We start from the raw sequence: 56,601 nt of genomic DNA on the forward strand, positions 1-56,601 counted from the left end.
CTCGATCAGATGCGTCGAATTCATCATTCGGTCAGTCTAGTCCGGCTGCTTATGGTTCATTGAACTCGGGACAAGTCGCACGTAGCAGAGTTATCCGTGGGCACGGACCTACCCCTCAGCGGCATGCAGCTAGGACAAAACAAAGGCTAGGACGCACGAACCAAGCCTGACATCGATCTAGCCGCGCGTGGGCCACTGGAACCAGTAGTCGATCAACTGCGGCCAGTCGTGGCCAAAGTCTTCGTCCAACATTTCGATTAGTCGTACCCCATCAACGAGGTCCAGTTTGTTGTTGCCAGAAGCTTCCTTCTGGGTGGTCTTCGAGAAATACCCGGTAGTCAGCAAGACATCGGACTGGCTCTCCCAGTACGCCGGCATCCTTAAACCTGTTTCTCAATTCATTCTCATCCCGAGAGATGCGACTGCGGGAGAGGCAGCCGCAGCCACGCTCGCGGGGTTGACAGACGCGACCAATGCAGATATCAGCGAGAAAAGGTACTGCTAAAAGACATGCCGCCCTCATCCGTTTCAGGAGGGCGGCATGTCTACTGATTCAGGCGTGGGTACTAGACGTTGAAGCGGAACTCCACGACGTCGCCGTCCTTCATGATGTATTCCTTGCCTTCGATGCGGGCCTTGCCGGCGGCCTTGGCCGCGGACATGGAACCTGCTTCGACGAGGTCTTCGAAGGCGACAACCTCGGCCTTGATGAAGCCGCGCTGGAAGTCGGTGTGGATGACACCGGCAGCCTGCGGGGCGGTCCAGCCCTTGTGGATGGTCCAGGCGCGGGTTTCCTTCGGGCCTGCCGTCAGGTAGGTCTGCAGTCCGAGGGTGTCGAAGCCGACGCGTGCCAGCTTGTCCAGGCCGGATTCGGTGTAGCCGGCGTCCTCGAGCATCTCTTCGGCTTCTTCTTCGGTCAGCTCCGAGAGTTCGGATTCGAACTGGGCGTCGAGGAAGATTGCCTCGGCCGGAGCCACGAGTGCGGAAAGTTCTTCCTGCATTGCCGTGTTGGCCAGGCCCTCTTCATCGGTGTTGAACACGTAGATGAACGGCTTGGTGGTCATCAGCTGCAGCGGGGCCAGCTCGTCGATGTCGATGCCTGCGGCCTTGCCTGCGGCGTAAAGGGTGTTGCCCTCTTCGAGCACCTTCTGCGCGGCCTTGACCAGCTCGATGAAGGAAGCCTCGACCTTCTTGGTCCGCAGCTCCTTTTCGAGGCGCGGCAGCTGGTTTTCGATGGTCTGCAGGTCGGCGAGGATCAGCTCGGTGGCGATCGTCTCGATGTCCGAAGCCGGATCGATCTTGCCGTCGACGTGGATCACGTCCGGGTCCGAGAAGGCGCGCGTCACCTGGCAGATGGCCTCGGCCTCGCGGATGTTGGCCAGGAACTTGTTGCCCAGCCCTTCACCCTCGGAGGCACCCTTGACGATGCCGGCGATGTCCACGAAGGACACCGTTGCCGGAAGGATGCGCTCGGAGCCGAAGATCCCGGCGAGCACCTTCAGGCGTGCATCAGGCAACGGCACGACACCCACGTTGGGTTCGATGGTTGCGAAGGGGTAGTTGGCCGCGAGGACCTGGGCGCGCGTAAGCGCGTTGAACATTGTTGACTTGCCGACGTTGGGCAGTCCGACGATTCCGATTGTAAGAGCCACGGGAATAGAGTCTACCGTCCAGATCCGGCACATGCTTCCTGCACCGCCGAAGGCCGGCGGTATCGCTGCCCGGAAACGGCAAAGCCATGGCGTCGACCCACGCATTCGTGGGTCGACGCCATGGCTTGTGTGCGGCGCCGGTGAGGGACTAGCTGCTGATGTCCGACTTCACGACGCGCCCGCCGAGGCCGCGCGAGTCATCGCCGGCTTCCTTGAGCTTGGCGCGGATCTCCTTGGGCAGCGAGAACAGGATGTCCTCCTGCGCGGTGGTGACTTCCTCCACGTCGGCGAAGCCGTACTCGGCCAGCAGCTTGAGCACGTCGCGGACCAGGACCTCGGGCACCGAGGCGCCGGAGGTCACGCCGACGCTCTTCACGCCCTCGAACCAGGACTCGTCGACCTCGGAGGCGTAGTCCACGCGGTAGGCGGCCTTGGCACCGTACTCCAGGGCGACCTCGACCAGGCGGACAGAGTTCGAGGAGTTGGAGGAACCCACCACGATGACCAGCTCGCTCTGCGGGGCGATCGCCTTGATGGCGGCCTGTCGGTTGGTGGTGGCATAGCAGATGTCGTCGCTGGGCGGATCCTGCAGGTTCGGGAAGCGCTTGCGCAGGCGGCGCACGGTCTCCATCGTCTCGTCGACGCTCAGCGTGGTCTGCGAAAGCCAGATCAGCTTGTCCGGGTTCTTCACCACGACGGTGTCGGCTTCCTCGGGGTTGTTCACGATGGTGGTCACCTCGGGCGCCTCGCCGTAGGTTCCCTCGACCTCTTCGTGGCCCTCGTGGCCGACCAGCAGGATCTCGTAGTCCTCCTTGGCGAAGCGCACGGCCTCGCGGTGCACCTTGGTCACCAGCGGGCAGGTGGCGTCGATGGTGCGCAGGCCGCGGTCGGCTGCGGACTTGACGACTGCCGGGGACACGCCGTGCGCGGAGAAGACCACCAGTGCGCCCTCGGGAACTTCCTCGTTTTCCTCCACGAAGATGGCGCCGCGGGCCTCAAGGGTGGAAACCACGTGCAGGTTGTGCACGATCTGCTTGCGCACGTACACCGGGGCACCGTAGTGCTCCAGCGCCTTTTCGACGGCGATGACGGCACGGTCGACGCCCGCGCAGTAGCCGCGCGGGGCCGCAAGGAAGACCTTGCGTTCGCCCTCGACGGGCGCCGCGGCGGCGATTTCCGCCGGGGTGCGGCGGGTGCGCGGAATCGTGGGCATCGGGAGTGAGACCGGAACGGTGGAACTGGTAGCCATGTAACAAGTCTACGTTCGGGGGCAAATTGGCGGGCGCTCCGGCCCGCCGGTTCCGCCGCCAGCCGGGCTCTACGGGTTTTCCTTGCGCCAGATCCAGGTGCCGAGGGCCGCGAGCAGGGCCACGATGCCGCCGATGATCAGCGTGTTGCTGATGGCCCGCAGCTCGGCCTGCACCCCCGTGGCCAGTTGGTCGACCACGAGCCGGGTGAGCTCGGAGCCCTGCACCGGCATGCCGGACAGGTTTGACCCGAAGACGATGAGCACCACCGCGAGGACCAGGGCCGCTCCCCCGGTGACAATGAACACCCTGCCGCGGAAGCCGCGGGGGGCCAGGAGCAGCGCTCCGGCCAGCAGCACGGCCGCCGTCGCCAGCAGCCACCCCCATCCCTCGGCAAGCGAGAGCCAGCGGTTCGCCGCCCCGGCCGAGAGAGTGTCCGCCTGCGGCCAGTTGGTGTCGACCACGACGGGCGGCACGTCGATGGTATGCGGCAACAGGCTTCCCAGCGCCGACCCGTCCAGCGAGGCATGCAGCGTGCCGTAGGCGGAGGTGATCAGCGGCGCCAGGTCCAGTTCCAGCGTCACCTCCTGGGTTCCGGTTTCGGCGGCCGACCTGAGCTTCGCCACGTAGTCCCGGCGCGTGTTGTCGATGGTGGTTTCCCAGGCCGTCGCAAATCCCGGATCGGTGATCAGCGCGGCGCCGCTCTTGGAGATCGCGGTTTCCAGCACGCCCTGCAGTGGCCGCGGGACCGGAACGCTGTTGGTGATCTGGGTGGTGAGCTGGGCGCCGAGTTCGCTCGGCAGGATCTCGCGCAGCTTCTCGTTGGTGGCCAGCGGTCCCAGGATGCGCTGGAGCGGTTCGGGGGTGTTGACGATCAGGTTGGCGGTGCGGGCTCCGAGCCCCAGCCCCGCGGCCAGCACCGCGAGGATTGCCAACACGACTGCGATGGATTTGCGGACGATGACGGGCATCTGAGCTCCAGCGGTAGGGGTCGGCGGGGTGCCAGACCCCTAATTTGTCCCATGTTACTGGTATCAATGGTTTTGGTGTAGTTTCGAAATCCGGCACCTAGGAAGGCGTTTCCCCACGTGGAGCAAGCACAAGAGGCACAAGGTTCGCTGCCGCGCACCGCTGCAGCAACGAGCCCGGAGAACCCGTGGCCGCTGCGGGTGTTGTCGGAGAAGTTGAAGGCACACATCGAGAACTCCCCGGAGTCATGGGTGGAGGGCCAGCTGCTGGAGGCCAACGTCCGCAACGGCCATGCCTATCTGGTGATGCGCGACGTCGACGTCGACTACTCGTTCTCGGTGACGGTCTGGGCCTCGGTGATGCGCTCGCTGGACAGCGCCCCGGAGGTCGGGTCGCGCGTGGTGGCCCGGGTGAAACCGAGCTTCTACGCCAAGACCGGGCGGCTGTCGCTGAACGCGTTTGACCTGCGCCCGGTGGGCCTGGGCGACCTGCTGGCGCGCCTCGAGCGGCTTCGCCGGGCGCTCTTCGACGAGGGGCTCTTCGACGTCTCCCGCAAGAAGAAGCTGCCGCTGCTGCCGAACCGGATCGGGCTGATCACCGGGCGCGACTCGGATGCGGAAAAGGACGTGATCCGCAATGCGTCGCTGCGCTGGCCGGCCGTCCGCTTCGACATCCGCAACACCGCGGTGCAGGGCGTGAACGCGGTCGGCGAGGTCATGGCCGCGCTGCGCGAGCTGGACGCGAACCCGGACATCGACGTGATCATCATCGCCCGTGGCGGCGGTGCGCTCGAGGACCTGCTGCCCTTCAGCTCCGAGGAGCTGGTGCGCGCCGTGGCCGCCTGCACCACCCCGGTCGTTTCGGCGATCGGGCACGAGGCCGACCGGCCCATCCTCGACGACGTCGCGGACCTGCGCGCCTCCACCCCGACGGATGCGGCCAAGCGCGTGGTCCCGGACCTTGTCGAGGAGCTCAACGGGATCGCCCAGGCGCGGCACCGGCTGGACCGGGCCGTGCGGCAGAATCTCGAGCGCGAATCCCAGCGCATCGCCTCGCTGCGCGCCCGCCCGGTGCTGGCCAACCCGCACTTCATGGTGCAGGTGCGCCGCGAGGACCTGACCCGGCTGTCCCGGCGCAGCATCTACTCGATGCGCGGCTCGCTGGCCCGCGGTCAGGACGCGATTGCGCACCTGCGCGCCCAGGTCCGTGCGCTCTCCCCGCAGCAGACACTCGACCGCGGGTACTCGGTGCTGCAGCTTGCCGACGGGCAGGTGGTGCGCAGTGCGGACCAGGCGCCCGCGGGCAGCGACGTTTCGGTGCGCCTGGCCCGCGGCCGGCTCACCGCCACCATTACGACCAGCCAGTTACCAGACGAAGGAATCACAGCATGAGCGCCGAAGCGAAGAACCAGGATGTTGCGCAGCTAAGTTACGAGCAGGCCCGCGAGGAGCTGGTGGCCGTGGTGGCCCAGCTCGAGGCCGGGGCCGCGACCCTGGAGCAGTCCCTGGGTCTGTGGGAGCGCGGGGAGGCGCTGGCCGCCCGCTGCGAGGCCTGGCTGCAGGGCGCCTCGGCGCGCCTGGACGCCGCCCGCGGGCAGCAGGAATCCCCGGACTCCGGCGAATAGCCCCTCCACGCACCGCAGCCCGCCGCGATCCTGGTGTTGATCGCGGCGGGCTGCGGTTTTTTTGCTCCGGCTCCCTGCGGTCCGGGGACCCCGCTCACGGCAATCCACGGGCGGTCAGGATTTCTTCAGGCGCACCCGCTGCTCCTTGACGTTGAACGTGGCCGCGGGCCACTGCGGGTCGATTTCCTCCAGCGCCTCGCGCAGCAGCGACGCCACGGCCAGGCGCGCGTACCACTTCCGGTTCGCGGGGATGACGTGCCACGGGGCCGCATCCGTGTTGGTGCGGTTGATGGCGACCTCGTAGGCGTTCATGTAGTCGTCCCAGAGCAGGCGCTCGTCGATGTCTCCCGGGTTGAACTTCCAGTACTTGTCCGGGCGCTCCAGGCGCTCGGCCAGCCGGGAACGTTGTTCGTCCTTGGAGATGTGCATCATGACCTTGATGACCTTGGTGTCGTTGGCGACCAGCCGGGCCTCGAACTCGTTGATCGCGTCGTAGCGGCGCTCCAGCTCGGCGTCGTCGGCATATCCGCGGACCTTGTGGATCAGGACGTCCTCGTAGTGCGATCGGTCGAAGACCCCGATGTAGCCGGCGCCCGGCAGCTCCTTCTCGATGCGCCAGAGGAAGTCGTGGGCCTTCTCCTCCTCGGTGGGTGCCTTGAACGCGTGGTGCTCCACGCCCTGCGGGTCGACCATGCCCACCACGTGGCGCACGATGCCGCCCTTGCCGGCGGTGTCCATGGCCTGCAGGATGAGCAGGATCTTCGGGGTGGCGCCCGAGCGCGAGGCGGCGAAGAGCCGTTCCTGCAGCCCGTCGAGCACCTGGCCGGTTTCCTTCAGGTCCTCGGCGCCGCTGATCTTGTTGCCCGAGTAGCCCGGGGTCGACTTGGGATCCACGGCGCCCAGCGTGAAGTCCTTGGGCGCCCGCAGCAGCTCGCGCGCCGGTGCGTCGAGGGGAACGGTTCGTGCCAGTAATACCTGCTTCTTGCTCATGGAAACCGCTTTCGGGTTCGGGGTTGTTGGATCGAGCGTACGACAGGCGGCGCCGTTTCGGACCCCGCGACAGGGGTGTTTGCGGATTCCGTGCGGCAGGATCCGGCGCCCGGGGCCCGTCCAGCCGGACCTTTGGTACAGATCTGGCTGTACAATCAAGGCATGGAAGCAACGACACACGCCGACGTGCTGACCCGCTTTGGGCAGGCACTCTCGGACCCGACCCGCACCGCGGTGCTGCTGGCACTGCGCGACGCCCCGTCCTACCCGAGCGACTTGGCGGAGCTGGTCGGCGTCTCTCGCCAGAAGCTCTCGAACCACCTGGCCTGCCTGCGCGGCTGCGGCCTGGTCGTCGCGGTCCCCGAGGGGCGGCGCACCCGGTACGAACTTTCCGACCCGGTGCTTGCCCGCGCGCTGACCGAGCTCATGGGCGTGGTGCTCGCCGTCGACCCCGCCCACTGCGCTGCCGCGGCCGCCGAGGGGTGCTGCTGACATGGCAACACCACGCGTGATGGCCGACCCCGTGGGAGCTGAACGCCGAAGCGTGCTGAACCGGCGGATCAGGTTCTTCGTTGCCGCGACGATTTTCTACAACGTGATCGAGGCCGTCGTGGCGATCACCGCGGGCAAGATCGCTTCCTCGAGCGCGCTGCTCGGGTTCGGGCTGGATTCGGTCATCGAGGTGGCCTCCGCCGCGGCCGTGGCCTGGCAGTTCAGCGCCAGGGACCCCGAGGCCCGCGAGAGGACCGCGCTGCGCATCATCGCGGTGTCGTTCTTTGCGCTGGCGGCCTTCGTCTCGGTCGATGCCGTCCGGTCGCTGCTCGGCGGGGTCGAGGCCGACCATTCGGTGCCGGGCATCGTGCTGGCCGCACTCTCGCTGGCGGTCATGCCGGTGCTCTCCCACCTGCAGCGGCGTGCCGGGCGCGAGCTTGGCTCCCGCTCGGCCGTGGCGGATTCCAAGCAGACGCTGCTGTGCACCTACCTCTCCGCGGTGCTGCTGGTCGGGCTGGTGCTCAACGCCTGGCTCGGCTGGGCCTGGGCCGACCCGGTGGCCGCACTGGTGATTGCCGCCGTGGCTCTCAAGGAGGGGCGCGACGCTTGGAGGGGCGATGCCTGCTGCGCGCCGAATGCCCGGGCGAGCCGGGACGGGGAAGCGGTCGGCCCTGGCGCAACGGGCGGCCCCGACGTGGCCCGCCCCGGACGGCCGGCGGATGCGGGTTGCGCCTGCTGCGCGCCGGCCGCCGAAGAGCAGACCCCGCCGAAGCGAATCTAGCCGCGAGTGGCATGCAGATGCCGGGTGCCCCGCCACAGGAAATCGCGGCGGGACACCCGGCGTTTGTGCCGGTATTGGTGCTGCTGAACGCTAGACCGAGACCTTGCCCTCGCGGATGGTCTCCAGGAACTCGGCGATGCGTCCGACCGCGTCCTGGATGTCGCGCACCGCGGGCAGGGTGACCAGGCGGAAGTGGTCGGGTGCGATCCAGTTGAACGCGGTGCCGTGCGAGATCAGCATTTTCTGCTGCTTGAGCAGCTCCAGGGCGAAGGCCTCGTCGCTGCGGATCGGGTAGACCTCGGGATCGAGCTTCGGGAACAGGTAGAGCGCGCCCTTGGCCTGCTGCACGGAGACACCCGGGATTTCATTGAGCAGCTTGTGGGCGGCGTCGCGCTGTTCCTTCAGGCGCCCGCCGGGCAGGATCAGGTCGTTGATCGACTGGTAGCCGCCCAGCGCGGTCTGGATGGCGTGCTGCGCGGGCACGTTGGCGCACAGGCGCATGTTGGTGAGCAGGTTGATGCCCTCGATGTAGTCGCCGGCCAGGTGCTTGGGCCCGGAGATCGCCATCCAGCCGGCGCGGAAACCGCAGACCCGGTAGGCCTTGGACAGGCCGGAGAACGTCAGGATCAGCACGTCGTCGCACAGCGAGGCGGTGTTGATGTGCTCGGCCTCGTCGTAGAGGATCTTCTCGTAGATCTCGTCGGAGAACACCACGAGGTTGTGCTTGCGCGCCAGCTCGAGGATGCCGTCGAGGGTTTCCTTCGGGTAGACCGCGCCCGTGGGGTTGTTCGGGTTGATGATCACGATGCCCTTGGTGCGGGGGGTGATCTTCGATTCCATGTCCTCGAGGTCGGGCAGCCAGCCCTCTTCCTCGACGTTCAGGTAGTGCACCGGGGTGCCGCCGGCCAGCGAGACCGAGGCCGTCCACAGCGGGTAGTCCGGGGCCGGGATCAGCACCTCGTCCCCGTTGTTCAGCAGCGCGTTCAGGGACAGCGTGATCAGCTCGGAGACGCCGTTGCCCAGGTAGACGTCGTCGACGCCGATGGTCTGGATGCCGCGGGTCTGGTAGTACTGCGAGACCGCGGTGCGGGCGGAGAAGATGCCGCGGGAGTCCGAGTAGCCCTGGGCCATCGGCAGGTTGCGCATCATGTCCACCAGGATCGCGTCCGGCGCCTCGAAGCCGAACGGCGCGGGGTTGCCGATGTTCAGCTTCAGGATCCGCTGGCCCTCGGCCTCCATGCGCTGGGCGTGTTCGAGCAGCGGTCCACGGATGTCGTAGAGGACGTTGTGGAGCTTGGTTGACTGCTTGAATTCTGGCATTCTCTTACTTTCTCATAGGGACCGCACCGAGTTGGCGATTGTGATCAACCCAACGCCGATGGGGCGAAACAGTCTGAAATGTTTGCCGATCAGGGCGCGGCGACCAGCGACTTCTCCCGTAGCCAGTCGCGTGCCGCCTGCTCCGGGGAGAGCGCGTCGCGGCCCGTGACGGCGCGGTTCAGGGCGATGAGGTCTTCCTGCTTCAGCGCCGCGCTGACCTTGTTCATCGCGTCGATGGCGTCCTGCCCGATCTGCCTGGTGGTGGTCAACGGGGTCAGCGTCTGCGGCGTGAACAGCGTCTGGGCGTCCTGCACGGGAACCAGGCCGTTGTCCTGGATGCCCGCGTTGTCCGACGTCGTCGCCAGCACCTGCACCTGGCCGGTGATGAGCGGACCCACCGGCGCTTCGTCCTGCGGCACGACCTGCACCACGTGGTGCGGCTTGCACGCATGGATGTCCTCCAGCACGGGAAGCAGGCCGGCGGACAGCGGCTTGGGGACGCCGAGGTCCAGCTCCGGGCACAGCGCCGGCAGCTGCGCCAGCGTGGAGAGGTTCATGCCGGCACTGGTCGCCGCGGTGACCACCAGGGTGCCGGTGCGCGTGGCTTCGGCGGAATCCAGCAGCGCAAACCCGCCCAGGTCCATGCCGTGCAGGGCCTTGAGCACCTGTTCCGCGTTGGGCGGGGGCACGGTGCCGGGGGTCGGTGCCGACGGGGATCCGGAGCCGGTTGCCGGTGCCGACGGGGATCCGGAGCCGGTTGCCGGTGCGGAGCCCGCGGGGGCCTGTTTGTCCAGGGCCGCCAGCAGGTCGCCGGAACCGGCGACGACCGCGTCGGCCTTGCCGTCGAGGACCTCGGCGACGGGGTCGGCCACCGGTTCACCGACCTTGGCCTGGATCCCTGCGGCTTCCAGCATTCCGACGTAGGCGTTGGCCAGGGTCGTGGACGTGGCGTCCGCGGTGCGTGCGAAGACCAGCTCGCGGACGGTGGCGCTCTGCGAGGATTGCACCTGCGGCTTGGTGGTGCAGGCGCTCAGCAGCAGGGCGCCGCAGGCCAGCCCAGCCAGGCCTGCCAGCACGACGCGGCGCCCGGATGCGGACCCGGGTTTGGGCTCTTGTTTGGGCTTCGGTCCGTCCTGTGTCACTTGGCGTCTTTCATGTTGTTGGCGCGGTAGAGCGCGATCGCGTCGTCGACCCGGTCGGTGCGGTTCAGCGAGGCGACGGCATCGAGCGGGAACCAGGCGGCCTGGCTGGTCGTGCCCTCGGCTTCGAAACTCAGCTCGCCGCCCGTGACGCTGGCCGTGTAGACGACGGCAACCGTCTGCATCGGCAGGCCGGTGTCGCCGAAGCGCTTGTGGGCGGGGATCAGCCCGGAGTCGACACCCAGCAGGTCCTCGATCCGCACCGTGTACCCGGTTTCCTCTTCGACCTCGCGCACGGCACCCGATTCGATGCTCTCGCCGAGCTCCACTCCCCCGCCGGGCAACGTCCAGCGCGGCACGAAATCGGCCTGGCGGGCACGCATGTCCCACAGTGCCAGCAGGATTTTCTCGTCGCGAATCACGACACAATAGGCGGCTAACCGGGTCTCGAAGTCTCGAAGCCCGGCGTTTGGAGGGTTGGTCATGAAACCAGTTTATGGCGTGGCACCAACCGACCTGCCTCCCGCAGTCCCAAAGGTCGCACAACTGTGATGGAATATCTGCATGGCATTCTCTTCTTCCCCGCAACTTCCGGCCGAACTTGACGCGGTTGACCGTCGAATTATTCAGGAATTGGTCAACGACGCGCGCATAAGCAACGCCATGCTGGCCCAGCGCACGGGCATCGCCCCGTCGACTGCGCTGCTGCGTACCCGTTCGCTGGTGGAGCGGGGGGTGCTGACCGGCTACCACGCGGAGGTGAGCCTGCCGGCGGTGGGCCGCAGCGTCCAGGCGCTGATCTCGGTGCGCCTGCGCGTGCACGACCGCGTGCAGATCGACCGTTTCACGGAGAAGATGCCGCAGCAGCCCGAGGTGCTCTCGATGTTCCACGTCTCCGGGGCCACCGACTACCTGCTGCACATCGCCGTCAGCTCCACCGAGGCGTTGCGTGACTGGGTGCTGGACAACCTGGCCACCGACGAATCGGTCGGGCACACCGAGACCACCCTGGTGTTCGGCCACCACAAGGGCCACGGCGGGCCGGTGCCCGAGGAACCGCTGGGCTAGCCTGCCCCGCCGGAGCCGTCCCGTCCGTCCGGAACCGCTCCGTCCTCCCGGTCAGCCCTGGCCGCTGCGATCGGCCCTGTCGACCAATTCCTCGGCCACCCGCAGCCGGGCCTCGGCCGCCGGGATCCAGGCATCGGATCCCGCAACGCGCGCACCCGCCACCAGGGTCAGCGCCACGGCCCCGGCGCGCGCCCACAGTGCCACCGGATCCACGGTGCGCTCGAAAACGCCGCCGAACCGCTCGAGCGCGGCCGCCGCGGGAAGGTTCTTACCGCTGATGCTCGGCAGGACGGCCAGGTGCCCCAGGAAGCAGGCCAGGTCGTCGACGCGGTGGCCCGGGCCCAGCGAGTCGAGGTCCAGGATCGCGGAGATCGCGCCCCCTCGCATGAGGATGTTGCCGTCGTAGAAATCGCCGTGCACGGGAACCAGCGGGCCGCGGTCGGAGTGCGCCACGTGGTGCCCGATGCGCTGCACCAGCACGTCGATCCGCTCGTGGTGCGCCGGAAGCGCCAGGACGGCGGCCTGCCTGTAGCGCAGTATGCCGTCGCTCCACGCCCGCCGCGCGGGCAGGTCCATCAGTTCCGGCGGGAGCCGATCAAGCAGGGCGGTGAAGTCCCCCGGCGACAGGTCGTTGCCGGCGTCCCGGCGGATAGCGGCGGCCAGCCCCTCGCCGACTCCCTCCTCCAACGCCAGTATCCCGGCGACCACCGGCCGGGCCACGCGTGGCACCGGGACGCCGGAACCCTCCATCAGCAGGTGGCGCTTGAGCAGGGCGGCGCTCGCGTGTTCGCGGCCGACCTTCAGGTACAGGGTCCGTTCGATGCGCACCGGCCCGCGGGTGACGAACGAGACCCGGACAACGGCCCGGCGCAGCGGCCGGTAGGCCACGGTCCTCAGGCCGCCCAGCAGGTCGCCCTGACCCCAGAGCCGCGTGACCGCCGGGCCGTCAAGGGCGGTGGACAGCCCGGGAAGCATCGGGTCGTTCGGGTGGATCCAGCCGGTGACGGTGACCGTCGATCCGGTGCCCGGGTCCGGAACCTCGACGCTGGGCGCCGAAGGCATGTGGATCTTTTCGGTGCTCACGCCCAGTTCGGCGAACCCGGTGCCGACCGGCATGCGGTAGACGGCACTGATCCCGGCTCCCGGCCGGTGCTGCAGGCGGATCTGGTGTTCGTTGAAGTCCCACGCCCCGTGCACGGGTGTGCCGCCCAGCAGTTCGATGAGCCGCGGGATCGCCGGCGTCAGGGCGGCCAGCTCCCCGGCATCCCGGTCGGCCTGCGGGTCTTCCGTGGTCATCGGTTGGTATCGGTTTGCATCGGCCGGTTGCGGCTGCCGCCGGCTAGGCGCGGCGGCGCTGCATGACGTCGTCGAGGTTCATGCGGTCCCCGGTGCGGGAAGCGCGTTCGAGGCGGACCTTGGCCGCGGCGGCATCGATCGAGGCGGTCGACGAGTCATCGACCGGGCTTTCGGCGGCCTCCACGGACTCCGCCAGGCGCTGCCCGGCTTCCTGCGCGCGAAGGCTGGTCTTGGCCGACGGCTTCTTTTCCGGCTCGACCTCGAGCGCTTCGGGAGCGGGCCGCTTGACGGCGTTTGCCACGACGTACTGCGGCAGCGGGACCTCGGTCGGCTTCCAGCCCTCGGGGCGCTGCACGGCCGCACCGTTGTTGGCGATGCGCAGGGCCTCGGCGCGCAGCTCCTCGACCGTCAGGCGCGGCGGCTGCTTGTTGGAATCCGGCTGGGCATCGAAAACGGCCTGCTGTTTTTTCACGGCCTGCTGCACGGGCTCGGCCTTGGGTTCCATCGCCAGCCGGCGGGTGGATTCCATGCGGGTCAGCAGCTTGGCGCGGCGATCGCGCACCGCCAGGGCGCGCAATCCGGCGAAACTTGCAACGCCCAGCAACAGCCCGGCCATCGGAACGAACCCGGAGAACAGGCCGGCCATCGCCAGGATTCCGCCGATGACGACCGCGATGACCGAGAGACACCCGAGCAACGCAATGGCCACGCGGTCATAGTGGATCCGCAGGGGGGCTTGCCCCTGCGTGCCAGACGCGGCTGAAGCGTTGGGTGCTGCCGGTGCCATGATGCTCCTCCGTCGGTGGACGACTACTGCTGGTGCGGATGCCGAGGAGATCAGGCTCTCCGCCGGCATTTGTCCCGCATGTGGTCTTTGCCTATCTGCGCGTGTCCGGCACCCGGTTCCGGGTGAGCGGGCCACGTCATGAAATATGGAACGTCCACGTCAACCAACATTAAGCATGTATGGGCTGCTGACGCGGCATTGGACGCGGTGTGTCCGGCAATACTGCATACAAAATCGGAAAATCGACGGTTTTGTCGCCGGCGCGGGCGCCCAGCCCGCTTGCCGGCCGGCTTGGCCGCCGATTCAGTGTTTGGTACGGTGCACCGCCCAGCGGTTGAGCAGCCCCTCAGGGACTTCCTCGCTGGTCAGCGCGAAGGTCCGGTGGTCGGCCCATTGCCCGTCGATGTGCAGGTAGCTCTTGCGCAGCCCCTCGTCGCGGAAGCCGAGTTTCTCGACGACGCGCAGGCTCGGCCCGTTCTCCGGCCGGATGTTGATTTCGATCCGGTGCAGGCCCACGACCCGGAAGCAGTGGTCGGTGGCCATGGCGACGGCCTCCGGGACGATGCCCTGCCCGGCATGCCCGGCATCGACCCAGTAGCCGATGGATCCGCTGCGCGCGGCCCCCCACATGATCGAGGAGACGGTCAGCTGGCCGACCATCGGCGCGCGCTTGCTGTAGTCGTTGGGCAGCGTGATCGCCCAGGGCAGGCACTGGCCGTTGCGCGCGGCCCGGTTTTGGCTCGAAACCATCGCCGCGAAGTTCGCCGGGTAGCCGTTGCCGTCCGGGACCGTCGCGTCCCAGGGTGCCAGCCAGCTGGCGTTGGCCCGGCGCAGGGCGCTCCATTCGCCCTTGTCCCGCAGGCGCATGGGACGAAGGACGAGGTTGGGCCCCTCCACGGTGGCTGGCCAGTGACGGTCGAATTCGGGCATGCCCCAATCCTAGTCAATCGAGCGCTACGGCCGGGTCCTAGACTGGGGATCGTGAATGAACATGACCCCAAGGACGAGATCCGCACGCTGCTTCGGGCCAAGCGCCGGGCGCTGGGAGATGCCGAGCGCGATGCACAGATGGGATTGCTGCTCGGGCACCTGCTGCCGTGGCTTGCCGAGCACGCCCCGCGCAAGACGCTGACCTGCTTCCTGTCCTACGGCACCGAGCCGCCCACCGGGCTGCTGCTGGAGCAGCTGGATGCGGCCGGCTACACCGTCTATGTCCCGGTGTGCGAACCCGAACGCCGGCTCTCCTGGGTCCGCTGGTTCCCCGGCGTCGAGATGGCCCGCAGCGCCGTGGCGCCGATCGACGAACCGGTCGGCCAACGCTTTTCCGCGGACCTGATGGACCAGGTGGACGTCGTGTTGGTCCCTGCCCAGGCGGTCGACGAGCACGGCGACAGGCTGGGCCAGGGCGGCGGCTACTACGACAGGTTCATCGCCTCGATGGCAGGCCTGGGCCGGGTGCCGAAACTGCTGGCCATGGTCTTCGAGCACGAGCTTGTGGCCGCGGGTTCCTTCCCCGTGGACCCCTTCGACCAGAGGGTCGACGCGGTGGCGACAGCCTCCGGCGTGCGCAACCTCACCGTGTGAGCTGTTCGCCGTACGTTAGAATTGAATCCGTGGCAGGTATCCACCCCCGCCGACCCACCCCGCAGGATCCGCCCCAGGCCGTTGTGTGCCGGGCGCTCCGTGCGGAACCGCACGCTTCATCTTGCGAAAGGATCATGATGCCTACCTATGTTTACGCCTGCAAAGACTGTGGCCACGCGATGGAGGTTGTCCAGTCCTTCAGCGACGAAGCACTGACGGTCTGCCCCGAGTGCGAGGGCGCCCTGCGCAAGAAGTTCAACAGCGTCGGCGTCGTCTTCAAGGGCACGGGCTTCTACCGCAACGATTCGCGTTCCTCCGGCAGCTCCAGCGTGCCGGCCGCAAGCACCTCCGCCTAGCGAGGGCATCCCCGACGGCCGCCACCGGCGACGCCGTCCGGGGGGGCTTCGGCGTTGCGGGGCTTGCGGGGACTTCCACGCACAGCCGGTGCCGCGACGATGCGCACACAGGATTTGCACCACCGCCATGGGTGGACACCTTCACGGGTGTCCACCCATGGCTTGCTTAACGCATGTTTTCACTTCGGCGCACGAACGAATCCGGTGTCCGCGATTCCCGACAGGGGCCCGCGGACACCGGCATGCGCGGGCCCCGTGCCCGGCAAGGAAGGCGGGAACCGGGGCGATCGGGACGGGAACTGTTCGCCAAGTACCGCAGGGTGCTGGCCGGGGCGGCGGCCATGCTGGCCGTCGCGACCTCCCTGGCCGCGCTGGCGCCCGAGACCGAGGAACGCGTTCGGGTGCTGGTGGCCGGCCGGGACCTGCCGGCGGGGACGCTGCTCGCTGACTCCGACCTGGCGCTTGCCCCGGTTTCCCGGTCGCTGCTTCCGGCGGGCGGATTCGGCACGACGGAGCCCGTGGCCGGCTCGCGGCTGGCGATCCCGCTGCTGGCCGGCAGCCCGCTGCTCGGGACGATGCTCATCGGGCCCGGCCTGCTTGCCGGCACTCCCCCGGGAACCGTTGCCGTTCCGCTGCGGCTCGACGATGCCCAGACCGCGACCTTGCTGCGGGCCGGGCAACGCGTGGATGTGGTGTTGACCGAGGGAAACGGGTTCGAGACGTCGGTGACCTCACGGGTGTTGGCGCGCGGCCTGGCGGTTCTGTGGACCGGGGCGCAGCCCGACGCGGCGCAGCAGGGCCCATGGGGAGCTTCCGGCTCGGGCGACGAGGCCGGGCTGATCGTGGTGGCCGCGGGCTCCGGGATCGCGGAGTCGCTTTCCGCGGCACCGCAGCGCGGCAAGCTCGCCGTGGTGCTGGTCAATCCGTAGCCCCGGCCGCCGGTGCGAGATACCCGGCAGCCTGGCTCCGGGTTGCCTGTTTCGGGCCACCGGTTGCGCGGCCCTGGCTGTGAGGTTCTGGTTGTGGGGTGCAGGTTGCCGTTTACGGCGAAATCAGTCCCAGTGCGGCGGGCGCTGGGACCTCATCCATTCGCCGAGGTCGTCCTCGGTGTCACCCCAGCGCCGGGGGTCGTCCTCGGCGGCGCGTTCCGGCAGCACGGGGCCGGTGCCGGCCTTCTTGCCTGGCTTGGCCTTGGCCGTCTTTCCGGCCGCCGCGCCGCCGTCCCGACCGCGGGCCGGGGTTTGCGTGTCCCCCGCATCGCCTTCCGCGGGGGGTGCCTCATCAGGGCCTGCCGGACGCTTGGCCGCTTGTGGCTGCGGCGTTGCAGGCGGGCGCGACGGGTCCGGGCGGCCGGCACCGTGCGGCATCTCAAAGACGCCGAGCACCACGGAGTCGCTGACCGTCTGCGGGGGTGCCGTGTAGCGCCGCGACTTCCTGGGCCGCGGGGCCTGCTGCTCGTCCATGGCTCCTAGACCGAGGCGCTCTGGGATTCACTGTCGGCGGGCTCGAGCCCGAGGTAGCCGGCCAGCGTGTTGGCGACCTGGCCCGGGTCGGAGAACACGTCGATCGTCCACAACGGCACATAGCGCCAGCCCAGGGCCTCGAAGAGCTGCGGACGCAGGCGGCTGCGTTCGCGCACCGAGAGGCTGCGGTAGTTTTGCGTGCCGTCGTAGACGACCGCCAGCGGGGCGGTGGTGCCGGCGCCCGTGACGTCGACGGCGTGCGCCGCGATGTCCAGCACCCCGCGGTAGTGCTGGGTGACGAGCGATCCGCGTTCCTCCAGGCGGCCCATCAGGTCGGTGACCAGCGCGTCCTGCAGCGGCGCGGCGGTCGCCGTCATGCCCGAGTCCCCGCCGAGCACCCGTCCCACCAGCTCCAGGAAGCGGCGTGCGCCGAAGCGCATGCGGGAGAGGTCGACGTCCTGCGGGCGCAACGCCGACACCAGCGTCATGCTGGTGCGGGCGCGGGTGACGGCGTTGACGAACAGCTCGTCGCCGCCGGGCAGCGAGAGGGCGCCGAAGTCGTGGACCGTCTTGCCGTGGGTGGTGCGCCCGTAGCCCAGCGCGAGGATGATCGCATCGCGCTGCAGGCCGGCCAGGCGGTCCAGGCTGGTGACCAGGAAGCGTTCCTTCGCGGCGCGGAAGTACTTGGTGGCCCACGGGTGGTTGGGCAGCTGGACCCGGATGCCCTCGGCGATGGCGGCGGCGTGGCTGCGGTTGCCCGCGATCACCGCGAGGGTTTCCAGGGGGCGCTGCGAGAGGTGCGCGAAGACCAGGTCGACGACTCGCCGCACCTCGGCCACCGTGGTTTCGACCGATTCCCCGTTGGTGCTCAGCGAGCCAGTGGCGTCGGTGACGTACTCGGCGCGCAGCGCGGGGGAACCCGCGCCCAGCGAGCGTGCGGCCGGCAGCCTGGAGAGCGAATCCGCGTAGAACGCATGCGAGAGGGACTCGGTGAGGCCCTCGTCGATGCCGCGGTAGACGGTGCCCAGCCGGCACAGCGGCAGGATCCGTTCCAGCGATTCCATCGCGGAGATGGGGGTGCGTTCGGCGCGGGTGTGCGCGGTGGGGTCGACGGAGACCTCGAACGGGTTCGGGGCGCCCATCATGGTGTCGCCGAACGCGATGATCTGCGTGGACCGGGAGATCGAGCCGAGCACCGAGCGCAGCGACAGCGAGTCGGCCTCCAGCAGGATGACGGCGTCGAACTTCATCGACGCCGGAACCGTCGCCGGGACCAGCAGCGGCGAGCCGACCCACACCGGGCACAGCGAGTTGACCAGGTCGTCGCCCAGGGCGCAGAGCGCGGCGATGCTCGGCTCTTCCTCCTTGAGCATGGCGCGCAGCTCCCGCGACGCGGCGCGGTGGTCCGCCAGTGCGGCCTTCCACGCCTTGGCCAGGGACCAGCGCAGGCGCGAGGCCCCGGAGGCCACGTGGGCGCAGTCGGTGATGCGGTACTCTGCCTCGAGCCGGCGCATCTTGGCACCGTCGTTCATCGCCAGGAAGTCGTCGCCGGAGATCATCGCCTCGAGCGCGGACTGCCACCAGGCGAGGTCGAGTTCGGAACCGACGGCGTCGGCGCCGAGGTTGCGCTCGCGGAAGTCGGCAATGAGCTCGCCCAGGCCCTGCTCTGCGAGCTGCTCCATGATGAGCGTGCGCTCCGGCAGCTGGTCCAGCTCGCCCTTGTTCTCCAACAGCGAGTCCATGCGGGCCAGCAGCCGCTCGACGGGCTCGTCGCGCAGCCTGTCCCCGGCGGCCGCCGGCAGCAGCGTGGCAAGCTTGTCGATGCGCGAGCCCGCGTCCTGGTAGCCGGCGTTGACGTCGAGCAGTCCGGCCGGGACCATCGGGTGGCGCTGGCTGGTTGCGTGGTGGCGCCAGGCCAGGTGCTGGACCTGGACGGCCTCGAGCGCCGACTGCAGGTCCGCGACGTGCATGCCGGGGCGCACGTAGTCCTTGGCGACCTTGCGCAGCCGCGAGCGGGTCATCGAGCTCATCTCGATGCCGCGCTCCCGGCGCCAGGCGGAGGACGCGGTGGCGGAGATCAGGTCCTCGACGGGGCGGTCGAAGATGTCGGATTCGAACTTGTCCAGCGAGCCGCGCACCGCCAGCAGCAGCTCGAGCTGTTCGCCCCACTTGTTGTAGGAGTCGGCCAGCCGGATTTCGGAGTGCTCGGCGACCTTGAGCATGTGGTCGCGCAGGATCGGCAGGTCGCGCTGCAGCCCGGTGACAAGCTCCAGGGCCGTGTCGGTGTCGCGCTTGTTGCGCAGGCGCGCCCCGTACCAGGGGCTGGTGGCCGAGGCGCTGACGAAGGAGCCGAGCTGGGCGGCGCGCGCCAGCTGGACGGTGGTCGCCGCGCGGTCGGTGATCGAATCCAGCACCGAGCGCTTCAACCGCACGGTGGTGGCCGGGGCAGGGTCCAGCGAGGAGAGGCGGGCCAGTTCCTGCATGGCGCGGTACGGCGAGCAGCCCCAGCGGGCTCGGGTGCTGTGCAGCGAGCGCACGTGGTCAAGCAGGGCGTGGCGGTGCTCGCGCAGCTTTTCGTGCAGCTTGCCCAGCTGCGGTTCGGCGGCGCGCTCGTTGCGCAGGATCGCCCGGGTCAGCAGCTCGCGCAGGGCCGCCGGATCGTCCTCCGGCGAGAGCAGCAGGGCCGTGCCGACCAGGTCCAGCTCGGCGAAGCGCGCCACGAACTCCTCGGCGCTGGAGCGGCGCTCGGCCACCACCAGCACGCGCTTGCCGGCCGCGGCGAGCACGCCCGCGGCGTTGATCGCGGTTTGGGTCTGGCCGCTGCCGGCCGGGGCGCTGATCGCCACCGAGGCTCCGGCCTCGATGAGGTCCAGCGCGCGCTGCTGGGATTCGTCGGCGTCGAGCAGCAGGAGCTCGTCGGCGGGGTCCCGGTCGTCGCTGGTGCGGGCGGCGACCTCCGGGACGGGAAGCTTCGCGGGCGTGCCGGCGGCGCGGCCCTCCTCGGCGGCCAGCAGCGAGGCAAGCACCGGGTGCTGCAGGTCAAGGGTGCCCGGGTCGGCGGGATCGGCCAGGTCGGCGAAGGTGGATATCAGCAGCTGGTGGGCGATCACGATGCCGCCGGTGTCGGCGACCTGCAGGCGCAACGCGTCCATGCCGCGGGTCGGGTCGAAGCGGGCGATCGAGTAGGCGGCGGCGTTGATCGCCGGAACGTCGATGTCCAGGTGGTACTGGCGCTTGAAGTAGCGCAGCAGGGCCGGGGAGAACTCGGCGCGGCCCATGAGCTGAATCTCGTAGTCCTCTTGGTCCTCGCGGACCGTGAGCACGATGCGCCCGAGCATGATCGGGGCGTTGAACTGTTCGCTGCGGCCCTCGTGCACGGCGCGCCAGTTGGCAAGGCCCGCGGAGAGGTAGCCGACGTCGATGCCGCGTTCGTCCCAGAGTTCGCGGATTTTCCCGCGCAGCGCCTCGGCGGTGCGGCGGGCCGAAACGTACTGGTCCGAGTCGCGCAGCAGCGTGGAGAGCCGGGTGCGCCGGCCGGCCAGGAACTGGGCCAGGCCCGAGGGGTGGGCGTGGGTGATGTCGATGCTGTTCGACGCCGAGGGTGCATACCGGAGCAGCGTGTCGGTTCCGACTCCGGGTCCCAGGGAGTCAACCCACGTCGAGACCATTTCATCCGTATACTGCTGGTGTTCTGCCACCGAAGCTACCGTCCCTTCCCTCAAACTGAATGCGGCCGTACCCGAACCGGGCGTTGCCACAGGAGTACATTCAGCCCTTACTAACGTAGTGCAAAACCCGCGTCCGGTGCCGAACCAAAACACGTTGCGGTTCCGCTTGTTTGATTGCGTCGGGCACACCGGGGTTTCCCCGCCGCACGGCCCGTGCCGGCGCCCCGCGACGGATCGGACGGGGGCAATTCCCGCGGCACCTCCCAGGGCGTCGAAACGGCCGGCACCGGGCAGAAGACTTCGGGCATAAAAATAGTTCAGGGGGACGCCGCATGCGCGGCTTCCCCCTGAACTATTTACGGCGTGCCGGAACGGCTGCCGCTTACTCCCATTCGATGGTTCCCGGTGGCTTGGACGTGACGTCCAGGACCACGCGGTTGACTCCGTCGACCTCGTTGGTGATGCGGTTGGAGATGCGTGCGAGCAGGTCGTACGGCAGGCGCGACCAGTCGGCGGTCATGGCGTCCTCGGAGGACACCGGGCGCAGCACGATCGGGTGGCCGTAGGTACGGCCGTCGCCCTGCACGCCCACGGAGCGGACGTCCGCGAGCAGGACGACCGGCATCTGCCAGACTTCCTGGTCCAGGCCTGCGGCGGTGAGCTCGGCGCGGGCAATCGCGTCGGCCTTGCGCAGCAGGGTCAGACGTTCCTCGTTGACCGCACCGATGATGCGGATGCCCAGGCCGGGGCCCGGGAACGGCTGGCGCATGACGATCTCGGCCGGAAGGCCAAGCTCCTTGCCCACGGCGCGGACCTCGTCCTTGAAGAGCTCGCGCAGCGGCTCCACCAGTTCGAAGTCCAGGTCCTCGGGAAGGCCTCCCACGTTGTGGTGGCTCTTGATGTTTGCAGCGCCTTCGCCGCCGCCGGATTCGACGACGTCCGGGTACAGGGTGCCCTGGACCAGGAACTTCACCGGCTGGCCGGAGTCGGCAGCCTCGGCGAGGATCGCGGTCTCGGCAGCCTCGAACGCGCGGATGAACTCGCGGCCGATGATCTTGCGCTTGGTTTCCGGATCCGTCACGCCGTCGAGGGCGGTCAGGAAGCGCTCGCGCTCGTCGGCAACGTAGAGCTTGGCTCCGGTTGCCGCGACGAAGTCCTTTTCAACCTGTTCTGCTTCGCCTTCGCGCAGCAGACCGTGGTTGACGAAGACGCAGGTGAGCTGGTCGCCGATGGCGCGCTGCACGAGTGCGGCGGCCACGGCGGAGTCGACGCCGCCGGACAGTCCACAGATGGCACGGCCGTTGCCGACCTGGGTGCGGATCTTGTCGACCTGCTCGTCCAGGATGTTCGACGCGGTCCAGGTCGGGGCCAGGCCCGCACCGTTGTACAGGAAGTTCTTCAGGACGTCCTGGCCGTGGGTGGAGTGCTTGACCTCGGGGTGCCACTGCACGCCGTAGAGGCGCTTGGCCTCGTTGGCGAACGCGGCAACGGGTGCGCCGGCGGTGGTGGCCAGCACGTCGAAACCCTCGGGGGCGACGGAGACGGAGTCGCCGTGGCTCATCCAGACGTTCTGGCTTTCCGGGATGCCGGCCAGGATGGAGCGTGCGGCTCCGGTGGCGGTGGCATCGGTTGCGCCGTATTCGCGCAGGCCGGTCTCGGAAACAACGCCGCCGAGGGCGTTGGCCATGGCCTGGAAGCCATAGCAGATGCCCAGTACCGGGACACCTGCTTCAAAAAGGTCGGCACCGACGCTCGGGGCACCTTCGGCGTAAACGCTCGAGGGGCCACCGGAGAGGATGATTGCCGCCGGGTTCTTGGCGAGAATCTGTTCGGTGGTGAAGGTATGCGGGACGATCTCCGAATACACGTTGGCTTCGCGTACACGCCGAGCAATCAGCTGTGCGTACTGGGCCCCGTAATCGACGACCAGAACCGGCTTTTGCTCTGGGGTGCTGGGAGTGTTAGTCACGTGCACCAGCTTAGCCGCCCGACACGCCCACTCGCACCTCGAACGGGCCAAGCGTGACGCACGCTACTTAGACGGACGGCTGCCCGGATGCCGTGAGGGTGTCCATGACGCGTGCGGGGATCATTGTGACCCGTGGCGCGAGGTCGACGTGCGCGTAGGAGTCGTCGATGCAGGCCCGCCAGTACTCGAGGTGCTTTTCATCGACCCAGTGCTTGGATTTGCGCACATCTGTGCCTCCCTCCCCCTGGATGCTGAACCAGTACAGGTAGTCGGCCCCGCCGTGGTGTTCGCAGAAGATGGTTTCCACCAGCATGTTCTCCCCGTCGAGGGTTTGGAGGACGGCGTCCATGTTCTGGTTCAGGAACCCCAGCCATTCTTCGACGAGGGGCATCTGGCCGGGGCGGACCCGGAAGCGACTCAGTTCGATGTTCATGGCATCAAGCCTAGTCACACGCGCTTGCTGGCGGGCCGTCAGGTGAACAGCGGCGCGGTGTAGCCATGGGTGCGAAGCTCCGGATGCCAAAACAGGTTTCGCGCCGGGTCGCCGCGGGGTTCCCCGGCGCGGGCGATGACGTACGGGATGCCGTCGATCATGCGCAGGGTGATGAGCCCGGCGTGGACCGCGAGGTGGTGGTGTTGGCAGATGATGCAGCCATTTCCGACGTCGGTCGGTCCACCGTCGAGCCACGACCAGACGTGGTGGGCTTCGCTGGTTGCCGCCGGGCGGTGGCAGCCCGGGACGACACAGCCGCGGTCGCGGATCGCCAACGCCTTGTGCTGGGCCGCGGTGAAGCCGCGCACCTCCCGCCCCATGTCCAGGACCTCGCCCTTGGATCCCAAGACCACCGGCAGCAGGCCGCCGCTACAGGCGAGGGTGCGGATCCTGGGTGCCGGGACCGGGCGGCCGTGGTCCGTCATGCCGGCCTCCTCGAGTTGCCCGAGCAACGTGCGATAGTCAATGGTGACCCCGACGCGGACGCGCAGGCTGCCGGATTGGCCGATGTCCTTGCCCTCCAGCACCCCGGCGCAGGCGCCGATCACCGCGTCGAGCAGCAGCTGCGGGGTGGTGCGACCGTCGACCTGGTCGAGTGTCCGGTCGCCGATCCGGTCGTCGGTCTGGTCGTCGGCCAGGTTCTCGACCGGGCTTGGAAGATCGGGAGGCCCGCTGGCGGCAAGGTACCGGGGCGGGGCGCCGCATTCGAGCTGGCTCACCGGGATGCTGTCGGCAGGGGTTCCCGGGGCGATGGCCCACTCGGGGATCGGGGTCCCCAGCGGCACTCCGGTGGAACCGGGAACAGGCGTCGTGCCGGATTCCGGCGGCGCGCCCTGCGTGGTTGGGTACGGAATGGCCGGAGCGGGCATCGACCGAGGTTGCGCGGAGGCCGGGCGGGGCGGGGACTTTTGGGAGCGGGGGTTGCTCCAGGCCTCGCCGAAGCTGCGGATCACCTCCGAGTCGATGGGGTCGCAGCGCAGCAGGAATTCGTCGCAGCCGTCGTGGAAGCCGCGGTAGAACAGGCCCCGCCTGACCAGGATTTCCTCATCGGTGATGGCCGATCCGTGATCGGAAAGGAAGTCCTTCCAGTCCTGCAGCGCCTTGTGGCAGGCCCCGGGGTCGCCGGTGCGGGCCTCGTTGACCAGCGACTCTTCGATGGCCGTGGTCACCTGCTTGGCATCGGGCCGCGGGGCGATGCGCGGGGCCATGGCGTCGAGCCGGCCGGCGAGCTGGGACAGGGCCGCGACATCGGCACTGCCGTCGGCCGCGGCCTCGGCCAGCACCGGGTAGCTGGGGTCTTCACTGGCGTTCCCGGGAAGGGGCGTGGGATCGGCAGGGTTCGGCGGTGCTGGGGCGATGAGCAGCCGGGCTCCGGCGAGCCTGCGCCGTGCCTCCGCACTGGAGATGTGAAGGTGTGCTTGGAGGTAGGCCTGGGTGTTCCGTTGCGGGGCCATGCCCCGGCGTAGGACCTCCGCGGGGACATGCGCGGTGCCGTCGGCCAGCCCCTCGGGGTGCGCGGCCAGCGTGTCGATCCGCAAGGCCGTGTCGGGATCCAGCCGGTGGACCTGTGAGGCATCCGCCTGGAACGTGGCGCGGAGTTGGCCGTAGGCGATCGAGCGGTGGGCCTGTTCCAGCAGGCCCCGGACGGTGGCACTGGCAGCCGCGTCCAGGTTGAGCCCGGCAAGCTCACCCACGGTGGCGCGCAGCGAGAGCACCGCGGCGGCGAGGTGCCGCCCGAGGGCCTCGATGTTGGTGTGCCCCGCGCTGCGGGCCACTGGCTGTGCGCTCATGTCCTAGAGTGTGCTCCACCGGCGGCCCGGCGCGCAGCGGAAAACACCGGATGTGGGGAGAAGTGGAAAGGCAAACGGCGGCCCCGGCCTGCGCCCACCGAGGTGGGTTCAAGCCGGGGCCGCCGCAAGGGGCTCCGCGAAGGGGCTTAGTAGCGCTTGGCAGCCTGCGGGTGCGAGGCAAGTTCGCGCTCGACCTCGCCGTGGACCTTCTTTTCCATGTAGAAGGACAGCAGCGGGACGACGCCGCCCAGTGCGATCGTGATGAAACGGCTGAACGGCCAGCGCATCAGCGACCAGAGGCGGAAGTCGGCCAGCAGGTAGATGACGTACATCCAGCCGTGGACGATCAGGATCGCCAGGGAGACGTTGAAGCCGTCGGTGATGTCCGCGCGGTTGACCAGGCCGACGGCGTTGGAGCTGCCGTCGAGCAAGGTGCCGCCGATGAAGAGTTCAAGGTGCAAGAAGTACTTGATGGCCATCTCGGCGCAGAGCAGCAGGAGCATCACACCGGTGGCGTAGGCCAGCACCTTGTAGAAGGTTGCGGAGCTGCGGATCTGGGCCGGGGTGCCGGCAAAGCGGCGCACTTTGGGGGTGGAGGTTTGCTCAGTCACTTCTGGTCCTTGTTTTCGTTCTGGGTGGGTGTCGGAATGTGGGTGGCGGTCTGGGTGGAGCCGGCGTGTTCGGCCTCGGCGGCCAGGGCGTTGAGCCTGACCTCGTCGCGGTAGACGGCGGCCGGGTCCAGGCCAGCCGCGATGGCCGCGGCGTCGGCAATGTCCTCCTGCTCGCGGCGGTAGTCGTCGGCCACCAGCCGGTACCAGAGGAAAACGGCGAAGCCGGCGAAGACCACCCATTCGATGCCGTAGAAGACGTTCAGCCAGTTGATCTGGCGCTCCTGCGGCTGCGGGCCGACGGTGACCTGGGTCAGGCCCGTGGCCGCGGCCGAGTAATCCACGCCGTCGGCACCCGAGACGGGGCCGGCAACCAGGAAGCCGCTGTAGGAGGGGACGTCCCAGACGTTGATGAGCTCGGCCACCGAGAGGGAGTCGAAGCTGGCCTTCCGCTGGTCCCGGGAGACGGGCGCCTCGGTGGGCAGCAGGCGGCCGGTCAGCGAAAGCTCGCCGGTCGGGGCCGGGGACGGGGCCGTCTCATCGGGCTGCCAGCCGCGGACCACCGGGATGGTGTTTCCGTCGGGCGCGCCGTCGACCTTGAAGGCCGCGACAACCCAGTAGCCAAGCTGCCCGTTTTCCAGGCGGTTGTTCACCAGGATCTGCTTGCCGTCCAGGAAGCGGCCGGTGGCGGTGACCATCTGGTCGGCCTTGTAGGCCATCAGCACCTCGGTCGGTTTGAGGTGGGAGGTCAGCGGGACCGGCTTCTCCGTGGTGGTCACCGGGGGCGGCGCCTCGGTGGCGGAACGGTTGAACTGCCATTGGCTAAGCAGGACAAAGCCCGTGGCAACCAGGAGGGCGCCGACCAGGGACAGGATCCAGCGGGGTTTGAAGGCAGTTTTCAGCACCCTACAACCGTACTTCGGTTGGGCGTTCAAGAGCGAATGGAACCAATCCGGCGGCCCGTTCGTTCGCCGCGAGATGCGCCACACCGGGGGCGTGCGATCGCGTGCGGTGCGCGTGCCGGCCGACGGATCAGACCGTGGAGAAGTCGATCGTGGAATTGACCAGTTCGGCGATGACCTCGGCGTCGTTGGCCCGGCGCAGCGAGGTGCGGAAGGAGTCCTTGGACAGCGACCGGGCCAGCGCCGCGAGCATGTTCAGGTGCTCCGAGTAGCTGGAGGCGGGGGTGGCCAGCAGCAGCACCACGTGGGCGGCGCCGTCCAGCGCGCCGAAGTCGATGCCCTTGCCGAATGCAACCACGCCCACGGCGATGCTGGTGCCCGTGGCGTGCGCGGAGCGGGCGTGGGCTATGCCGATCCCGCCGGGCAGGCCCGTGGCCAGCTGGTGCTCGCGGCGATCGACCTCGGCCAGGAACCCGTCGAGGTCCGCGATGCGCCCGGCCTCGAGCAGCCGGGTGCCGAGTGCCGCCACGGCGGCCTCCCTATTTGGCGCGTCGAGTTCAAGGACCACCAGGTCCGCGGTGGTGACGGGCTGCGCCTCGGGCGCCGGGTGCTGCGGCTGGGGTGTTGGCATGGGCATCGATTCAGGGGAAAGCGGGCGGGGACGGGTGCGGCAGGCGGGACCTTGCGGGTTCCGAGCCGACGCTCACATGTGTCGAAGCGTACACGAGGCGGGGCGTCGCGACACCGGTTTTCCGCCGGTGCGGCCGTCGGGATGCCGCAGGAGTGTCGTCGGGCGTCGTCGGGCGTCACCGTGGGGCGGAAAACGCAAAGGCGACCGGTTTCACGTGCCCGCGGTGCGGGAAACGGAAACACGGTCGCCTTCGACTGTGAGATTGGTCCGGTGCTAGTCGGCTTCGTAGGGCGAAACGACGACGTCCACGCGCTGGAATTCCTTCAGGTCCGAGTAGCCGGTGGTGGCCATCGAGCGGCGCAGCGCGCCTACCAGGTTGGAAGTTCCGTTGGTGTGGTGCGACGGGCCGAAGAGCAGCTGCTCCAGCGGCGCGACGGTGCCGACATCGACCCGGTCCCCGCGGGGGTTGTTCTCGTGGGTGGCTTCCATGCCCCAGTGCCAGCCGGCGCCCGGTGCCTCCTCGGCGCGGGCCAGGGCGGTGCCCAGCATCACGGCGTCGGCGCCCATGGCGATGGCCTTGACGATGTCGCCGCTGGTGCCCAGGCCGCCGTCGGCGATCACGTGCACGTAGCGTCCGCCGGACTCGTCCAGGTAGTCGCGGCGTGCGGCCGCGACGTTGGAGATGGCGGTGGCCATCGGCGCGTGGATGCCCAGCGCGCGGCGGGTGGTGCCGGAGGCGCCGCCGCCGAAGCCGACCAGCACGCCGGCTGCGCCGGTGCGCATCAGGTGCAGGGCCGGGGTGTATCCGGCCGCGCCGCCCACGATGACCGGGACGTCGAGCTCGTAGATGAACTGCTTGAGGTTCAGCGGCTCGTGGTTCTTGGACACGTGCTCGGCCGAGACCGTGGTGCCGCGGATGACGAAGATGTCAACGCCGGCGGCGACGACGGTCTTGTAGTGTTCCTGGGTGCGCTGCGGGGTCAGCGATCCGGCAACCGTCACGCCGGCGTCGCGGATTTCCGCGAGGCGGGCGGTGATCAGCTCGGGCTGGATCGGTGCCGAGTACAGTTCCTGCAGGCGGCGGGTGATGGCCGGGTCGAAGTCGCCGTTGGCGGACTTCAGCGCGGCGATTTCCTCGAGCACCTTGGTCGGGTCCTCGTAGCGGGTCCAGAGGCCCTCGAGGTTCAGCACGCCGAGGCCGCCGAGCTTGCCCAGGGCGATCGCCGTGGCCGGGGACATGACCGAGTCCATGGGTGCGCCGATGATGGGGGTCTCGAACGCGTATGCGTCGATCTGCCACTTCACCGATACATCGTGCGGGTCACGGGTGCGACGGTTGGGAACAATCGCCACATCGTCAAGGGAGTAAGCCTGGGCTGCGCGCTTGGAGCGGCCGATTTCAATCTCATAAGTCACCGAACCAGCCTACCAGCCCGGGTGCGCGGCGGGCGTGCCGGTGTCGCGCGGCACGCCCGCTGGTGAAACATCCCCCGGGACAGGTCGATCGGGAGAGCCCCGTCGGGATGGTTCGACTAGGAGAGGTCTGCCAGGGTTTGCGCCAGTGCGGTGGCGGCGGCTTCCTCGGCCTGGGCAATGACCTCGAGCTGGTCGGCCAGCGTGGCGAAGTGGGCCGAGCGGTCTGCCGCGGCAATGTCCGGGTCGATCAGGTCCGTGAAGACGATCCAGTCCTGGGCCAGGTGCGCGTAGTCGGACGCATGCGCGGCCAGCGGCTCGAGGCCCGGCAGCGTGGCGGCCTCGGTGAGGAAGTCCGCGTACTGTCCGCGCAGGGCGCCGACGCCGCCGAAGCGGGTGTCCGTGAGGAAGCCGAGGATCTGGTTCAGGCCGGATTCCAGGCGTGCCGGGTCATCGAAGATCTGTGTCCAGCCCTTCTTGGTGGTGGTGTCGCGCAGGCGCTCGGCCCAGTTGACCATGCCGGCGACGCCGAAGTTCTTGGCGAAGTGTGCGGGGATGCCCTCTAGCTCGCGGGTGCCCAGCAGGCGCCCGGTGGTCTGGGCGACGGCCTCGCGGACGCTTGCCGCAAGGGCGGCGGCGCTCGGGCCGGTGCTGGTCGGGATCCAGGCCTGCCAGTGCTTGTCCTTCTTGCGCTTGGCGCGGGCGAAGGCCAGGTCCTCCGGGCTGATCGGGGTCAGCGAGCCGGATCCGTCGTCGATCAGCAGGTCGTCCCCGTGTTCGCCGACGACGACCAGGTCGATGGAGTCCGATTCCTCGACGGCGTCCCCGTCGACCCACGGCAGGGCGGCGACGGAGGCGCGCACCACCACGGCGCGGCCGGCATCGAGCCCGGCATCCAGGTAGTCGGCGGCGAGGCGGGCACTGCCGGTGGTGCGCTCGTTGACCTTGGCGCCGCAACGGGCCAGCAGGTTGGAGGTGTAGGGCTCCGGGTGCGCGCGGGTGACGACCGTTGCGGTGGTGACGTCCTCGTACTGGAAGGTGAAGACCATGAAGCCGATGCCCCCGGCCAGGCCCGCCAGCAGCGCCTCGGACATCGGTTCCTTGGTGAGCGGGTGGGTCACCCCCGCCTGGGTCAGCACGCGGTGCCAGAGGGCGGCGTCGTACTGGGTGACGTTGTCCGGGGCCGGGTACTCGGGGAGTTCGGCCTCCTCGGCCAGCGCGGCGGCCTCCGCGGCCTCCAGCGCATTGGCGGGGCGCCCGGGCTTGGCGGAGAGGATGTGCTTGCGGGCAGTGGTGTAGCTTTCACCGGTGCGGGCCATGCGGTCGCGGGTGAGCTTCTTCAAGTTTTTAGGCTGAGCCATGGTGTTGTCCTTCTTGCGTGCGCGGGGGCGCGGGTTTCTCCCGCACGCCAGGGGGCAGCGCCACTGCAACATTCTACGTGGGAGCCTCAAATCATGCTTGCCTGCCGTTTTCCGCCCGATGCCGGCCGGGTGCCGCGGCCGGCTCGACGGCGCCTAGACCGGACGGACGGCGACGAGCAGCCGCGGCGCGATGGCCCCGGACTTCATGGCCTTGACTGCGTTGCCGATCCTGCCCGCGGGATCGCTGCCCAGCAGGATCGGGGCGTCCAGCGGTGAGGCGGTTCCGCGTGGGGAGCCGCCCTGTTCGGCCATGAGCTTCAGCACGAGTGCGCTGCGGTCGTTGTCCTCGGTGACGATGAACCCTGCCGCGCGCAGTTGGTTTCGGTAGGCCTCGTCCGATTCCACGTAGGAACTCTGCGCCTCGTCGGCCCAGGGCATCGGGTAGTCGATCGTGTTGGTTCCCATGAGGTCGTAGATCCCGAACACTCCCCCGGGCCGCAGCAGGCGGTGCACCTCCGCGAACACCGCGGCCTTGTCGGCAATGTTCATCCCCACGTGGATCATGGTCGCCGCGTCAAAGGTGCCGCTGGGAAGCCCCGTGTTCTGCGCGGGCGCCTGGACCATGGTGATGGAACCGGCCATGCCGCACGCCGCGTTCAGCTCCCGGGCCAGGACCACAAACTCGTTCGTGACATCGACCCCCGTCACCACGGCGCCGAGCGTCGCGAAGGCCCTGGCGGGACCGCCGATGCCGCTGCCCACATCCAGCACCCGGGTGCCCAGCCCGATGCCCACGGCCTGGGCGACATCCAGGGTGGCGGCCTTGCCTCCGCTGTGGAAGTGGTCAGCTTCCCCCAGATCGGCCGGCTGCAACACCGCCGGTTCCTTTCCGGCACTCCTCAGCGCGGCGTGGAGACGTTCGCGCAGGTCCCCGGTGGTGTAACGACTGATGGATTGTTCGGTGTCGCTCATCGCCAACTCCTTGACCAGATGGGCCCGGTTCCCGCGAGTCGCGGCGTCGTCAACCCACCATTTGACCCCATGATAGGCCTTGGCCTGCCCGCAGTCACCGGTGGCAGGGCACTCTGCCCGGAAACGGTCCTCGCCCCGCTCGGCTGCGTCGCCTCCTCCCGGACATCCGGGCCAACGCCTTGCGTGCAGCGCGTGGAGGGGGAAACCTCGTGGCGGCGCAATGCCACCACGGAGGGGCCCGCAAACGGCCAAAGGCCCCGTTTGTCCCCCGGAAGGGGAAGAAACGAGGCCTTTGTTGAGGACTGAGTCTTAGCGCGAACGGTAGTTCGGGGCCTCGACGGTCATCATGATGTCGTGCGGGTGCGATTCCTTCAGGCCCGCGGCCGTGATGCGAACGAACTTGCCGCGGTTCTTCAGTTCTTCGATGTTGTGGCCGCCCACATAGAACATGGTCTGGCGCAGGCCGCCGACCAGCTGGTGTGCCACTGCGGACAGCGGGCCGCGGTACGGGACCTGGCCTTCGATGCCCTCGGGGATGAGCTTCTCGTTGGACGGAACGTCCGACTGGAAGTAGCGGTCCTTGGAGTAGGAGGTGTTCTTGCCGCGGGTTTCCATGGCGCCCAGCGAACCCATGCCGCGGTAGGCCTTGAACTGCTTGCCGTTCATGAAGACCAGGTCGCCCGGGGATTCGGCGGTGCCGGCGAGCAGCGAACCGAGCATGACGGAGTCAGCGCCTGCAACCAGGGCCTTTCCGATGTCGCCCGAGTGCTGCAGGCCGCCGTCGGCGATGACCGGCACGCCGGCCGGGATGGCTGCCTTGGCTGCCTCGTAGATGGCGGTGACCTGGGGTACGCCAACGCCTGCAACGATGCGGGTGGTGCAGATGGAGCCCGGGCCCACGCCGACCTTGATGGCGTCGGCGCCGGCGTCGATCAGTGCCTGTGCGCCCTCGCGGGTTGCAGCCTGGCCGCCGATGACGTCGACGTGTGCCGCCGCCGGATCCTTCTTCAGGCGGGCGATCATGTCCAGCACGCCCTGGGAGTGGCCGTTGGCGGTGTCGACAACGAGCACGTCGACGCCGGCGTCGATCAGGGACATGGCGCGGTCGTAGCCTTCGCCGAAGAAGCCGACGGCTGCGCCGACGCGCAGGCGGCCGTCTTCGTCCTTGGTGGCCAGCGGGTACTGCTCTGCCTTGTCGAAGTCCTTGACCGTGATCAGGCCCTGCAGCACGTCGTTGCCGTCGACCAGCGGGAGCTTCTCGATGCGGTGCTTGCCCAGCAGCGCGATGACTTCCTCGCGGCTGACGCCGACCTTGGCGGTGATCAACGGCATGGCCGTCATGACTTCGTAGACCTTGGTGGTCATGTAGTTTTCGCGCGGCACAAAGCGCGTGTCGCGGTTGGTGATGATGCCCAGCAGCTTGCGGTTCTCATCGACGACCGGCAGGCCGGAAACGCGGTAGTGGGCGCACAGGTCGTCCCACTCGGCGAGGGTTGCACCCGGGTTCACGGTGACCGGGTCGGTGATCATGCCCGACTCGCTGCGCTTGACCTGGTCCACGTGCTTGACCTGGTCCTCGATGGACAGGTTGCGGTGGATGATGCCGATGCCGCCCTGGCGGGCCAGTGCGATGGCCATCGGGGCCTCGGTAACGGTGTCCATCGCCGCGGAAATCAACGGGATGTTGATGTTGATTCGCTTGGTCAGGCGCGTGGTTGTATCCGCCTCGGAAGGAATCACATCCGTCGGGCCAGGAAGCAGCAAGACATCGTCGTAGGTGAGGCCTTCAAAGGCAAAGGGGTTGAACTCAGTCACGGTGGACCTTTCACGCCGGTGCGGGGATTGATTACATCCTAGAACGGTTCCGGGGTTGGCGACATTCCCTTTGGAGCAGGTGTGGTGAACACAACGTTTTCGACCGACACACCGGCGTGTCCAAAATCGGTTTGTGACGTGGTCGGCGAGCACAATCATGGGCTGCGGTCACGCAGTTTCGGGCCGGTCCCTGCGGACGAAATCGACCACCATCTGCCAGACGGCCACCAACTCGTTCGGAATCAGAGCCGCGGCAAGAACGCCAACGGCAACAAGCCAGGTAAGGACCATGGGCAGTGCGTCCAACGCCCTGTCCATGGGGCCCGGTTCTTCGGCGATCTCGGCGGGAATCAGTCGTTCAGGGTCCATCGGATCCACCACCACGGCGATCGTTTCTCCCGGCTCGTGGGAACCGGCGTCGCGCAGTGGGTATGCCAACTCGACCATCGCCGTCTCGTGGCGAACAAAGGGATTCCTCCCGTCGTCCGCGTAATCCAACAGTGTCACCTGCACCGTGGTTCCGTTGTTGACAATCTGCCGGTCGCGGCCAAGATGCTCATTCATGCTCAGGTTCAGGGCAAGGAACCCCAGGGACAGGGCGATGACGCAGGCGCTCATGATGGTGCCGCGAACACGGACATCGGTGTCGATGAACGCGGTCCACCATTGCACCAGTGCGGCCTTCTTCCATTCCCACCATTTTTCCATTCGGTAAACCGGCGAGCGCGACTCCTCCCTGCGTGCCCGGCCCGGGGCGCCGTCGGCCAAAGTGGTGGGGCGCCGGGGCTTCGTAACGGCGGGCCTGTCGTCCAACAGGAGCACGCGATAACAGATCAAGAAGGCCATCAAGCCAAAAACCGCGCCGAAGGCGATGCCGAACCAGGTTTCGAAGGCTCCGTACTCCTGCCATTCCTGCCCGGGGGCCACCACCAAGAAACGTTCGGGGCTTTCCGGGTCTTGGACCACCACAACAGGGGTGCCGACGGGAAATGAAAAATCCAGGTGGCAGGAGGTCTCTGCATCGACGGTTTCCCCGTGCAGCTCGATGCCCATGCTGCACTCGTGGGGGTCTTCGGCGAGCAGCGTCCCCTGTTCCGTGTTCTGGGTCCGCACGATCGCCACGTCTCGAGCGTGCATGCGGCTTAGCTCGTTGGAAATTACCACGGGTATGAAAAACATCAGGCACATGAGTGCCCAGGAAATCACCCAGCGCAACGGACGGCGGATGCGCCACAACCGGCTTTGGATGCGTTTCATGAACGCATGAACGTAGTTCCGCACCGCCAGCAACGCCAGAACGCACCAGAGAAAGCGAGCCAGGAACCCATGGATGAACGATCTCCACCACCCGTCGCCGGGTATCGCACCGTCTTCGCCGTGTCTGCCCAAAGGTTGCGCCTGTCGCTCCGACCGGATTGCGGCGGGTTCATTTCATGTGGCCACATTCAGGGTATGGGTCGCTCGGTGGCCTTCGTCATTGTGACGTCGGTGAGTCTGTTGGCGTTTTCAAGCCCCTCGTCACTTGGGACTTCGCGCATCACAGGCCTTGGGGCGGCCGGACCGTCGAAGCGGGGTTCCCGACCGGATCCAGGCCGCGAAGCCGTTCCCCCCTGCTCCTGTGGATCGGTTCTCCTTGAATCTCCCCTTGAGATTCCCGAAGGTCAGTGGCGGGGCTTGGGTCGACCCCTGCGCAGGAACACGTCGAATGCCTCGCCCACAGCAGCAAGCTCGCGAGGAATCAGCATCCACCCGAGGAACCCGACGACTGCGATCCAGAGAATGATCATCGGCACATTGTCCAATACCGTCCCCAACAGGCCACGAGAGTCCGCCAGCTCTGCCGGGATCAGCCGTTCGGCGATATGAGGGTCTTCGACCACGGGGACCGTCTCCCCGATGTTGCGGAAGATTTCCCATCGCAAGCCATAGTCGAGTTCAACGGCTTGCGTGCCGAAGCGAACCACCGGGTTCATGCCCTTGCCGCCGAAATCGATCAGCGTGGTGTTCACGATGGGTTGGGTCTTGGCCAAGGTCTCGTCGTGGGCCAGGTCTGCATTCATGCCGGCTCCAAGGACCATGAACGCCCCTGTCACGACAATGACCAGCGCACCGAGGATCGTTCCGCGGATCCGGACGTCCATGTCGACGAAATTGATCCAACCCTTGCCCGCGGCTTCCTTCCTGGACTCCCAGGATTTCCCGAAGCGATCCAACGCCGCGGACGCCGCGGCGTTGGGCTGGTGTTCCGGCGCGCCAGCCGCAGGGTCCGCGGGCTGTTGGTCCAGCGGGGACTCGGGCCTGTCCGGGTGCAGCAGTATGTGGTATCCGATCCACACAACCAGGAGCGCAATCACCGAACTGGCAATGATGCCGAACCAGATGTCGTCGGAAGTTGCCTCGTGCCAGTCCTGCCCTGGAGAAACCGCCAGTCGTCGTTCGGAGTCTTCCGGATCCCGGACCACGGAGACCTTCGTTCCCGCGGGGAATGAAGAGCTGGTGTTGCACGAGGTTCCCGCGTCCACGCGCTGCCCGTGCAGGTCGATCTCCATCCGGCAGGCCGCATAGTCTTCCTCGACGAGAACGCCTTCGTCTGCGACTTGCGTGGTGATGATGGCGAAATCCCGTTTGTTGCCTTCCGCCGTGGCCGCGACAATCAGGCAGCCGATGACGAGGGTGAGGACTCCCAACGCCCCGCAGATGAGCCAGCGCCGCGAACGCCTGATCCCCCACACACGGTCTGCGGCGTCTGAAAAGAAATCCCCGATCGGTTCGAACAGGTGTTTGTGCCACCATGCAAGGAACGGCAGAAACTCATCTCCGAATTCCCCCGATTTGTTTCCGTAGGGTCTTTGCTCCCCTCCGCTATGTCTGCCCACAGTCTATTTCCTTGGTCGTTCCCTGAGCCCGGCCATCTAGTTCATGCCGGGTAACCAGAATATGGCCAATTTCTCAGGCCTTGTTGAGCCGACGATTTGGGACGCATGCGATTCATACGCTCGGCAATTAGTTTGCCGGCTACTGCCGGCCCGCGCGGAATATGATCGGCACCGCGAATGAATCCAACGCCGCGCACGTGGTTTCGGGTCGTGGTACCGGAAATCTCGATCGGGAACAGCCGTGGGTCTACGGTCGGCGTCTTTTCCCCGTCCCGGGAGGCATCTGCAATATCTTGCCGACCCTGACATCAACGAACTTGGCCATGCGCCCGAATTCATCGGCCAGCAGCAGATACACAGGCCCTGCCGCCAACACGATCGGAAGGCCGAATCCCATCAGCACGACGGCTAGGCGGCCCCAAGCCGAATTCCAAGGACCTACTTCAAAGTCGACGGGTACAACGATTTCGTGATCCGCCGGATCGCGAACTACCTTGATCTGTTCCCCCTGCGCCGGCAGCGGGTTGCTCTCCAGCTGGATGGCGAGCTCCTCACGCTGTCCCCTGATTTCGACCCATTGCTCGCGCCCCGCGCGTGGCCTCCAAGGTCCTTGGTACCAGGTCGCGGAAAAATGGGGTTCGGCGGCCACAAGTTCCCGATAGTGCTGGCGGTGCTGGTATCCGGAAACCGTGATCGCATTTCCTGCAAACACTGCCGCAGCAATCATCAGGCAAGCCACCGTCCAGCGGATCGTCCGCGGCAGCTCCATGAACCAGAAAAGGCAGTCTTCCGCGAAAATCGCTGCATAGTCCCGGAGTCGCGGTGCCATGTACCCTTCCGGTTGATGGGCCGCTTTCCTGCGCTGTCGCATCATTTGAGGCGCACCTGCCCATCCAGGGCCTCAGGTTCGAACGCACTGAGCGGGCGTCGTGAGACAAGGCCATCGAAGGCCCCACTAATTGACCCTAGCAACCGGACCCAGTGCGAAGAGCAGGTCGCCATCTGCCCCCCGGGCTTGATCCACCACAGGTTACCCAAGGTCGCCGGTTCAGGCCTTGACGAAGATGGCGCTGGCCTTGGCGGAATCCATTCCCGTCTGGCTGACGGCCTGGATCATGTACCAGTAGCGTTTGCCGCGCACCACCCCGGTGTCCGTCCAGCTCTGGGATGTTGCCGTGCGGGAAACCACCTTGCGCAGGTTTCTGCCAGTGGCCTGGATATTGGGCATCTTGGCGCCCGTGGATTCCCACCTCCAGATGGCGATGTAGCGGATCTTCTCACCCGAGGCCGAGGATTTCCAGCTGAGCTTCACGCCGGATGACGTGCGGACGGCCGAAGTGATCACCGGGGTGTTCGGGCGCGTTGCATGCAGGCCCGGCAACGCCAGCGGCAGGGCCGGGCGGGCGTAGTGGGCGGCGGCAAGGGTGCCCATGGCGTTCAGCGAGTTCGCGCGCACCGAGGTGGCGTTGTAGAAGGCCTGTCCGCGCACCGCCGACACCGACCGGGTCTTGGTCAGGTGGTCGCTCAGTTCGTTCTTGTCGTTCCAGGCCCCGCCGGCGCCAACCCTGTAGGTGGCTTCCCCGATCATGAGCTTCACCGGGGTCCCCGCAACCTGCTTGGCCCACCAATCCACCAGGACGTTGTAGTCCGCGACCGTGAATCCCTGGTTCCAGTAAAGCTGGGGCAGCATGTAGTCGACCCAGTTGTTCTTCACCCAGGCCCGCGAGTCCGCATACAGCGACGTGTAGGCCTCGAACCCCGAGGTTGCCGAGCCAAGGGTGCTGGACGAGCGGTTGCGCCAGATGCCGAAGGGCGAGATCCCGAACACGACCCGTGGCTTGGCCGCGTGGATGGCCTGGTGCACATCCCGGACGAACACGTTGACGTTGTTGCGCCGCCAGTCGGCCACCGAGGTGAACGCCCCCTTGTACGTCTTGTAGGTGGCGGCATCCGGGATGCTGACTCCCGAGACGGGGTAGGGGTAGAAGTAGTCGTCGAAGTGGATTCCGTCCACGTCGTAGCGCTTCACCAGGTCCGTGATGACCGAGATGATGTACTTGCGGACGGCCGGGATCCCCGGGTTGTAGTAGCGCTTGCCGCCGTAGGCGAAGGTCCACGACGGGTTCTTCCGTGCCGGGTGCGTCGGGACCAGCGAGTCCAGGGAAGTGCCCATGGAGACCCGGTACGGGTTGATCCAGGCGTGCAGGCCCAGCGCCCGCTTGTGCGCTTCCTCCACGGCGAAGGCCAACGGGTCGTAGCCGGGGTCCTTGCCCTGGGTGCCGGTGAGGTACCTCGACCACGGCTCGCCGAGGGTCGAGGCCCACATCCTGTCGGCCGTCGGGCGCACCTGCAGCAGCACCGTGTTGAGCCGGCGCTTCACCGCCACGTCCAGCAGCGCGCGCAGCTCCGCCTTCTGCGTTGCGACGGGAAGGCCGGGCTTCGAGGGCCAGTCGACGTTCAGCACGCTGGCCACCCACATCCCGCGGAACTCGGCGCGCGGGTACGTGGCGTTCAGCTTGGTGTTGCGCTTGCCGACCGTGTACACCCGTCCCTGGACCGCGGCCGCGCTCGCCGGGACTACGGTGCCCGCAAGCGGCAGGCTGAGTGCCCCGCCGACCAGCGCGGCGGCGAGGAATCCCCGCCGGTCGCATCCCGGCTGTGCGTCCGGCTCCGCCCGGAGCCGTGGCGTGTCTTGTTCGTCGGCGTACATGGCGCGTCTCCACTTCGGTTGCTGCCCGCCCAGGGGAAAGCACGGGGCGTCATGGGCCCAGCTTAGGTACGCGGACGGGCAGGCGAAAGCATCAACACGTCACAAGTCGCCCATCACCTCCAATGTTTCTAGTCGTTCGGGTCCATGGCCGCGAGGAAGCGGCGCTCGAACTCGGCGCCGGTGCTGCGCGCGTACACGCCGGTGAGGTGCGACTGGTCCATGTAGATCAAGACGTTGCCGACCACCGGGCGGCAGGTGCCCTCGGGGCAGAGCAGGTCCGTCAGGTCCATGGTCGAGAAATTCTCCCCCAAGGTTCCTCCGGCGGTGAGCTCCTCGAGTGGGGAGGTTTCGGCCATCAACTCGGATTCGGGGGCCGAACATTTCTCCGACTCCGCCCCGAACCTGTCCACGCATTCGGGCGGGGAGAGCACGAAACGCGGCGTGTCGCGCAGCCCCACCACCGGTATCCCGGCGTCCAGGATGGGGCGGATGCCCGATTTGTAGTCGGGCACCACGCGTTCCTGTTCCCCGGGGGTGCGTCCCTCCTCGTCGGGGCCAAGAGCCGTGAACGTCCCGACCGTGATGACGGCGTCGGGCTTGTGCCCGAGCACGTAGTCGGAAGCGGCCTCGTTGAACGCGCCGCATTCCTCGCCGCGGGTCTCCGAGGGGCCGCCGAACCGGCATGAGGGCTTGGTCAGCAGGATCCAGCGCCAGCCCTGCTTTTGCGCCATGACATCGACGGCGCCGCTCCAGTGCTGGGCGTGCGAGTCGCCCACCAGGAGGATGGTTTTCTCGGCGTCGGGAGCCCCGCCCTGCTGGCAGTACTCGATGGCGTCACCCTCCGGCGCCCACTCCCCCGCGCAGTCGTCCCCGTAGTTCGACCACTGTTCATCGAGCTTGCTGGTCAGCGGGATCATGACTGCCTGCGGATCGGGGGTCGGGGCGGATCCGGGCCGCAGGGCCTCGGCCCCCGGGTTGTCATAGGGCACCTGCGCGGCGGCGCGGCTTTCCTCGGCACTGACCTGGTGTTCCCAGCCGTTGAGCGGAACCAACACCAGGGCGACGAGTACGGCTATGCCCAGTCCCGCCCGCCGGCGCTTGGCGGCGAGCCACTGCCAGGAACGCAGGGGCGATTCGACGAGTCGCGTGGTGCCCCAAGCCAGCAGCAGGGAGACCAGCATGAGCCCGAGTCCAGCCCCCAGGGAAATGTCCTGGCTTCCGGATTCGACCAGGAAGAAGACCATGACCGGCCAGTGCCACAGGTACAGTGCGTAGGAAAGGTTTCCCAGCCAGCCGAGCGCCGGCAGCGCCAGCAGGCGCTGCACGCCCCACGGGCTGGCGGGCGCCAGGATGACAGCGGCGGCGGCAAGCGTCGGCCACAGCGCCAGGTAGCCGGGGAACTGCTGTTCGACCTGCAGCACCATGCCGCAGGCGAGGATCGCGGCCAGTCCGCCCCAGCCCAGCGGAACGCCGACCCAGCGGGGAACCCTTTCCAGCAGCGGAAGCGCGATGGCCACGAGGGACCCCAGGGCGAACTCCCAGAGCCTTGCCCCGGTGTCGAAGTACGCCCATTCCTGGCGGCTGGCGGTCGTGCCGATCGAGTAGGCCAGCGACGCGGCGAAGACCGCGGAAAACAGCACGGCCATCACCGTGCGGTAGCCCAGGGCCGGGAAGCGAGGCCGCAGTTTCTTCCACAGCAACATGCCCCCGGCCAGGACCAGGGGCCAGAGGATGAAGATCTGCCCCTGGATGGACAGGGACCAGAAGTGCTGCAGCGGGCTTGCCGTGGCATGGTCGGTCGCGTAGTAGTCGACGGAGTCCCGGGCCAGTTGCCAGTTCTGTTGGTAGAACAGGCTGGCGGTGATTTGCTCCATGATCGAGCTCCACCGAGCCTTGGGCAGCAGCGCCATGCTGGCCGCGATGACCGCCAGCAAGACGACGACCGCGGCCGGAAGCAGTCGCCGGAAGACGTTGAGCCAGTAGGAGACCAGGCCTAGCGGCCGTCCGGTCTCCACCCTCCTGACGAAGGAGCCCGTGAGGAAGAAGGCGGAGAGCATCAGGAACACGTCCACGCCGCCGGAAACGCGGCCGAACCAGACGTGGTAAGCCATCACCAAGAGGACCGCCAGCGCACGCAGGCCCTGGAGCTCGGGCCTGAACGCGGCTGGGGCCTTGGCGGTGCCCGGCGCAGCGGGAGATAAGGAAAGCAGGGGGTACATCCTGGGGAGTTGTCTGCATCAAGCAGGTCCGGAACGGTGGACCTGAGTTTTCAACGATAGCAAACGTGGTTTTTTGCCGTGGCAGCGGCCCGTCGTCGCCGATTGCCGCGCAGGTTCCGGCTGCATACGCAAAATGCCGCCGGTTTCCCGGGTTCCCGCGCTGGGCGGGGTCCGGGGACCGGCGGCATTCATGCCGCTGACACGCAGTGGCTACGTGCTAGTGCTTGTGTCCTGCGTGCGAGTCGTCGTCCTCGGCCGGCTTTTCGGCAACCAGGGTTTCGGTGGTCAGCACCAGGGCCGCGATCGATGCCGCGTTGCGCAGCGCCGAACGGGTGACCTTGACCGGGTCGATGACACCGGCGTTGATCAGGTTCTCGTACTCGCCGCTCAGGGCGTTGAAGCCCTCGTTGGCCGGCAACTCGGAGACCTTGGAGATCACCACGAAGCCGTCGAACCCGGCGTTCTGGGCGATCCAGCGCAACGGCTGGACCAGTGCGCGGCGCACGATGCCGACGCCTGCAACCGCGTCGCCGGTCAGGGCGAGCACCGATGCGTCCGTGTCCAGCACTGCAAGCGCGTCGACCAACGCGGTGCCGCCGCCTGCAACGATTCCCTCTTCAAGGGCCGCGCGGGTGGAGGACACAGCGTCTTCGATGCGGTGCTTGCGTTCCTTCAGCTCGACCTCGGTGGCTGCGCCGACCTTGATCACGCCGATGCCGCCGGCCAGCTTGGCCAGGCGCTCGGAGAGCTTTTCGCGATCCCACTCGGAATCGGTGCGGGTCAGTTCGGCCTTCAGCTGCGAGACGCGGTCTGCAACGTCTTCCTCGGTCCCGGCACCGTCAACGATGGTGGTCGAGTCCTTGGTGATGGTGATGCGGCGAGCCGAACCCAGCACCTCGAGGCCCACGGTGTCCAGGGACAGGCCCAGGTCCGGGGAGACGACCTGAGCGCCGGTGATGATGGCGATGTCCTGCAACATGGCCTTGCGGCGGTCGCCGAAGCCCGGTGCCTTGACTGCCACGACGTTGAGCGTGCCGCGGAGCTTGTTCACGACCAGGGTGGAGAGGGCCTCGCCCTCGATGTCCTCGGCAACGATGAACAGCGGCTTGCCGGCGGCCAGCACCTTTTCCAGCAGCGGCAGGAACTCGGCCACGGTGGAGATCTTGCCCGAGTTCACCAGGATCAGCGCGTTTTCGAGGACGGCTTCCTGGCGATCGAGATCGGTGACGAACTGCGGGGACAGGTAGCCCTTGTCGAACTGCATGCCCTCGGTGACAACCAGCTCGGTGGCGGTGGTCGAGGACTCTTCGATCGTGATGACGCCGTCGGTGCCCACGGTGTCGAAGGCCTGGGCCAGCAACTCGCCGATTTCTTCGCTCTGCGCGGAGATGGCTGCAACGTTGGCAACCTGCTTGCCCTCGACCGGAACGGAGTTCTCGGCCAGGCGTGCGGCTACCGCCTCGACGGCAACTTCGATGCCGCGCTTCAGGGACAGCGGGTCGGCTCCGGCCGCGACGTTGCGCAGGCCTTCCTTGACCAGTGCCTGTGCCAGCACGGTGGCGGTGGTGGTGCCGTCGCCGGCAACGTCGTTGGTCTTGGTTGCCACTTCCTTGGCCAGCTGCGCGCCAAGGTTTTCGTAGGCATCTTCAAGTTCGATCTCACGTGCGATGGTCACGCCATCGTTGGTGATGGTCGGCGCGCCCCAGGACTTGGCCAGGACAACGTTGCGACCGCGGGGACCGAGGGTCACCTTGACGGTGTTTGCGAGCTTGTCGATGCCCGCTTCGAGGGCGCGTCGCGCCTCTTCGTTAAAAGCTAGCTGCTTTGCCATGCGTTACTCCTAATAAGCTACATAAAGCCCCGGCCGGGGGCCGGGGCTTTATGAGGAAAAACTACTTTACGACGATGGCCAGGACGTCGCGTGCCGAGAGCACCAGGTACTCTGCACCGCCGACCTTGACTTCGGTTCCGCCGTACTTGGAGTAGATAACGACATCGCCTTCGGCTACGTCTACAGGAACGCGGTTGCCGTTGTCATCGACGCGGCCCGGTCCTACTGCTACGACCTTGCCTTCCTGCGGCTTTTCCTTTGCGGAATCCGGGATGACCAGACCGGAAGCAGTGGTGGTTTCTGCTTCGAGCGGCTGGACGACAATGCGGTCCTCGAGAGGCTTAATGGAGACGGACATCGTCTCTCCTTTGCGTGAGTTACCAATGGTTTACGGGCCGTTGGGGCGATACCAACCGTCGTCGCGGTGCCAGCTGGCGAATTACCTCAGGCTTTACGGCATCCGTTGTTTCAACGAGTGCCACCAATGACTCTAGGCAAGCATTAGCACTCGGTCAAGGCGAGTGCTAATTTCGGGGTCTTTTACGCGCTCGGCGCAGGAGGCCGGGTCGGCTTGGGGGCGGCGGCAAACAGCGCGCGCAGGCGCGCCTCGGCGCCCTTGTCGAGGGCTGCGGCGGCCTCGCGGTTGACCTCGGTCACCGCGGCAACCATCTCCGCGCGCTGGATCTTGATGCCCCGGGGCGCGTCGAAACCGATCTTGATCGAGTCCCCGCGCACGTCGAGGACCGTCACCACGATGTCCTCGCCGATCAGGACCTGTTCTCCGACTTTCCGGGTAAGTACCAGCACTGCACAATCATAGCCCAGCCACGCGGTTGGACCGGCCCGCCTAGGGGGTCGGGGCGGTGACGTCGAAAACGGGGAATCCCAAGTCCAGCACGGATTCCGGGCTGAGCGTCTCGTTGCAGTGCAGCGCGACAACCGCGTAGACACGATGGCGCGCGGAGACGTGCCCGACCCATGCCGCGGTGTCCTCGCCCTTGCGTCCGGCATCGACGGCGACCCACAGCTGGTCGGGACCCAGGATGTCCAGCAATTCCACCTGATCCCGCAGCGGCTGCAGCGGATTCAGCGCCACGGAGACGACCAGCGGCTCCTGCGCCTCGACCGCCGCAGCGCGCGCCTTGAGGACGCCTCGCCGGTCCGTGATGGGCTGGTGCTTGGCCGCATCGGCATCGAACTTCCGGGCCAGCTCCCCGGCCGGGCGCCGCAGGGCCGACTCGGCGCCGAGCTGTGCGCCCGCAATGACGCCGTCGCCCCACAGCCCGATGACGGCCACGAGGTCCCCCGGGCCGTCCAGCGGCGAGGGCAGGATGTCGCGGTGGGAGGGAACCTGCGACGGGATTGCCCGGGATGGATCGCCGCGATTCGGATCGGCCACCGGCGCGGGCGGGCGTCCGGAGGCGAGCCGGGCTGGCAAGGATCCGTCCGCTCCTGGCACGGCGGCGCGGGCACCCGTCGGCGGTTCGAAGGCGAAACTTTCCCCGTCGAGCAGACGCATGAATTCCCCGGCGCGGCCCTGCGGACTCGCGGACGTGCCCGGGGGCGCGGGGGCATCCGAGGGCCCCCGGCGGCCGCCGCTGGGCGTTGCAAGCAATTCCTCCTGCGCATCCGCGCGCTCGAGCAACGAGGCCATGCCGGCCCCCGGGTCCGTGGCGGGCACGGGGGCAACCCGTTTCACCGCGGGTTCGATCGCGGCCCGGACCTCGGCGGCCCGCTTCTCGGCGCGGCGCAGCACCGCCGGGGCCGGCGGGACCGCGGGATCGTCGTCGGGCACCTCGACGATGGCCTCGATGTAGCGCCGGGCCATGAACTTCCCGAACCCGCCCTGGCTCACGCGTTCGGCGGAGGCGATCCGGGCCGTGGGCCCGAACTCCCGCTCGATGCGTTCCCTGAGCTCGCCCAGGTTCTCGGCCTCAAGCCGATATTGCGTCGGCACCGCGCACCACCCCCACGGTCTCGATGTCGGCCCCGCCGACCGTCGCCTCCTGGTAGGACAGCACGGCCAGGCCGCCGCCCTGCCCGCCGACCAGCCGGCGCACCGCGGGGCGCAGCGCCGGCGCGCACACCAGCACGGCGGAGAGCCCGCTGTTTTCCAGCTGCCCCACGAGGTCCTTGACCGAGGCCAGCACGGCCTCCAGCCGGTGGGCGTCGAGCATGATCTGGCTGCCCAGTTCCGAGGGGCGCAATCCCTCCAACATGGCTTGTTCGAGCACCGGGTCGATCATGATGACCCGCAGCGTGTTGCCCTCCAGGTGGGTCGCGGCGATCGCCGGGCCCAGCGCGCCGCGGGCGGCCTCGATCAGGCCCTCCGGGTCGGTGCTGGCCTTGGCCCGCAGGGACAGCGATTCGTAGATGCGCTGCAGGTCGTTGATCGGCACGCCCTCCAGCAGCAGGCCCTGCAGCACGCGCTGCACCTCGGCCAGGGACAGCAGCGCGGGCACCAGTTCCTCCACGGCGGAGGGGTTGACCTCGCGCACCGAGTCGGTCAGCACGCGCACGTCCTCGCGGGTGAGCAGGCGCGGGGCGTGGGTGTGCACGATCGAGGACAGGTGGGTGACGATCACCGAGACCCTGTCGATCGTGGTGGCCCCGGCCATCTCCGCGTTGTGCCGCAGCTCCGCCGGGATCCACTTGCCGGCCAGCCCGAAGACCGGCTCCACCACGGAGGCGCCGGGCAGCGAGTCCAGGTGGTCGCCCAGGGCCAGGATCTTCCCGCGCGGGGCCGTGCCCCGCCCGGCCTCCACCCCGGCGATCCGGATCACGTAGGTGGCCGGCGGCAGGTCCACCGAGTCGCGGGTGCGCACCGGGGGCAGCACCAGGCCCAGTTCCATGGCCACGCGCCGGCGCAGGGCGCGCACGCGGGCCAGCAGGTCGTCGCCTCCCCCGTTGACGACGTCCACCAGGTCCGGCGCCAGCTGGATCTCCAGGGCGTGCACCCGCATCTTCTCGATCAGGTCCTCGGTGGTTTCCTTCTGCGGCACGGCGGCCTCGTTCTGCGCCTGCACGGCCGCCAACGATGCGTCCTTGGCCTTCTGCGCCTTGATGCGCTGCGCGGCGAAGATCAGCAGGCAGCCGATCAGCACGAACGGCAACTTGGGCATGCCCGGCACCAGGGCCAGCGCGATGGCCGCGGCGCCGGCGATCAGCAGCGCGGTGCGCGACTGCGCCAGCTGGGCCGAGGCCGTGGACCCCATGTCGTCGGACGCGTTGGAGCGGGTCACGATCATGCCGGTGGACACGGCCATCAGCAGCGCAGGGATCTGCGTGGCGAGCCCGTCGCCGATGGTCAGCAGCGCATAGGTGTTCAGCGCCTCGCCGACGCCCATGCCGCGCTGCACCATGCCGATCGCGATGCCGCCGACCAGGTTGATGATGATGATGATGACGCCGGCGATCGCGTCGCCCTTGACGAACTTGGACGCGCCGTCCATGGCGCCGTAGAAGTCGGCCTCCGCGGCGACCTCCGCGCGGCGCTCGCGCGCCTGGGTGTCGGTGATCAGGCCCGCGTTCAGGTCGGCGTCGATCGCCATCTGCTTGCCCGGCATGGCGTCGAGGGTGAAGCGCGCGCCGACCTCGGCGACGCGCTCGGCGCCCTTGGTGACCACCACGAACTGGATGACGACCAGGATCAGGAAGATCACGCAGCCGATGATCAGCGAGCCGCCCACGGCGATGTGGCCGAACGCGGCGATCACCTCGCCGGCGTAGCCGTTGCCCAGCACCAGGCGGGTGGAGGCGACGTTCAGGCCCAGGCGCAGCAGCGTGGCCACCAGCAGCATCGAGGGGAAGACGGAGAAATCCAGCGGCCGCTTGGCGAACATGGTGGTCAACAGGATGACCAGGGCCAGCAGGATGGAGACGGCGATCAGCCCGTCGAGCAGCGCGGCGGGGATCGGAACCACCAGGAGCATGATGATGCCCACCACGCCCAGCGGGACGGCGATCTTGGAGAAACTCGCAAATTTCATGGGGTTTGTTCCTTAGGGGGCGGGGCGGGGGGTCGGCGGCGTGGGCGGAGGCGGCGGAGGATGGCTCGGCGGTGGCGGCGGGCCCGGCACGGTGTGCACGCCGGCCGCGGAGCCGCGGGCCTTGAGCGTCATCACGAACGCGAGCACCCGGGCCACCTCGTTGTAGGTGTCGGGCGGGATCTCGTCGCCGATCTCGCAGACCGCGTGCAGGTTCCGGGCCAGCGGGATGTCCTTGACCATCGGCACCTTGTGGGTGCCGGCCTCCTCGCGGATGCGCGTGGCGATGTTGCCGGCGCCCTTGGCCACCAGCTTCGGCGCGGATTTCCCGGGCTCGTACTTCAGGGCGACGGCCACATGGACGGGGTTCACGATCACCACGTCGGCGTCGGCGATGCCGGCCATCATGCGGTTGCGGCTCATGGCCATCTGGCGGGAGCGGCGCTGGGACTTGATCAGCGGGTCGCCGTCGGAGCGCTTGCTCTCGTCGGTGACCTCCTTGCGGGTCATCCGGGTGTGCTTCCGGTTCCGGCGCATCACCACCAGGACGTCCAGGGCCGCGAGCACCAGTCCGGCGATCACGGAGGCGCGGATCAGCGAGGCGGCGCCGCTGCCCCCGGCGCCCAGCAGCGAGGAGATGGGCAGCGAGCCGGACTGCAGCAGCAGCGGCATCAGCGAGGACACCACGCTCCAGAGCACCAGGCCGATCACGACGACCTTCAGCAGCGCCTTGATGCCCTGCCAGAGCGCCTGGAGCCCGAACACCCGGGTGAACCCGCTGACCAGGTTCAGGTTCGACGGGTCGATCTTGAACTTCTTGAACCTGATGCCGCCCTGCAGGGCCGCTGTGGCCAGGATGACCACCAGCACGGCGATGAACATCGGCGCCATCGTCGCGGGCATCGAGGAGAGGCCCAGCCCCAGCACCTCCAGGGCGGAGCCCTGCTGCGGGTTGGCGATGACGGCCCGGATGGCGACGAACTGGCCGCGCCCGGCTTCCTCGGCCAGGCCCAGCAGCCCCGGGATCATCAGCGCGGCCGCGGCGATGCCCAGCCAGGCGGTGAGGTCCTGCGAGCGGGTCATCTTGCCCTTGGACCGCACTTCCTTCATGCGCTCGGGAGTGGCCTTCTCGCTGCGCTCCCCGGAGTCCTCGCTCATGCCCCCAACACCCCGCCGACGGCCTTCAGGGCCGATCGCACCAGCGCGGAAACCACAGAGGGCAGCAGCACAAACACGGTCCCGGCCAGCGAGAGCGTCAGGAAGATCTTCAGCGGGAAGCCCATGGCAAAGGCATTCAGCGCGGGGGCGGCGCGGGTGAGCAGGCCCAGGCCGATGTCGGCGAGCACCAGCACCACCAGCAGCGGGCCGGCGATCTGGATCGCCGAGACGAACATCTGCCCCACACCGTGCACCAGGTTCCCGGCGACCGCGTCCAGGCCGATCCCGCCGCCCAGCGGGATGGCGTCGAAGGAGCGGAACAGCCCGGCGAGCACCAGCTGGTAGCCGTCGGAGGAAACCAGCAGGGCCAGCGCGGCCCAGTGGAAGTAGCGCGAGAACTGCGCGCCGTTGACCATGGACTGCGGGTCGAAGCCCTGCGCCATGGCAAAGCCGCCAAAGAGGTCGATCAGCCCGCCGGCGCTCTGCACCGCGGCGAAAAGCACCATCACCAGGAAGCCGAGGGCGGCCCCGGTCACCAGCTCCAGGACCACCGCGGCCAGGAACGGCCCGGTGTCCTGCGGCTGGTAGTTTGCGCTGAGCCGCGGGGTCACGGCCAGCGCCAGGCCCACCGCGAGGGTCGCCTTGATGCGCCCCGGAATGGCATTGTGGGAAAAGGGCGGGGCGATGACGATGAACGCCGTCATGCGCACCGCCGCCAGGAGCATCGCCTCGAGGGACTCCAGCGGCAGCACCGCCTGCATGTCAGCTGCCCCTCAGCAGGGCCGGAATCTTGTCGAAGAGTTCGTGCGTGAAGAGCACCATTTCGGAGATCATCCAGTGCCCGCAGACCAGCAGGGCGATCGCCACCGCGACGGCCTTGGGCACGAAGGAGAGCGTGACTTCCTGGATCTGCGTCATCGACTGGAACAGCGAGATCGCGAAGCCGACCACCAGCGAGGTGATCAGCACCGGGGCCGAGAGCTTGGCCGCGACCACCAGGCCGGAGAGGCCGATGTCCAGTACCGCGTTCGGGTCCACGTCAGCCCCCGGCAATCTTGTAGCTGCCGATGAGCGCGGTGATGATCAAGCCCCAGCCGTCGACCAGCACGAAGAGCAGGATCTTGAACGGCAGCGAAATCATCACCGGCGGGAGCATCATCATGCCCATGGACATCAGGGCGGAGGAGACCACCAGGTCGATGACCAGGAACGGCACGAAGATCACGAAGCCGATGATGAAGGCGGCGCGCAGCTCGGAGATCATGAACGCCGGGATCAGCGTCGTCAGCGGCACGTCGGCCGGGGCGGCGGGGTTGGGCAGGTCCGCGGCGCGGGTCATCAGGGCGATGTCCGCCTCGCGGGTGTGCAGCAGCATGAAGTCCTGCAGCGGCTTCACCCCGACCTCGAGGGCCTTCTGGAAATCGATGGTCCCCGCCAGGTACGGCTGCACGCCCAGGTCGTTCATCTGGGTGAGCACCGGGGACATGATGAACAGCGACAGGAACAGCGCGAGCCCGGCGAGCACCTGGTTCGGCGGGATCGTCGGCAGCGCCAACGCGTTGCGCGTCATCGCCAGCACCACGAAGATCTTGGTGAACGAGCTCATCATGAGCAGCAGGGCCGGCGCCACCGAAAGCAGCGTGATGGCGATGAGCGTGACGATCGCGGAGCTCGGCGTGCCGTTGGGCCCGTTGATCTCCACCGAGACGCCGCCGCCACCGGTTCCCGGGGCCGGCTCCACGGGTGCCGCCCAGGCAGTGCCCGCGGCCAGCACGGTGAACAGCAAACCCAGGGCAAGCACGGCCAGGGCCACGCCGAAGAGGCGCCGCTTCCCCGGCATTGCCTTTCTAAAGCTCGTCTTCTTGAAAACAGTCATGGTTCCGACGCTCATGCCGACCGCCCCGTCTTCAAGGCGGTCCAGGCCTGGCGCCAGGTGTCCGGCGAAAGCACCGAACCGGCCAGCGGCCCGGATGCCTTGCCGCCGGGCAGGGCATGGCGCGCGGCGTCGTCAATTGCCGCCGGATCGACAGCGTCGGGTAGGCCGGCCCCGGCCGCCGGCGCACCCGTGACCTTCTGGAGGCTCAGCGCAAAGGACTGCGAACGCCGAGCGGCGGAGGCGTCCGCGACGTCACCGGTCGCGGGAACGGCAATCGGCGGCTCGGGCGCCTCGAAGCTGTCGAGCACGTTGATCGAGGACTCGCCGACGCCCAGAAGGTAGCGCCGTCCCTGCACGTCAAGGAGCACCACGGTGGATTTGGGTCCGATTCCGTGGCGTTCAACGATGGTGACCTGGCTGGCGTTGGGCGAGCCGAAACGGGGTAGGAGGCGCTTGCGCAGGTAGAACAAGAGCCCAAGAACCGCCGCGAGCGAGACGACCACCCGCAGCAGTAGAAAGAAATTCTCCAAGCTAGGACAAACCCTCATTCACGTCGAGGATCTTGGTGATGCGCACGCCGTAGTCCTGGTCCATCACGACGACCTCGCCGAGGGCGATGAGTCGGCCGTTGAGCAGGATGTCGGCCGGGGCGCCGGCGGAACGGTCAAGCTCCACCACCGCGCCGGGCTCGAGGTTCAGTACGTCGCGCACCGACATGCGGGTGCGGCCGATTTCAACGGTCAGGGCCATTTCCACGTTGTTGATGCGGCCCAGGCGGGAGCTGACGTCCTCGCGGTCCTCGCCGTTCTTGGCGTTGGCCGATTCGGCAGCCGCGTTTTCGCGGATGCGCAGGGCGAACCAGCCGATGACGGTGCCGCTGCTGATCAATTCGAAGACCACGGTTTCCGCGTCACCCAGCAGGGCTTCGGGGCTCACCACGGCATCGGTGGACAGCACGCCCACGCCCAGCACGCCTGTTGCGGCGTCCAGGGCCGGGCGCAGCACGTCGGCGGTGGAAATCAGGGAGCCGTTGCCGCCCGGGTTCCCGCCAAGCAGCGGGGCATCCACGCAGATGAGCACATCTGCGGAGAACTGGCCGACGAATGTTGCTCCGACGATCTCGCCCATGGCGGTGAGCATCGAGGCATCCCGTGCGCCGGCGTGCAGCTTCGCACTCACCGGTGCCGGGGTCGGCAACATCGCGGCGAGGGCTTCTGCCGCCGCGGCATACAGCGCGGTCGAATGCAGCACTGGGGTTCCTGAGGGTGCGGGAATCATACGGGGGTCTCCTCGGTAGAAACTACGACAGCGGCGATCCGGCCGCTCCGGGTACCGGCCGCGGCGGTGCCCAAACGGCGACCTTCCACGGAAAGTTCAAAGGGCCTGTGAGTGGGGTGCGGCAACGGCAGCACGTCCCCGACGGAAAGGTTCAAGACGGTGCTCGGGGTGACGGCCGCGGTGCCAAGCGCCAAGGCGACGTCCACCGGGATCCCGGCGAGGGATTGGGTGAGCAGCTCGCCGGCGTTTTCGGCCGGACCCGTCGGGTTGGTTTCGCCCAGTTGCGGCAGGATCAGTTCCGCCGGAACGGCAATGCTGGCATGGGTGCTGCGTTCGCCGACGCGCACCCGCAGGGAAACGGCGATGACCAGTTCGGACTTGGTTGCGGCCTGGGCGAATTGCGAGTTGTGGTGGATGCTCGCCACGCTCAGCTGATGTTGCAGGAGCGCGCCAAGCGAATAGTGAAGGTCCTCGAGGGCCTCATCCATGAGCCCGCGCACCAGCGTTTGCTCAATGCGGGTGAACTTGCGCTCCGGCACCTCGGTGGCGGTGGGGCTGCCTAGCATGTGGGACACCCAGTTCAGGGCGTCTGCGGCAGGGAACTGGATGACGGTGCGAGCGGTCGTTGCCTCGGATTCGCACAGCACCATGGCCGTGGTGGGCGGAAGCCCGGCTACGTAGTCGTCGTACGACTGCATGGACAAGTATTCCAGCGTGACCTGGGACATCACACGGATTTTGGCCGTGAGCTGGGTGCCCCATTGGCGTGCGAAGGTCTCGAAGGCAAGCTCGAGGACGCGGGCGTGCTCGCGGGCCAGCGTGGTGGGCCTACGGAAGTCGTAGACGACAGCCATTGCCGCAGCAGGGGATTTGGGGTTCAGGGCAGCCATTATTGGTTGCCCGCAGACATAGGGGTCACTGCCACCACTATCGGAGGGCATGGCCATATGGTTAGCCGGATTCCAGTCATTTTCCGGGATTGACACCCAAACACCGTTGGCCCGGGTGGAACCTATGCCTTCGGCAGAAGGTTTCTGACGCTTTCCGGTTGGTTGGAGAGGACCACGATGTCCACACGACGGTTCAACGAGTTGTCCTTGCCGCCCTTCAGCGGACGTGCATCCCCGTAACCGACCGAGGAGATGCGCTGCGCCTTCACTCCCCCGTCTTCCACCATGGCCCGCAGCACTCCCGTGGCACGGCTGGCGGACAGCTCCCAGTTGGTGGGATACGGGTCGACGGGACGCAGCTCGTCGGCGAAGCCCTCGATCTCAAAGTGGCGATTCGTCGGCGCAAGCACCGGGGCAATCGCATCAATGATCTCGCGGGCGTTTTTGGTCAGCTCGGCGCTGTTCGGTTCAAAGAACGTTTCGGCACTCACCAACCGGACCGTGAGCCCGCGCTGGTTGATGGAGAAGTCCGCCGCTCCCTTGTGGCCCGAGTCCTTGAGCCGCTGGTCGATGCGGACCTTGAGCTCATGCAACTCTTCTTCCTCGGCCTCGGCCAATTTCAAGAGTTTCGCTTTGGTCTGTGAATCGATTTCGGCGCTGGCAAGCAGACCCTCGGAGCCGACCAGTTCGGGCGGCACCACAATGCCCTGGGCGGTATCGGCGTTGATGCTCTTTTCGGAGCCGAATCCCGTGGCAAGGGAATTCTTCAGCGACTCGAACTTGTCCTGGTCAACGGTGGACATCGCATAGAGGACGATGAACAGGCACATGAGGACGGTGACCATATCCATGTAGGAGGCCATCCACCGCTCATCCGGACCGTGGTGTTCGGCCGGCGCCTTGCGCCCGCGCCGTGATCCGCGACGGGAACTCACGCCGCTTCCTTGAAGTCTTCGAGCACGCTGCGCTCGGTCTTCGCGGAATCTCCCTTGCCCTTGGTGCGCAGCTCGTGCGCCGGCACCATGGCCCGCAGGCGTTCCTCCAAGAGGATGGGTTGGCTTCCGGCCTGGATGGCCAGAAGGCCCTCGACGGCAAGGCTCATGCGCTCGACCTCGAGTTCGGAGAGGCGGCGCAGGCGCGAACCAATCGGAAGCCAGATGAAGTTTGCGGAGACCAGGCCCCAGAGGGTCGCCACGAATGCCGCGGCGATCATGTGTCCGAGCTCATCGGGCTTTGAGAGGTTTTCGAGCACGTGGGTCAGGGAGACCACGGTGCCGATGATGCCGACGGTCGGCGCATAGCCGCCGAGCGTGGAAAAGTACTTGTGTGCGACAGCGTCGGTGCGTTCACGCGTGGCGATCTCGTCTTCGAGCTGGTCGCGCAGTTCGTCCCCGTCGATACCGTCGGCCATGGACTGCAGCGCGCGGCTCAGGAACGGGTCCTTCGTCGCGTGGGCTTCGGCTTCAAGAGCCAGCAGGCCGTTCTTGCGGGCGACATCTGCAAGTTCGACGATCCGGGCAATCAGCCCGCTGATCGGCGCGATCTTTCCGCGGAAGGCGGATGGCAGCGTCTTGAAGGCGATGATGGTGTCGCTGATGGTTCCGCTGGCGATCCCGACGGCAATGGTTCCGAAGAACACAATGATCATGGGGGCCGGCAAGAGAATCGACGAGACGTTGGCGCCCTCCATGAAAAGCATGGTGAACATTGCGCCGAAGGCCAGTAGCAGGCCAATGATTGTTGCGGGATCCAATTAGGGCGTCCTCGATCGATGCGAAGGTGTTCCAGAGGACGGGGACTCGGTTTCCTGCAGTCGAGCCTTTGAAACCACTGAAGCTCGATAGTGCATAACCAGCCCGATGACCTCTTCCATGGACTCGGTCACCACGTATTTGGCGCCGTTGACCATGACCACAACGGTGTCCGGGTTTTCCTGGATCCGTTCGATGAGGTCCGGGTTGATCGCAAAGCGACTCGTGTTGAGCCTTGTAACAACGATCATGTCACCCGTCCTTTCAGAGGTCACTCTCGGCAGGCGTGGAGGCACCGTTAGCCAACGGTGCCTCCAACACGGCTTAGCGCTTCAGGTTGGCCAGTTCCTGCAGGACCTCGTCGCTGGTGGTGATGATGCGGGCGTTCGCCTGGAATCCGCGCTGGGCGACAATCAGGTTGGTGAATTCCTGGGACAGGTCGACGTTCGACATTTCGAGCATGCCGCCGGCGATGTCGCCCATGCCCGGGGAACCCGGAGCACCGTATTCAATGGCACCGGAGTTTGCGGTGAGTGCGTAGCCCGAACCGCCGGTCTTCTGCAGGCCTGCCGGGTTTGCCACCGAGCCCAGGACGATCTGCGCGATGGCCTGCTGGGCGCCGTTGGAGAAGGTGCCGGTGAGGGTGCCGTCGGAACCGAGGGTGTAGGACTCCAGGGCGCCCGCGGAGCGGCCGTTCTGTTCGCTGATGGAGACGGTCTTCAGCCCGGCGTAGCCGGTGACCTTGGACAGATCCACGGCGACGCCGCCGACGTTCATGGTTCCGCCGTTCAGGGTTCCGTTGGCGGCCAGGGCCAGGGTTGCGGTTCCGGTGGCTCCGGCGCCGTCGTTCGCTGCCACGTCCCAGCCGCCGGCGGTGCGGGTGAAGGTCATGGACAGCGTGCGGCTGGTGCCGTCGGCCGCGAAGATTTCCTTGTCCTGCACGATGGTGTCGCCGACGGCGGTTTCCTTGGGCAGGTTGCCGATGAGCGAGGCGGTGGTTGTTGCAATGCCCGGTGCCACGAGGTCCTTGGGCAGGGTGATGTCCTGCAGTGCGCCGCCGGCCGGCATGACGCCGTTGTTGGCCATCCAGCCCTGGACGATCCCGCCGTTGGGGCTGGTGAGTCGGCCGTTGGCGTCGAAGTCGAAGGCGCCGGCACGGGTCAGCGAGGTGCTGCCGCCGTTGCGGGTGATGAAGAAGCCGTTGCCGGCGATCATCATGTCCGAGGAACGCCCGGTGTTCTGCGCCGAGCCCTGGCCGAAGTTGGTGCTGATGCCGGCGACCTGCACACCCAGGCCGACCTGGGCCGGGTTGCGCCCGCCGGTCGTGGCGCCTGGGGTGGTTGCGCCCTGGGTCATCTGGGACAGGGTGTCCTGGAACTGGATGGACGAGGACTTGAAGCCCGCGGTGTTGACGTTGGCAATGTTGTTGCCGGTGGTGTCGAGCATGGTCTGGTGGGCGCGCAAGCCCGAGATTCCTGAATACAGTGAACGAAGCATGTTGCTGACTCTTTTCTACGGTGGCGTGGACGTGGAATTGTTCAAAAATTGTGCTGCTGGCCGGCGAAGGTTAGGCGTCGACGGGTCGCTGTTCCGGCTTGGGATCGGGCGTCGGCCCGGCCGTGTCTACCGGCGGCTCGATTTCGGTCTTCACCGAGCGAATGCTCTCGACGTATCCGTAGGGAACCTGCTTGCCGTCCACCGTGAGCATCGGTTCGAGACCCGCGAAGGAAACCGCTGTCACGACCCCGGTGATGGGTTCCTTGCCGCCCGTCGTGATCTCCTGTCCGATGAGGCCGGCAACCGCGGTGCGCTGCTGGATCGCAAGGGAAACGTTCTGGGTGGTGCTGAGCATGTTGAGTTTTTCCATGGACGCGAGCTGCGTGGTCTGCGCGATCATCTCGTTGGTGTCCATGGGCGAGCTCGGATCTTGGTTCGCCAGCTGGGTCACCAGCAGGTGCATGAAAACTTCGCCGTCCATGGTCTGTTTCGGCGCGCGGACGGGCTGGTTGCCGGTCCCGAATTGGGTCACGTCAATGGGTGCAACTGGCATGGTGGTCGATTCCTTCCTAAGCCATCACGTCGAGGTGGGATGAAGCGTGTGCGGACGGCCGGGCTTCCTGGGCGGGAAGCTGCGAGGTTTCCTCGCCCTGCTGCCGTCCCGGAACCGCGGCGGTCGCGGCGCCGCCGCCGAAGCGTTGGTCGTTGGCCATCGAGGCCTGCCCTCCCCCCGAGTATGTCCCGGCACCGTTTCCGGCGTCGGTCGCGGTGCCGATGCTCACCGTTCCCGCACCTGTTGCCGCGAGGTCCCGGCGAAGCTCCGGAAGCATGGCACGCAGTGCCTCGCGCCCGGCCTCGGTGGGGGCCGTCAGCTCGACCCTCAGCCCCTCGTGGCCGAGGTGGGCCTTCACCGTGACGGGACCCAGCGCTTCGGGGGCAATGTTGACGCTGAGCGTGCGTTCCCCGTGCGGGCCGGAAGCCAGCGAGGCGATCGGGCCCACCAGCTGCCGGTTGATCGGCGGCGCCTGGGGTTCGCGGGAAACCACGTTTTCCACGGCGATCGTTCTGCCGCCGGAGACGGCGCCGAGCCCAAGCAGGGCCTCCGGTCGTGGGGCCGGTGCCGCATTGTGGGACACCGGAACCTGGAACCCGGGCGATGGCGCCACCGGGGACGGCGTGCCTTCGGAAGCAGGGCCGGCGGGAAGGGCCTCGAGCTCGACAGCGGGTCCCTGCGCATCGACCGGGGTCTCATCCACGGACACCGTTGCCGGGGCTTCAACCTCGTCGGCTGCCTGTTTGCCGTTCCCGCCAGTGTTTGCCTGGGTGTCCGGCGCGACACCGCCGGCAAGCGACATCACGCCTGGATTGGTTACGGCAGCCTCGGTCGATCCGGCCGTCGCGTCGGCTGAGGACACTGCCACGGGTGGAATCGCGGGGGCGGGTGTTCCCAGGTCCGGGGCTTCGAGCAGGAACGGCGGAATGTCCGATTCACCGGGTGCCGCGGCCCCGAGCTTCACCGAGGTTGCCGGGTCGACGATCGTCGGCGTTTCTGCCTCGACCGGGACGATGCCCGGCATGGGCACCGTCAACCGCGCCTGGATCTGCTGATCGACAAACACGCCGCCGCCCGTCCCGGCCGCATCGTGCTCGGCGGTCTCGGGCTCCGCGACCGTGTCGTCCAGCGCGCTTGCCGTGTCTTGCCCGGCAGGAAGTATCGAGGCCAAGAGGTCCTCGAAGGCGTTGGCGGAGTCGCCGGAGCCGGCCTTCGTCGGCTGCGCCGTGTTTTGTGCGGGCTGTGCGCCCAGAAGCAAGGGAATCACGCGCTCCTCACCACCGAGTCAAACAATGCACGCTGTGCCGATGCGGTGAACCCTGCAGCCTGTGCTGCCGAGTCCCTCACCGACGGCCCGGCGACGGTCTTGGTCGCCACTTGGTTGGTGGATTCTGCCGGGACAATGCGCCGGATTGTCATGATCTGTGCATCCGTTTCAAATAGTTTGCGAATGCTGACGGTTTCCCCGGGGCGTGGGGCATGGATCATCTTGTTGTCGCCCAGGTAGATGCCGATGTGGCCGCCACCGCGGGTGACGATCAGGTCGCCCGGCTTGGCCTGGGCCAGCGAGGGAACCTCCGTGCCTT

General features: G+C 67.6%; 56 protein-coding genes (2 of these 56 only partly in view). 8 read left to right on the forward strand and 48 right to left on the reverse strand.

Annotation, left to right across the window (positions count from 1 at the left end):
• The 5 genes from ACFY5D_RS05565 to ACFY5D_RS05585 form a co-directional block, all read right to left on the reverse strand.
• Window positions 1-27, reverse strand: the beginning of a protein-coding gene (locus tag ACFY5D_RS05565; protein ID WP_387526160.1) for a phospholipase D-like domain-containing protein. Its footprint begins 960 nt before the window's first position; 27 of the gene's 987 nt are visible here — the first part of the coding sequence; the start codon lies at window positions 25-27; its stop codon lies off the left edge, out of view.
• 150 nt (window positions 28-177) lie between these two features.
• A complete protein-coding gene (locus ACFY5D_RS05570; RefSeq protein ID WP_387526163.1) occupies window positions 178-378 on the reverse strand; it encodes a restriction endonuclease in 201 nt (66 codons plus the stop codon).
• 188 nt (window positions 379-566) lie between these two features.
• Entirely contained in the window at window positions 567-1,652 is a 1,086-nt protein-coding gene (gene ychF, locus ACFY5D_RS05575; RefSeq protein ID WP_387526166.1) for a redox-regulated ATPase YchF, read from the reverse strand.
• Window positions 1,653-1,800: 148 nt separating this feature from the next.
• The gene (locus tag ACFY5D_RS05580) at window positions 1,801-2,901 is read right to left on the reverse strand and encodes a 4-hydroxy-3-methylbut-2-enyl diphosphate reductase (RefSeq protein ID WP_387526169.1); all 1,101 of its coding nucleotides are present in this window, start codon (window positions 2,899-2,901) and stop codon (window positions 1,801-1,803) included.
• 69 nt (window positions 2,902-2,970) lie between these two features.
• Entirely contained in the window at window positions 2,971-3,870 is a 900-nt protein-coding gene (locus ACFY5D_RS05585; protein ID WP_387526172.1) for a hypothetical protein, read from the reverse strand.
• 117 nt (window positions 3,871-3,987) lie between these two features.
• Between ACFY5D_RS05585 and xseA the strand changes: the two genes are divergently transcribed.
• Both xseA and ACFY5D_RS05595 read left to right on the forward strand, forming a co-directional pair.
• Window positions 3,988-5,259 (forward strand): exodeoxyribonuclease VII large subunit, encoded by a 1,272-nt coding sequence (gene xseA, locus ACFY5D_RS05590; protein ID WP_387526174.1) that lies wholly within the window; start codon window positions 3,988-3,990, stop codon window positions 5,257-5,259.
• Window positions 5,256-5,492, forward strand: a complete 237-nt coding sequence (locus ACFY5D_RS05595) for an exodeoxyribonuclease VII small subunit (RefSeq protein ID WP_387526176.1) — start codon at window positions 5,256-5,258, stop codon at window positions 5,490-5,492. The genes xseA and ACFY5D_RS05595 overlap by 4 nt, the downstream gene beginning before the upstream one ends.
• Window positions 5,493-5,606: 114 nt before the next feature.
• Here ACFY5D_RS05595 and ACFY5D_RS05600 read toward each other — a convergent pair whose 3' ends face one another.
• Complete coding sequence (locus tag ACFY5D_RS05600) at window positions 5,607-6,482, reverse strand: PPK2 family polyphosphate kinase (RefSeq protein ID WP_387526179.1); 876 nt, start codon at window positions 6,480-6,482, stop codon at window positions 5,607-5,609.
• 162 nt (window positions 6,483-6,644) lie between these two features.
• On the opposite strand from ACFY5D_RS05600, the gene ACFY5D_RS05605 reads away from it, so the two are divergent.
• Together ACFY5D_RS05605 and ACFY5D_RS05610 are read left to right on the forward strand one after the other, a co-directional pair.
• Window positions 6,645-6,974, forward strand: a complete 330-nt coding sequence (locus tag ACFY5D_RS05605; RefSeq protein WP_387526182.1) for an ArsR/SmtB family transcription factor — start codon at window positions 6,645-6,647, stop codon at window positions 6,972-6,974.
• 1 nt (window position 6,975) lies between these two features.
• Entirely contained in the window at window positions 6,976-7,755 is a 780-nt protein-coding gene (locus tag ACFY5D_RS05610; protein ID WP_387526184.1) for a cation transporter, read from the forward strand.
• A gap of 90 nt (window positions 7,756-7,845) precedes the next feature.
• On the opposite strand, the gene ACFY5D_RS05615 is transcribed toward ACFY5D_RS05610, so the two are convergent.
• The 3 genes from ACFY5D_RS05615 to ACFY5D_RS05625 all read right to left on the reverse strand — a co-directional run bounded on the left by ACFY5D_RS05615 (window position 7,846) and on the right by ACFY5D_RS05625 (window position 10,699).
• Complete coding sequence (locus tag ACFY5D_RS05615) at window positions 7,846-9,075, reverse strand: pyridoxal phosphate-dependent aminotransferase (RefSeq protein WP_387526187.1); 1,230 nt, start codon at window positions 9,073-9,075, stop codon at window positions 7,846-7,848.
• Between the two features lie 89 nt (window positions 9,076-9,164).
• Window positions 9,165-10,217 (reverse strand): glycine betaine ABC transporter substrate-binding protein, encoded by a 1,053-nt coding sequence (locus ACFY5D_RS05620; RefSeq protein WP_387526190.1) that lies wholly within the window; start codon window positions 10,215-10,217, stop codon window positions 9,165-9,167.
• Window positions 10,214-10,699: an NUDIX hydrolase gene (locus tag ACFY5D_RS05625; protein ID WP_387526193.1), complete on the reverse strand. Its 486-nt coding sequence runs from the start codon at window positions 10,697-10,699 to the stop codon at window positions 10,214-10,216. Before ACFY5D_RS05625 ends, ACFY5D_RS05620 begins: the two co-directional genes overlap by 4 nt.
• 79 nt (window positions 10,700-10,778) lie before the next feature.
• On the opposite strand from ACFY5D_RS05625, the gene ACFY5D_RS05630 reads away from it, so the two are divergent.
• Window positions 10,779-11,282, forward strand: a complete 504-nt coding sequence (locus ACFY5D_RS05630; RefSeq protein ID WP_387526195.1) for an Lrp/AsnC family transcriptional regulator — start codon at window positions 10,779-10,781, stop codon at window positions 11,280-11,282.
• Between the two features lie 51 nt (window positions 11,283-11,333).
• Here the strand turns inward: ACFY5D_RS05630 and ACFY5D_RS05635 are convergent, their stop codons facing one another.
• The 3 genes from ACFY5D_RS05635 to ACFY5D_RS05645 form a co-directional block, all read right to left on the reverse strand.
• The gene (locus tag ACFY5D_RS05635; protein ID WP_387526198.1) at window positions 11,334-12,578 is read right to left on the reverse strand and encodes an aminoglycoside phosphotransferase family protein; all 1,245 of its coding nucleotides are present in this window, start codon (window positions 12,576-12,578) and stop codon (window positions 11,334-11,336) included.
• A gap of 43 nt (window positions 12,579-12,621) precedes the next feature.
• Entirely contained in the window at window positions 12,622-13,365 is a 744-nt protein-coding gene (locus tag ACFY5D_RS05640; RefSeq protein ID WP_387526200.1) for a hypothetical protein, read from the reverse strand.
• Window positions 13,366-13,668: 303 nt separating this feature from the next.
• A complete protein-coding gene (locus ACFY5D_RS05645; RefSeq protein ID WP_387526203.1) occupies window positions 13,669-14,295 on the reverse strand; it encodes a GNAT family N-acetyltransferase in 627 nt (208 codons plus the stop codon).
• A 51-nt stretch (window positions 14,296-14,346) separates the two neighbouring features.
• On the opposite strand from ACFY5D_RS05645, the gene ACFY5D_RS05650 reads away from it, so the two are divergent.
• The 3 genes from ACFY5D_RS05650 (at window position 14,347) to cpaB (ending at window position 16,234) form a co-directional block, all read left to right on the forward strand.
• Window positions 14,347-14,949 (forward strand): 5-formyltetrahydrofolate cyclo-ligase, encoded by a 603-nt coding sequence (locus ACFY5D_RS05650; protein ID WP_387526206.1) that lies wholly within the window; start codon window positions 14,347-14,349, stop codon window positions 14,947-14,949.
• 137 nt (window positions 14,950-15,086) lie between these two features.
• On the forward strand, window positions 15,087-15,305 hold the full coding sequence (locus ACFY5D_RS05655; protein ID WP_387527588.1) for an FmdB family zinc ribbon protein: 219 nt from the start codon (window positions 15,087-15,089) through the stop codon (window positions 15,303-15,305).
• 173 nt (window positions 15,306-15,478) lie between these two features.
• Window positions 15,479-16,234 carry a Flp pilus assembly protein CpaB gene (cpaB, locus tag ACFY5D_RS05660; protein WP_387526209.1) on the forward strand — a complete coding sequence of 252 codons (756 nt, stop codon included), beginning with the start codon at window positions 15,479-15,481 and terminating at the stop codon, window positions 16,232-16,234.
• A 123-nt stretch (window positions 16,235-16,357) separates the two neighbouring features.
• Here the strand turns inward: cpaB and ACFY5D_RS05665 are convergent, their stop codons facing one another.
• The 36 genes from ACFY5D_RS05665 to ACFY5D_RS05840 form a co-directional block, all read right to left on the reverse strand.
• Window positions 16,358-16,768, reverse strand: coding sequence for a hypothetical protein (locus ACFY5D_RS05665; RefSeq protein WP_387526211.1), 411 nt, complete (start codon window positions 16,766-16,768; stop codon window positions 16,358-16,360).
• Between the two features lie 5 nt (window positions 16,769-16,773).
• Complete coding sequence (locus ACFY5D_RS05670) at window positions 16,774-20,466, reverse strand: DNA helicase (RefSeq protein WP_387526214.1); 3,693 nt, start codon at window positions 20,464-20,466, stop codon at window positions 16,774-16,776.
• Window positions 20,467-20,818: 352 nt separating this feature from the next.
• Entirely contained in the window at window positions 20,819-22,411 is a 1,593-nt protein-coding gene (gene guaA, locus ACFY5D_RS05675; RefSeq protein ID WP_387526216.1) for a glutamine-hydrolyzing GMP synthase, read from the reverse strand.
• Between the two features lie 61 nt (window positions 22,412-22,472).
• Window positions 22,473-22,838: a DUF6176 family protein gene (locus ACFY5D_RS05680; RefSeq protein ID WP_387526219.1), complete on the reverse strand. Its 366-nt coding sequence runs from the start codon at window positions 22,836-22,838 to the stop codon at window positions 22,473-22,475.
• 38 nt (window positions 22,839-22,876) lie between these two features.
• A complete protein-coding gene (locus ACFY5D_RS05685; RefSeq protein ID WP_387526222.1) occupies window positions 22,877-24,688 on the reverse strand; it encodes a DUF222 domain-containing protein in 1,812 nt (603 codons plus the stop codon).
• A 146-nt stretch (window positions 24,689-24,834) separates the two neighbouring features.
• The gene (locus ACFY5D_RS05690) at window positions 24,835-25,299 is read right to left on the reverse strand and encodes a DUF3817 domain-containing protein (protein WP_387526225.1); all 465 of its coding nucleotides are present in this window, start codon (window positions 25,297-25,299) and stop codon (window positions 24,835-24,837) included.
• Window positions 25,296-26,201, reverse strand: a complete 906-nt coding sequence (locus ACFY5D_RS05695; RefSeq protein WP_387526228.1) for an SURF1 family protein — start codon at window positions 26,199-26,201, stop codon at window positions 25,296-25,298. Before ACFY5D_RS05695 ends, ACFY5D_RS05690 begins: the two co-directional genes overlap by 4 nt.
• A 127-nt stretch (window positions 26,202-26,328) precedes the next feature.
• Window positions 26,329-26,829, reverse strand: coding sequence for a PTS sugar transporter subunit IIA (locus tag ACFY5D_RS05700; protein ID WP_387526230.1), 501 nt, complete (start codon window positions 26,827-26,829; stop codon window positions 26,329-26,331).
• A gap of 273 nt (window positions 26,830-27,102) precedes the next feature.
• On the reverse strand, window positions 27,103-28,245 hold the full coding sequence (locus ACFY5D_RS05705) for a GuaB3 family IMP dehydrogenase-related protein (RefSeq protein WP_387526233.1): 1,143 nt from the start codon (window positions 28,243-28,245) through the stop codon (window positions 27,103-27,105).
• Between the two features lie 116 nt (window positions 28,246-28,361).
• Window positions 28,362-29,603, reverse strand: coding sequence for a DUF4872 domain-containing protein (locus ACFY5D_RS05710; RefSeq protein WP_387526236.1), 1,242 nt, complete (start codon window positions 29,601-29,603; stop codon window positions 28,362-28,364).
• Window positions 29,604-29,756: 153 nt separating this feature from the next.
• Window positions 29,757-30,575, reverse strand: coding sequence for a class I SAM-dependent methyltransferase (locus tag ACFY5D_RS05715; protein ID WP_387526239.1), 819 nt, complete (start codon window positions 30,573-30,575; stop codon window positions 29,757-29,759).
• 309 nt (window positions 30,576-30,884) lie between these two features.
• The gene (gene guaB, locus ACFY5D_RS05720) at window positions 30,885-32,390 is read right to left on the reverse strand and encodes an IMP dehydrogenase (protein WP_387526242.1); all 1,506 of its coding nucleotides are present in this window, start codon (window positions 32,388-32,390) and stop codon (window positions 30,885-30,887) included.
• Window positions 32,391-32,558: 168 nt separating this feature from the next.
• On the reverse strand, window positions 32,559-33,647 hold the full coding sequence (locus tag ACFY5D_RS05725; protein ID WP_387526245.1) for a hypothetical protein: 1,089 nt from the start codon (window positions 33,645-33,647) through the stop codon (window positions 32,559-32,561).
• A gap of 404 nt (window positions 33,648-34,051) precedes the next feature.
• Entirely contained in the window at window positions 34,052-35,122 is a 1,071-nt protein-coding gene (locus ACFY5D_RS05730; protein WP_387526247.1) for a hypothetical protein, read from the reverse strand.
• A gap of 391 nt (window positions 35,123-35,513) precedes the next feature.
• A complete protein-coding gene (locus tag ACFY5D_RS05735; RefSeq protein WP_387526250.1) occupies window positions 35,514-36,140 on the reverse strand; it encodes a hypothetical protein in 627 nt (208 codons plus the stop codon).
• Window positions 36,141-36,314: 174 nt separating this feature from the next.
• A complete protein-coding gene (locus ACFY5D_RS05740; RefSeq protein WP_387526253.1) occupies window positions 36,315-37,976 on the reverse strand; it encodes a glycoside hydrolase family 10 protein in 1,662 nt (553 codons plus the stop codon).
• Window positions 37,977-38,104: 128 nt separating this feature from the next.
• Window positions 38,105-40,195: an acyltransferase family protein gene (locus tag ACFY5D_RS05745; RefSeq protein WP_387526256.1), complete on the reverse strand. Its 2,091-nt coding sequence runs from the start codon at window positions 40,193-40,195 to the stop codon at window positions 38,105-38,107.
• A 217-nt stretch (window positions 40,196-40,412) separates the two neighbouring features.
• On the reverse strand, window positions 40,413-42,026 hold the full coding sequence (gene groL, locus ACFY5D_RS05750) for a chaperonin GroEL (protein ID WP_387526259.1): 1,614 nt from the start codon (window positions 42,024-42,026) through the stop codon (window positions 40,413-40,415).
• Window positions 42,027-42,087: 61 nt separating this feature from the next.
• Complete coding sequence (gene groES / locus ACFY5D_RS05755) at window positions 42,088-42,384, reverse strand: co-chaperone GroES (protein WP_071213005.1); 297 nt, start codon at window positions 42,382-42,384, stop codon at window positions 42,088-42,090.
• A gap of 182 nt (window positions 42,385-42,566) precedes the next feature.
• Window positions 42,567-42,833: a carbon storage regulator CsrA gene (gene csrA / locus ACFY5D_RS05760; RefSeq protein ID WP_387526262.1), complete on the reverse strand. Its 267-nt coding sequence runs from the start codon at window positions 42,831-42,833 to the stop codon at window positions 42,567-42,569.
• Between the two features lie 40 nt (window positions 42,834-42,873).
• Window positions 42,874-43,983, reverse strand: coding sequence for a hypothetical protein (locus ACFY5D_RS05765; RefSeq protein ID WP_387526265.1), 1,110 nt, complete (start codon window positions 43,981-43,983; stop codon window positions 42,874-42,876).
• On the reverse strand, window positions 43,961-46,015 hold the full coding sequence (locus ACFY5D_RS05770) for a flagellar biosynthesis protein FlhA (protein ID WP_387526268.1): 2,055 nt from the start codon (window positions 46,013-46,015) through the stop codon (window positions 43,961-43,963). The genes ACFY5D_RS05765 and ACFY5D_RS05770 overlap by 23 nt, the downstream gene beginning before the upstream one ends.
• 12 nt (window positions 46,016-46,027) lie before the next feature.
• A complete protein-coding gene (locus tag ACFY5D_RS05775; protein ID WP_387526271.1) occupies window positions 46,028-47,170 on the reverse strand; it encodes a flagellar biosynthesis protein FlhB in 1,143 nt (380 codons plus the stop codon).
• A complete protein-coding gene (locus tag ACFY5D_RS05780; protein WP_387526274.1) occupies window positions 47,167-47,931 on the reverse strand; it encodes a flagellar biosynthetic protein FliR in 765 nt (254 codons plus the stop codon). Before ACFY5D_RS05780 ends, ACFY5D_RS05775 begins: the two co-directional genes overlap by 4 nt.
• Before the next feature lies 1 nt (window position 47,932).
• Window positions 47,933-48,208: a flagellar biosynthesis protein FliQ gene (fliQ, locus tag ACFY5D_RS05785; RefSeq protein ID WP_387526277.1), complete on the reverse strand. Its 276-nt coding sequence runs from the start codon at window positions 48,206-48,208 to the stop codon at window positions 47,933-47,935.
• A 1-nt stretch (window position 48,209) separates the two neighbouring features.
• Window positions 48,210-49,046, reverse strand: a complete 837-nt coding sequence (gene fliP / locus ACFY5D_RS05790) for a flagellar type III secretion system pore protein FliP (RefSeq protein WP_387526280.1) — start codon at window positions 49,044-49,046, stop codon at window positions 48,210-48,212.
• Between the two features lie 11 nt (window positions 49,047-49,057).
• Window positions 49,058-49,576: a FliO/MopB family protein gene (locus tag ACFY5D_RS05795; protein ID WP_387526282.1), complete on the reverse strand. Its 519-nt coding sequence runs from the start codon at window positions 49,574-49,576 to the stop codon at window positions 49,058-49,060.
• Between the two features lies 1 nt (window position 49,577).
• Window positions 49,578-50,324, reverse strand: a complete 747-nt coding sequence (gene fliN / locus ACFY5D_RS05800; protein ID WP_387526285.1) for a flagellar motor switch protein FliN — start codon at window positions 50,322-50,324, stop codon at window positions 49,578-49,580.
• Window positions 50,321-51,214 carry a flagellar motor switch protein FliM gene (locus ACFY5D_RS05805; RefSeq protein ID WP_387526288.1) on the reverse strand — a complete coding sequence of 298 codons (894 nt, stop codon included), beginning with the start codon at window positions 51,212-51,214 and terminating at the stop codon, window positions 50,321-50,323. The genes fliN and ACFY5D_RS05805 overlap by 4 nt, the downstream gene beginning before the upstream one ends.
• A 122-nt stretch (window positions 51,215-51,336) precedes the next feature.
• The gene (locus ACFY5D_RS05810; RefSeq protein WP_387526291.1) at window positions 51,337-52,149 is read right to left on the reverse strand and encodes a flagellar motor protein MotB; all 813 of its coding nucleotides are present in this window, start codon (window positions 52,147-52,149) and stop codon (window positions 51,337-51,339) included.
• On the reverse strand, window positions 52,146-52,967 hold the full coding sequence (locus ACFY5D_RS05815; protein WP_387526294.1) for a motility protein A: 822 nt from the start codon (window positions 52,965-52,967) through the stop codon (window positions 52,146-52,148). Before ACFY5D_RS05815 ends, ACFY5D_RS05810 begins: the two co-directional genes overlap by 4 nt.
• Window positions 52,968-53,216 carry a flagellar FlbD family protein gene (locus tag ACFY5D_RS05820; RefSeq protein WP_387526297.1) on the reverse strand — a complete coding sequence of 83 codons (249 nt, stop codon included), beginning with the start codon at window positions 53,214-53,216 and terminating at the stop codon, window positions 52,968-52,970. It abuts the gene before it with no gap.
• A 73-nt stretch (window positions 53,217-53,289) separates the two neighbouring features.
• The gene (locus tag ACFY5D_RS05825; RefSeq protein WP_387526300.1) at window positions 53,290-54,462 is read right to left on the reverse strand and encodes a flagellar hook protein FlgE; all 1,173 of its coding nucleotides are present in this window, start codon (window positions 54,460-54,462) and stop codon (window positions 53,290-53,292) included.
• Between the two features lie 70 nt (window positions 54,463-54,532).
• Complete coding sequence (locus ACFY5D_RS05830) at window positions 54,533-55,015, reverse strand: flagellar hook assembly protein FlgD (protein ID WP_387526303.1); 483 nt, start codon at window positions 55,013-55,015, stop codon at window positions 54,533-54,535.
• 16 nt (window positions 55,016-55,031) lie between these two features.
• Window positions 55,032-56,282 carry a flagellar hook-length control protein FliK gene (locus ACFY5D_RS05835; RefSeq protein ID WP_387526306.1) on the reverse strand — a complete coding sequence of 417 codons (1,251 nt, stop codon included), beginning with the start codon at window positions 56,280-56,282 and terminating at the stop codon, window positions 55,032-55,034.
• Window positions 56,279-56,601: the 3' portion of a C40 family peptidase gene (locus ACFY5D_RS05840; RefSeq protein ID WP_387526309.1), read on the reverse strand. The gene runs 508 nt beyond the window's last position; 323 of the gene's 831 nt are visible here — the last part of the coding sequence; its start codon lies off the right edge, out of view — the gene reads right to left on this strand; its stop codon occupies window positions 56,279-56,281. The genes ACFY5D_RS05835 and ACFY5D_RS05840 overlap by 4 nt, the downstream gene beginning before the upstream one ends.

It is taken from the genome of Paeniglutamicibacter sp. NPDC012692 (assembly GCF_042901625.1).
Taxonomy (GTDB): Bacteria; Actinomycetota; Actinomycetes; order Actinomycetales; family Micrococcaceae; genus Paeniglutamicibacter.

Coding starts and splice junctions, on each gene's coding strand:
- ACFY5D_RS05570 (WP_387526163.1), bottom strand. CDS start 378: ATGCCGGCGTACTGGGAGAGCCAGTCCGATGTCTTGCTGACTACCGGG.
- ACFY5D_RS05580 (WP_387526169.1), bottom strand. CDS start 2,901: ATGGCTACCAGTTCCACCGTTCCGGTCTCACTCCCGATGCCCACGATT.
- ACFY5D_RS05585 (WP_387526172.1), bottom strand. CDS start 3,870: ATGCCCGTCATCGTCCGCAAATCCATCGCAGTCGTGTTGGCAATCCTC.
- ACFY5D_RS05595 (WP_387526176.1), top strand. CDS start 5,256: ATGAGCGCCGAAGCGAAGAACCAGGATGTTGCGCAGCTAAGTTACGAG.
- ACFY5D_RS05600 (WP_387526179.1), bottom strand. CDS start 6,482: ATGAGCAAGAAGCAGGTATTACTGGCACGAACCGTTCCCCTCGACGCA.
- ACFY5D_RS05605 (WP_387526182.1), top strand. CDS start 6,645: ATGGAAGCAACGACACACGCCGACGTGCTGACCCGCTTTGGGCAGGCA.
- ACFY5D_RS05610 (WP_387526184.1), top strand. CDS start 6,976: ATGGCAACACCACGCGTGATGGCCGACCCCGTGGGAGCTGAACGCCGA.
- ACFY5D_RS05615 (WP_387526187.1), bottom strand. CDS start 9,075: ATGCCAGAATTCAAGCAGTCAACCAAGCTCCACAACGTCCTCTACGAC.
- ACFY5D_RS05625 (WP_387526193.1), bottom strand. CDS start 10,699: ATGACCAACCCTCCAAACGCCGGGCTTCGAGACTTCGAGACCCGGTTA.
- ACFY5D_RS05630 (WP_387526195.1), top strand. CDS start 10,779: ATGGCATTCTCTTCTTCCCCGCAACTTCCGGCCGAACTTGACGCGGTT.
- ACFY5D_RS05635 (WP_387526198.1), bottom strand. CDS start 12,578: ATGACCACGGAAGACCCGCAGGCCGACCGGGATGCCGGGGAGCTGGCC.
- ACFY5D_RS05640 (WP_387526200.1), bottom strand. CDS start 13,365: ATGGCACCGGCAGCACCCAACGCTTCAGCCGCGTCTGGCACGCAGGGG.
- ACFY5D_RS05645 (WP_387526203.1), bottom strand. CDS start 14,295: ATGCCCGAATTCGACCGTCACTGGCCAGCCACCGTGGAGGGGCCCAAC.
- ACFY5D_RS05655 (WP_387527588.1), top strand. CDS start 15,087: ATGCCTACCTATGTTTACGCCTGCAAAGACTGTGGCCACGCGATGGAG.
- cpaB (WP_387526209.1), top strand. CDS start 15,479: ATGTTTTCACTTCGGCGCACGAACGAATCCGGTGTCCGCGATTCCCGA.
- ACFY5D_RS05665 (WP_387526211.1), bottom strand. CDS start 16,768: ATGGACGAGCAGCAGGCCCCGCGGCCCAGGAAGTCGCGGCGCTACACG.
- ACFY5D_RS05680 (WP_387526219.1), bottom strand. CDS start 22,838: ATGAACATCGAACTGAGTCGCTTCCGGGTCCGCCCCGGCCAGATGCCC.
- ACFY5D_RS05685 (WP_387526222.1), bottom strand. CDS start 24,688: ATGAGCGCACAGCCAGTGGCCCGCAGCGCGGGGCACACCAACATCGAG.
- ACFY5D_RS05700 (WP_387526230.1), bottom strand. CDS start 26,829: ATGCCAACACCCCAGCCGCAGCACCCGGCGCCCGAGGCGCAGCCCGTC.
- ACFY5D_RS05710 (WP_387526236.1), bottom strand. CDS start 29,603: ATGGCTCAGCCTAAAAACTTGAAGAAGCTCACCCGCGACCGCATGGCC.
- ACFY5D_RS05715 (WP_387526239.1), bottom strand. CDS start 30,575: ATGAGCGACACCGAACAATCCATCAGTCGTTACACCACCGGGGACCTG.
- ACFY5D_RS05725 (WP_387526245.1), bottom strand. CDS start 33,647: ATGAAACGCATCCAAAGCCGGTTGTGGCGCATCCGCCGTCCGTTGCGC.
- ACFY5D_RS05735 (WP_387526250.1), bottom strand. CDS start 36,140: ATGATGCGACAGCGCAGGAAAGCGGCCCATCAACCGGAAGGGTACATG.
- ACFY5D_RS05740 (WP_387526253.1), bottom strand. CDS start 37,976: ATGTACGCCGACGAACAAGACACGCCACGGCTCCGGGCGGAGCCGGAC.
- ACFY5D_RS05745 (WP_387526256.1), bottom strand. CDS start 40,195: ATGTACCCCCTGCTTTCCTTATCTCCCGCTGCGCCGGGCACCGCCAAG.
- groL (WP_387526259.1), bottom strand. CDS start 42,026: ATGGCAAAGCAGCTAGCTTTTAACGAAGAGGCGCGACGCGCCCTCGAA.
- groES (WP_071213005.1), bottom strand. CDS start 42,384: ATGTCCGTCTCCATTAAGCCTCTCGAGGACCGCATTGTCGTCCAGCCG.
- ACFY5D_RS05770 (WP_387526268.1), bottom strand. CDS start 46,015: ATGAAATTTGCGAGTTTCTCCAAGATCGCCGTCCCGCTGGGCGTGGTG.
- ACFY5D_RS05775 (WP_387526271.1), bottom strand. CDS start 47,170: ATGAGCGAGGACTCCGGGGAGCGCAGCGAGAAGGCCACTCCCGAGCGC.
- ACFY5D_RS05780 (WP_387526274.1), bottom strand. CDS start 47,931: ATGCAGGCGGTGCTGCCGCTGGAGTCCCTCGAGGCGATGCTCCTGGCG.
- fliP (WP_387526280.1), bottom strand. CDS start 49,046: ATGACTGTTTTCAAGAAGACGAGCTTTAGAAAGGCAATGCCGGGGAAG.
- fliN (WP_387526285.1), bottom strand. CDS start 50,324: ATGATTCCCGCACCCTCAGGAACCCCAGTGCTGCATTCGACCGCGCTG.
- ACFY5D_RS05805 (WP_387526288.1), bottom strand. CDS start 51,214: ATGGCTGCCCTGAACCCCAAATCCCCTGCTGCGGCAATGGCTGTCGTC.
- ACFY5D_RS05820 (WP_387526297.1), bottom strand. CDS start 53,216: ATGATCGTTGTTACAAGGCTCAACACGAGTCGCTTTGCGATCAACCCG.
- ACFY5D_RS05825 (WP_387526300.1), bottom strand. CDS start 54,462: ATGCTTCGTTCACTGTATTCAGGAATCTCGGGCTTGCGCGCCCACCAG.
- ACFY5D_RS05830 (WP_387526303.1), bottom strand. CDS start 55,015: ATGCCAGTTGCACCCATTGACGTGACCCAATTCGGGACCGGCAACCAG.